At 69.5% G+C, this 53,959-nt stretch carries 60 protein-coding genes and 1 pseudogene (1 of these 61 cut by a window edge); 29 read left to right on the forward strand and 32 right to left on the reverse strand.

The features are described 5' to 3' along the window. The 8 genes and pseudogenes from DW306_RS21365 to DW306_RS17425 form a co-directional block, all read left to right on the forward strand. Positions 1-277: pseudogene (locus tag DW306_RS21365) on the forward strand (hypothetical protein); the annotation flags it as partial. Next, entirely contained in the window at positions 277-747 is a 471-nt protein-coding gene (locus DW306_RS17400) for a hypothetical protein (protein WP_136056848.1), read from the forward strand. The pseudogene DW306_RS21365 and the gene DW306_RS17400, both read left to right, overlap by 1 nt. A 9-nt stretch (positions 748-756) precedes the next feature. Then, the gene (locus DW306_RS17405; RefSeq protein ID WP_136056849.1) at positions 757-1,452 is read left to right on the forward strand and encodes a phosphatase PAP2 family protein; all 696 of its coding nucleotides are present in this window, start codon (positions 757-759) and stop codon (positions 1,450-1,452) included. Further along, positions 1,439-2,248, forward strand: a complete 810-nt coding sequence (locus DW306_RS17410) for a DUF1206 domain-containing protein (protein WP_136056850.1) — start codon at positions 1,439-1,441, stop codon at positions 2,246-2,248. The genes DW306_RS17405 and DW306_RS17410 overlap by 14 nt, the downstream gene beginning before the upstream one ends. 49 nt (positions 2,249-2,297) lie before the next feature. Beyond that, a complete protein-coding gene (locus tag DW306_RS17415; protein ID WP_136056851.1) occupies positions 2,298-2,666 on the forward strand; it encodes a hypothetical protein in 369 nt (122 codons plus the stop codon). A gap of 139 nt (positions 2,667-2,805) precedes the next feature. Beyond that, a complete protein-coding gene (locus tag DW306_RS21370; RefSeq protein WP_168429360.1) occupies positions 2,806-2,946 on the forward strand; it encodes a hypothetical protein in 141 nt (46 codons plus the stop codon). Between the two features lie 171 nt (positions 2,947-3,117). Then, the gene (locus DW306_RS17420; RefSeq protein WP_168429361.1) at positions 3,118-3,954 is read left to right on the forward strand and encodes a helix-turn-helix domain-containing protein; all 837 of its coding nucleotides are present in this window, start codon (positions 3,118-3,120) and stop codon (positions 3,952-3,954) included. 136 nt (positions 3,955-4,090) lie between these two features. Further along, a complete protein-coding gene (locus tag DW306_RS17425; protein WP_136056853.1) occupies positions 4,091-4,699 on the forward strand; it encodes a hypothetical protein in 609 nt (202 codons plus the stop codon). A gap of 77 nt (positions 4,700-4,776) precedes the next feature. Here the strand turns inward: DW306_RS17425 and DW306_RS17430 are convergent, their stop codons facing one another. Together DW306_RS17430 and DW306_RS17435 are read right to left on the reverse strand one after the other, a co-directional pair. Next, complete coding sequence (locus DW306_RS17430; protein WP_240747252.1) at positions 4,777-4,983, reverse strand: CDGSH iron-sulfur domain-containing protein; 207 nt, start codon at positions 4,981-4,983, stop codon at positions 4,777-4,779. Further along, positions 4,980-6,029: an iron-containing redox enzyme family protein gene (locus DW306_RS17435; protein WP_136056855.1), complete on the reverse strand. Its 1,050-nt coding sequence runs from the start codon at positions 6,027-6,029 to the stop codon at positions 4,980-4,982. The genes DW306_RS17430 and DW306_RS17435 overlap by 4 nt, the downstream gene beginning before the upstream one ends. A gap of 131 nt (positions 6,030-6,160) precedes the next feature. Here DW306_RS17435 and DW306_RS17440 point away from each other — a divergent pair, with 131 nt between their 5' ends. Beyond that, a complete protein-coding gene (locus DW306_RS17440; RefSeq protein WP_136056856.1) occupies positions 6,161-7,441 on the forward strand; it encodes a hypothetical protein in 1,281 nt (426 codons plus the stop codon). Here the strand turns inward: DW306_RS17440 and DW306_RS17445 are convergent. The 6 genes from DW306_RS17445 to DW306_RS17465 form a co-directional block, all read right to left on the reverse strand. Beyond that, positions 7,328-7,816, reverse strand: a complete 489-nt coding sequence (locus DW306_RS17445) for a hypothetical protein (RefSeq protein WP_136056857.1) — start codon at positions 7,814-7,816, stop codon at positions 7,328-7,330. The genes DW306_RS17440 and DW306_RS17445 overlap by 114 nt on opposite strands. Then, complete coding sequence (locus tag DW306_RS17450) at positions 7,813-8,400, reverse strand: hypothetical protein (RefSeq protein WP_136056858.1); 588 nt, start codon at positions 8,398-8,400, stop codon at positions 7,813-7,815. Before DW306_RS17450 ends, DW306_RS17445 begins: the two co-directional genes overlap by 4 nt. Then, positions 8,397-9,074, reverse strand: coding sequence for a hypothetical protein (locus DW306_RS17455; protein ID WP_136056859.1), 678 nt, complete (start codon positions 9,072-9,074; stop codon positions 8,397-8,399). The genes DW306_RS17450 and DW306_RS17455 overlap by 4 nt, the downstream gene beginning before the upstream one ends. A 55-nt stretch (positions 9,075-9,129) precedes the next feature. Then, the gene (locus DW306_RS21375; RefSeq protein WP_168429362.1) at positions 9,130-9,285 is read right to left on the reverse strand and encodes a hypothetical protein; all 156 of its coding nucleotides are present in this window, start codon (positions 9,283-9,285) and stop codon (positions 9,130-9,132) included. A 97-nt stretch (positions 9,286-9,382) separates the two neighbouring features. After that, complete coding sequence (locus DW306_RS17460) at positions 9,383-10,231, reverse strand: endo alpha-1,4 polygalactosaminidase (RefSeq protein WP_136056860.1); 849 nt, start codon at positions 10,229-10,231, stop codon at positions 9,383-9,385. A 10-nt stretch (positions 10,232-10,241) separates the two neighbouring features. After that, positions 10,242-11,081 carry an alpha/beta hydrolase gene (locus tag DW306_RS17465; RefSeq protein WP_205814203.1) on the reverse strand — a complete coding sequence of 280 codons (840 nt, stop codon included), beginning with the start codon at positions 11,079-11,081 and terminating at the stop codon, positions 10,242-10,244. Positions 11,082-11,207: 126 nt separating this feature from the next. Between DW306_RS17465 and DW306_RS17470 the strand changes: the two genes are divergently transcribed. Beyond that, positions 11,208-11,801: an NADPH-dependent FMN reductase gene (locus tag DW306_RS17470; RefSeq protein ID WP_240747253.1), complete on the forward strand. Its 594-nt coding sequence runs from the start codon at positions 11,208-11,210 to the stop codon at positions 11,799-11,801. Positions 11,802-11,858: 57 nt separating this feature from the next. Here DW306_RS17470 and DW306_RS17475 read toward each other — a convergent pair whose 3' ends face one another. From DW306_RS17475 to DW306_RS17490, 4 genes are read right to left on the reverse strand one after another with little or no spacing between them, the layout of a single operon-like run. After that, positions 11,859-12,587: a DUF899 family protein gene (locus DW306_RS17475; RefSeq protein ID WP_205814204.1), complete on the reverse strand. Its 729-nt coding sequence runs from the start codon at positions 12,585-12,587 to the stop codon at positions 11,859-11,861. A 27-nt stretch (positions 12,588-12,614) separates the two neighbouring features. Then, positions 12,615-14,027, reverse strand: coding sequence for an MFS transporter (locus tag DW306_RS17480; protein WP_136056863.1), 1,413 nt, complete (start codon positions 14,025-14,027; stop codon positions 12,615-12,617). A 44-nt stretch (positions 14,028-14,071) separates the two neighbouring features. Then, positions 14,072-15,172, reverse strand: a complete 1,101-nt coding sequence (locus DW306_RS17485; RefSeq protein ID WP_136056864.1) for a YbdK family carboxylate-amine ligase — start codon at positions 15,170-15,172, stop codon at positions 14,072-14,074. A gap of 7 nt (positions 15,173-15,179) precedes the next feature. Continuing rightward, positions 15,180-15,446: a Rho termination factor N-terminal domain-containing protein gene (locus tag DW306_RS17490; RefSeq protein ID WP_136056865.1), complete on the reverse strand. Its 267-nt coding sequence runs from the start codon at positions 15,444-15,446 to the stop codon at positions 15,180-15,182. Positions 15,447-15,571: 125 nt separating this feature from the next. On the opposite strand from DW306_RS17490, the gene DW306_RS21380 reads away from it, so the two are divergent. Then, positions 15,572-15,736 (forward strand): hypothetical protein, encoded by a 165-nt coding sequence (locus DW306_RS21380; RefSeq protein WP_162836769.1) that lies wholly within the window; start codon positions 15,572-15,574, stop codon positions 15,734-15,736. Positions 15,737-15,769: 33 nt separating this feature from the next. Here the strand turns inward: DW306_RS21380 and DW306_RS17495 are convergent, their stop codons facing one another. Then, positions 15,770-15,955 (reverse strand): CsbD family protein, encoded by a 186-nt coding sequence (locus DW306_RS17495; protein WP_136056866.1) that lies wholly within the window; start codon positions 15,953-15,955, stop codon positions 15,770-15,772. A gap of 215 nt (positions 15,956-16,170) precedes the next feature. Here DW306_RS17495 and DW306_RS17500 point away from each other — a divergent pair, with 215 nt between their 5' ends. After that, positions 16,171-16,551 (forward strand): hypothetical protein, encoded by a 381-nt coding sequence (locus tag DW306_RS17500; RefSeq protein WP_240747254.1) that lies wholly within the window; start codon positions 16,171-16,173, stop codon positions 16,549-16,551. A 30-nt stretch (positions 16,552-16,581) separates the two neighbouring features. On the opposite strand, the gene DW306_RS17505 is transcribed toward DW306_RS17500, so the two are convergent. After that, a complete protein-coding gene (locus tag DW306_RS17505; protein ID WP_136056868.1) occupies positions 16,582-16,929 on the reverse strand; it encodes a hypothetical protein in 348 nt (115 codons plus the stop codon). 301 nt (positions 16,930-17,230) lie between these two features. Here DW306_RS17505 and DW306_RS17510 point away from each other — a divergent pair, with 301 nt between their 5' ends. Further along, a complete protein-coding gene (locus tag DW306_RS17510) occupies positions 17,231-17,716 on the forward strand; it encodes an FBP domain-containing protein (RefSeq protein ID WP_136056869.1) in 486 nt (161 codons plus the stop codon). A 154-nt stretch (positions 17,717-17,870) separates the two neighbouring features. Here DW306_RS17510 and DW306_RS17515 read toward each other — a convergent pair whose 3' ends face one another. Genes DW306_RS17515 through DW306_RS17530 form a run of 4 tightly spaced genes read right to left on the reverse strand, consistent with a single transcriptional unit; the run spans position 17,871 to position 23,302 of the window. After that, entirely contained in the window at positions 17,871-20,189 is a 2,319-nt protein-coding gene (locus tag DW306_RS17515; RefSeq protein WP_136056870.1) for a glycoside hydrolase family 3 N-terminal domain-containing protein, read from the reverse strand. Between the two features lie 32 nt (positions 20,190-20,221). Further along, entirely contained in the window at positions 20,222-21,100 is an 879-nt protein-coding gene (locus DW306_RS17520) for a carbohydrate ABC transporter permease (RefSeq protein ID WP_136056871.1), read from the reverse strand. Next, positions 21,097-22,029: a sugar ABC transporter permease gene (locus DW306_RS17525; protein WP_136056872.1), complete on the reverse strand. Its 933-nt coding sequence runs from the start codon at positions 22,027-22,029 to the stop codon at positions 21,097-21,099. The genes DW306_RS17520 and DW306_RS17525 overlap by 4 nt, the downstream gene beginning before the upstream one ends. Beyond that, positions 22,010-23,302 (reverse strand): extracellular solute-binding protein, encoded by a 1,293-nt coding sequence (locus DW306_RS17530; protein ID WP_136056873.1) that lies wholly within the window; start codon positions 23,300-23,302, stop codon positions 22,010-22,012. Before DW306_RS17530 ends, DW306_RS17525 begins: the two co-directional genes overlap by 20 nt. A gap of 165 nt (positions 23,303-23,467) precedes the next feature. On the opposite strand from DW306_RS17530, the gene DW306_RS17535 reads away from it, so the two are divergent. Beyond that, positions 23,468-24,469, forward strand: coding sequence for a LacI family DNA-binding transcriptional regulator (locus tag DW306_RS17535; protein WP_136056874.1), 1,002 nt, complete (start codon positions 23,468-23,470; stop codon positions 24,467-24,469). On the opposite strand, the gene DW306_RS17540 is transcribed toward DW306_RS17535, so the two are convergent. From DW306_RS17540 to DW306_RS17555, 4 genes are read right to left on the reverse strand one after another with little or no spacing between them, the layout of a single operon-like run. Further along, positions 24,438-25,292 (reverse strand): PaaX family transcriptional regulator C-terminal domain-containing protein, encoded by an 855-nt coding sequence (locus DW306_RS17540; protein WP_136056875.1) that lies wholly within the window; start codon positions 25,290-25,292, stop codon positions 24,438-24,440. The two genes, DW306_RS17535 and DW306_RS17540, sit on opposite strands and share 32 nt — an antisense overlap. Next, the gene (locus DW306_RS17545; protein ID WP_136056876.1) at positions 25,282-26,523 is read right to left on the reverse strand and encodes an aminotransferase class V-fold PLP-dependent enzyme; all 1,242 of its coding nucleotides are present in this window, start codon (positions 26,521-26,523) and stop codon (positions 25,282-25,284) included. Before DW306_RS17545 ends, DW306_RS17540 begins: the two co-directional genes overlap by 11 nt. 1 nt (position 26,524) lies before the next feature. After that, entirely contained in the window at positions 26,525-27,475 is a 951-nt protein-coding gene (locus tag DW306_RS17550; RefSeq protein ID WP_136056877.1) for a hydrolase, read from the reverse strand. Next, entirely contained in the window at positions 27,475-28,326 is an 852-nt protein-coding gene (locus tag DW306_RS17555; protein ID WP_136056878.1) for a tryptophan 2,3-dioxygenase family protein, read from the reverse strand. The genes DW306_RS17550 and DW306_RS17555 overlap by 1 nt, the downstream gene beginning before the upstream one ends. A gap of 170 nt (positions 28,327-28,496) precedes the next feature. On the opposite strand from DW306_RS17555, the gene DW306_RS17560 reads away from it, so the two are divergent. The 6 genes from DW306_RS17560 to DW306_RS17585 all read left to right on the forward strand — a co-directional run bounded on the left by DW306_RS17560 (position 28,497) and on the right by DW306_RS17585 (position 34,764). After that, positions 28,497-29,831 carry an extracellular solute-binding protein gene (locus tag DW306_RS17560; RefSeq protein WP_136056879.1) on the forward strand — a complete coding sequence of 445 codons (1,335 nt, stop codon included), beginning with the start codon at positions 28,497-28,499 and terminating at the stop codon, positions 29,829-29,831. A 71-nt stretch (positions 29,832-29,902) separates the two neighbouring features. Continuing rightward, positions 29,903-30,814, forward strand: coding sequence for a sugar ABC transporter permease (locus DW306_RS17565; RefSeq protein WP_168429363.1), 912 nt, complete (start codon positions 29,903-29,905; stop codon positions 30,812-30,814). Continuing rightward, positions 30,811-31,695 carry a carbohydrate ABC transporter permease gene (locus tag DW306_RS17570; protein WP_136056881.1) on the forward strand — a complete coding sequence of 295 codons (885 nt, stop codon included), beginning with the start codon at positions 30,811-30,813 and terminating at the stop codon, positions 31,693-31,695. The genes DW306_RS17565 and DW306_RS17570 overlap by 4 nt, the downstream gene beginning before the upstream one ends. 27 nt (positions 31,696-31,722) lie before the next feature. Further along, positions 31,723-32,427, forward strand: a complete 705-nt coding sequence (locus DW306_RS17575) for a GntR family transcriptional regulator (protein WP_136056882.1) — start codon at positions 31,723-31,725, stop codon at positions 32,425-32,427. Then, on the forward strand, positions 32,424-33,152 hold the full coding sequence (locus tag DW306_RS17580; RefSeq protein ID WP_136056883.1) for an N-acetylmannosamine-6-phosphate 2-epimerase: 729 nt from the start codon (positions 32,424-32,426) through the stop codon (positions 33,150-33,152). The genes DW306_RS17575 and DW306_RS17580 overlap by 4 nt, the downstream gene beginning before the upstream one ends. Positions 33,153-33,258: 106 nt before the next feature. After that, complete coding sequence (locus DW306_RS17585) at positions 33,259-34,764, forward strand: glutamate-cysteine ligase family protein (RefSeq protein ID WP_136056884.1); 1,506 nt, start codon at positions 33,259-33,261, stop codon at positions 34,762-34,764. A 21-nt stretch (positions 34,765-34,785) separates the two neighbouring features. Here DW306_RS17585 and DW306_RS17590 read toward each other — a convergent pair whose 3' ends face one another. Together DW306_RS17590 and DW306_RS17595 are read right to left on the reverse strand one after the other, a co-directional pair. Then, positions 34,786-36,495: an amidase gene (locus DW306_RS17590; RefSeq protein WP_136056885.1), complete on the reverse strand. Its 1,710-nt coding sequence runs from the start codon at positions 36,493-36,495 to the stop codon at positions 34,786-34,788. Then, complete coding sequence (locus DW306_RS17595) at positions 36,492-37,535, reverse strand: agmatine deiminase family protein (protein ID WP_136056886.1); 1,044 nt, start codon at positions 37,533-37,535, stop codon at positions 36,492-36,494. The genes DW306_RS17590 and DW306_RS17595 overlap by 4 nt, the downstream gene beginning before the upstream one ends. Before the next feature lie 81 nt (positions 37,536-37,616). On the opposite strand from DW306_RS17595, the gene DW306_RS17600 reads away from it, so the two are divergent. Together DW306_RS17600 and DW306_RS17605 are read left to right on the forward strand one after the other, a co-directional pair. Continuing rightward, positions 37,617-38,288 (forward strand): TetR/AcrR family transcriptional regulator, encoded by a 672-nt coding sequence (locus DW306_RS17600; RefSeq protein WP_136056887.1) that lies wholly within the window; start codon positions 37,617-37,619, stop codon positions 38,286-38,288. Then, on the forward strand, positions 38,285-39,658 hold the full coding sequence (locus tag DW306_RS17605; RefSeq protein WP_136056888.1) for an aminotransferase class V-fold PLP-dependent enzyme: 1,374 nt from the start codon (positions 38,285-38,287) through the stop codon (positions 39,656-39,658). Before DW306_RS17600 ends, DW306_RS17605 begins: the two co-directional genes overlap by 4 nt. A gap of 114 nt (positions 39,659-39,772) precedes the next feature. On the opposite strand, the gene DW306_RS21675 is transcribed toward DW306_RS17605, so the two are convergent. The 3 genes from DW306_RS21675 to DW306_RS17615 form a co-directional block, all read right to left on the reverse strand. After that, a complete protein-coding gene (locus tag DW306_RS21675; RefSeq protein WP_240747255.1) occupies positions 39,773-39,940 on the reverse strand; it encodes a hypothetical protein in 168 nt (55 codons plus the stop codon). Between the two features lie 15 nt (positions 39,941-39,955). Then, the gene (locus DW306_RS17610; protein WP_240747256.1) at positions 39,956-40,828 is read right to left on the reverse strand and encodes an alpha/beta hydrolase; all 873 of its coding nucleotides are present in this window, start codon (positions 40,826-40,828) and stop codon (positions 39,956-39,958) included. Positions 40,829-40,906: 78 nt separating this feature from the next. Then, positions 40,907-41,431, reverse strand: a complete 525-nt coding sequence (locus DW306_RS17615; RefSeq protein ID WP_136056889.1) for a TetR/AcrR family transcriptional regulator — start codon at positions 41,429-41,431, stop codon at positions 40,907-40,909. 81 nt (positions 41,432-41,512) lie between these two features. Between DW306_RS17615 and DW306_RS17620 the strand changes: the two genes are divergently transcribed. After that, positions 41,513-42,223: an MBL fold metallo-hydrolase gene (locus tag DW306_RS17620; RefSeq protein ID WP_136056890.1), complete on the forward strand. Its 711-nt coding sequence runs from the start codon at positions 41,513-41,515 to the stop codon at positions 42,221-42,223. 132 nt (positions 42,224-42,355) lie between these two features. Here DW306_RS17620 and DW306_RS17625 read toward each other — a convergent pair whose 3' ends face one another. Genes DW306_RS17625 through DW306_RS17635 form a run of 3 tightly spaced genes read right to left on the reverse strand, consistent with a single transcriptional unit; the run spans position 42,356 to position 45,710 of the window. Then, positions 42,356-42,928: an isochorismatase family protein gene (locus DW306_RS17625; RefSeq protein ID WP_136056891.1), complete on the reverse strand. Its 573-nt coding sequence runs from the start codon at positions 42,926-42,928 to the stop codon at positions 42,356-42,358. After that, positions 42,925-44,373, reverse strand: a complete 1,449-nt coding sequence (locus tag DW306_RS17630; protein WP_168429364.1) for a cytosine permease — start codon at positions 44,371-44,373, stop codon at positions 42,925-42,927. The genes DW306_RS17625 and DW306_RS17630 overlap by 4 nt, the downstream gene beginning before the upstream one ends. 47 nt (positions 44,374-44,420) lie before the next feature. After that, complete coding sequence (locus DW306_RS17635) at positions 44,421-45,710, reverse strand: M18 family aminopeptidase (RefSeq protein ID WP_136056893.1); 1,290 nt, start codon at positions 45,708-45,710, stop codon at positions 44,421-44,423. Between the two features lie 260 nt (positions 45,711-45,970). Between DW306_RS17635 and DW306_RS17640 the strand changes: the two genes are divergently transcribed. After that, entirely contained in the window at positions 45,971-46,834 is an 864-nt protein-coding gene (locus DW306_RS17640) for an EamA family transporter (protein ID WP_136056894.1), read from the forward strand. 3 nt (positions 46,835-46,837) lie between these two features. On the opposite strand, the gene DW306_RS17645 is transcribed toward DW306_RS17640, so the two are convergent. Then, entirely contained in the window at positions 46,838-47,494 is a 657-nt protein-coding gene (locus DW306_RS17645; protein WP_240747257.1) for a response regulator transcription factor, read from the reverse strand. Between the two features lie 226 nt (positions 47,495-47,720). On the opposite strand from DW306_RS17645, the gene DW306_RS17650 reads away from it, so the two are divergent. Then, positions 47,721-48,863, forward strand: a complete 1,143-nt coding sequence (locus DW306_RS17650; protein WP_136056895.1) for a histidine kinase — start codon at positions 47,721-47,723, stop codon at positions 48,861-48,863. Positions 48,864-49,116: 253 nt separating this feature from the next. On the opposite strand, the gene DW306_RS17655 is transcribed toward DW306_RS17650, so the two are convergent. Beyond that, entirely contained in the window at positions 49,117-49,860 is a 744-nt protein-coding gene (locus DW306_RS17655; RefSeq protein ID WP_240747258.1) for a GntR family transcriptional regulator, read from the reverse strand. A 169-nt stretch (positions 49,861-50,029) separates the two neighbouring features. Between DW306_RS17655 and DW306_RS17660 the strand changes: the two genes are divergently transcribed. From DW306_RS17660 to DW306_RS17675, 4 genes are all read left to right on the forward strand, one after another. Beyond that, complete coding sequence (locus DW306_RS17660; protein WP_136056896.1) at positions 50,030-50,962, forward strand: phosphate/phosphite/phosphonate ABC transporter substrate-binding protein; 933 nt, start codon at positions 50,030-50,032, stop codon at positions 50,960-50,962. Positions 50,963-51,098: 136 nt separating this feature from the next. After that, entirely contained in the window at positions 51,099-51,926 is an 828-nt protein-coding gene (phnC, locus tag DW306_RS17665) for a phosphonate ABC transporter ATP-binding protein (RefSeq protein WP_136056897.1), read from the forward strand. Further along, positions 51,923-53,665, forward strand: coding sequence for an ABC transporter permease subunit (locus tag DW306_RS17670; protein WP_168429365.1), 1,743 nt, complete (start codon positions 51,923-51,925; stop codon positions 53,663-53,665). The genes phnC and DW306_RS17670 overlap by 4 nt, the downstream gene beginning before the upstream one ends. Continuing rightward, positions 53,662-53,959, forward strand: partial view of a TIGR03364 family FAD-dependent oxidoreductase gene (locus tag DW306_RS17675; protein WP_136056898.1) — the 5' portion only. It continues 842 nt past the right edge of the window; the window shows 298 of its 1,140 coding nt (coding positions 1-298); it begins with the start codon at positions 53,662-53,664; its stop codon lies off the right edge, out of view. The genes DW306_RS17670 and DW306_RS17675 overlap by 4 nt, the downstream gene beginning before the upstream one ends.

Consider the following 53,959-nt stretch of genomic DNA (forward strand, 5'->3'; position numbering starts at 1 on the left):
GACGGCCGTGCTGCCGTCGGAGACGGCCGTGCTGCCGTCGGAGACGGCGCTGGATGTGCAACCCGATGCTCCCTCGGTCGAGGCCGGACCGGGACAGCGGAGATGGCGGCGATGGCTCGCCGCCTCCGTGCTCGCGGCGATCGTCGTCGCGGGAGTGATCGCAGGGATCTCGCTCGGGCGAGCAGGCGACCAGACCGCGCCGGCGCCGGAGCTCCCGGCCGTCGAAGAGCCGCTCGCCGCGCATCTGCAGCAGCTGATGGACGCGGTGTCGCCGTGATGCGCCGCCTTCGACTCTTCAGCGCGGTCGCACTCATCGCCGGCGGACTCGCCATCTCCGGGTGCGCGACGACGCCGTCGGGACTCGACGCTCAGACCAGCCAGGAGTGGCAGGCGCAGGTGCTGGCCATCGCCGAGAGCGCAGAGGCGGGCGACGTCGCCACGGCACTGACCGACCTCGACGCCCTCGCGACCGACGCGACACAGGCCCGTGCCGACGGCGACATCAGTGCCGAGCGGGCGGCGATCATCCAGCAGTCCATCGCCCTGGTCCGGTCGGACCTGGAGGCGCGGGTCCCGGCGCCCGTGACCCCGGTTCCCGAGCAGAGCGTGGTCACCGACCAGCCGAGCACGGACACCGACTCCGAGACCGACTCCCGCGGGAAGGGCGACAGTGGCGACAAGAACGACAAGGGCAAGAAGAACGACGACAACGGGAACAGCGGGAAGAGCGGCGAAGACGATGACTGAGGAAGCCGCGTGACGCACTCCATCGTGTCCAGCCCGAAGTCTCGCGCGGTCGCCCTCGTCATCGGCATCTCCGCGACCGTCGCCTTCGTCGTGCTCCGCGTCGTCGTCGCGGCGGGCGGCCACGAACCGCTCGACATCGACGTCCGGTGGCATGACCTGGTCGCGACATCCCGCAGCGACGTGGGCGTCGTCGTCGCCTGGGTGCCGGCGATCGTGGGGGGCACGGTCGGCATGATCATCGTGGGCGTGATCCTGATCCTTCTCCTGGTGTGGCGTCGACGACGAGCGGATGCCGCGACGCTGGCGATCGCCATGATCGTCGTCGTCGCCGTCGGTGCGACGATGGCCGCCGTGATCGGACGCACGCGCCCCGCCGATTCGCTCGCCGAGCGCGTGGCGACCTCGTTCCCGTCCGGACACACCGCCGTCGCGACGACCGTGGTCGTCATCCTCGCGCTCTCCCTCCGGCGCTGGTACGTGTGGCTGCTCGGAGCGGGGTGGGTCGTCGCGATGATGTGGAGCCGCACCTACCTCAACGCCCATTGGCTCAGCGACGTCGTCGCGGGCATGCTCGAGGGCGTCGCCGTGGCCACGCTCGTCTGGATCGCGGTCCAGGCCGCACGGGACCGCCGCGCCCTCCGGATCGCCGATGACTCTGCCAGCGCACCACCGATCGAAGGACCTCGCACTCATGAACACCACTGATTCGGCCGCGTCCGCGGCGCGGGCCGCCCAGGATTCCTCCGTCTTCCGCACCCTCGCCCGTGTCGGGTACGTCGTTCTCGGCATCCTCCATCTCCTGATCGGCGGCATCGCGATCTCGATCGCCACCGGCGGCGGCGGCGAGGCCGATCAGGGCGGGGCGATGCAGCAGATCCAGGAGGCTCCCGCCGGCGTCGCGCTGCTGTGGGTCATCGCGCTCGGGCTGGTGGCGCTCGCGATCTGGCAGGTCGCCGAGGCGCTCGTCGAGCGAGACCCGGATGCCAAGAAGAAGTGGGGTCATCGGGTCAAGTTCCTCGGCACCGCGGCGGCATACGTCGCGATCGCCGGAACGGCATTCACCTACGCGATGGGCGGGCAGTCGCAGTCGTCCGATTCGTCGCAGTCGTTGAGCGCGCGGCTGCTGGCGGCCCCGGCGGGCGTCGCGCTGCTGGTGCTGGTCGGGCTGATCGTCGCCGCGGTCGGTGCGGCGTTCGTCGTGCGCGGCATCACCCGCGCCTTCACGAAGCACCTCGACCTCCCGGCCGGCACGGCGCGCAAAGGCATCGTGGCGTTCGGCGTCGTGGGCTACATCGCCAAGGGCATCGCGGTCGGGGTGGCCGGCATCCTGTTCGTGGTCGCCGCCCTCACGCACGACCCGGAGACCGCCGGCGGATTGGATGCCGCGCTGCACGCGCTCGCGGGACTGCCGTTCGGCGTCGTCATCCTCTGGACGGTCGGCGCCGGGCTCGTGCTCTACGGCCTGTTCTGCTTCGCCCGCGCCCGCTACGCGAAGATGTGAGAGGCCGCTCTTCACAGGTGCGCCCAGGTCTCGCGGATACCCTCGGAGCATGCGCCGCATCGTCGTCCTCCCCCTCCTGCTCGTCGCCGGCCTCCTGGCCGGGTGCTCCCAGGTCACCCAGATCGCTGGAGACGTGGTCGGGGTGCCGGTCGAGGAGACGTGCACGACCATCGACGAGGCCTACGGGCAGTACCAGTCGGTGATCGATCAGGGCGGCGCGACCGAAGAGCAGCTCGACGCGGCCCGCGATGAGCTCGTGGGCACGCTGAACGGCCTGGCCGACGATGTCGACGGGCAGATCGGCGACGTCATCCGCTCGGGTGCTCAGCAGCTCGGCGAGGTGACCGACCTGCAGGCTCCCGAGACCATCGAGGCGATCGAGCAGCTGAAGGAGTCGGCCTCGGCGTTCTGCGGCTGAGTCTCGCCCGCGGCGTTCGGAACTCAGCGCACGAACCTCGCAGAACGACGTGAACCTCGCAGAGTTCTGCGGGATCTCTGCGACGTCCGTGTCGTTCTGCGAGAGTCCGGCCTCCGGCATCCGGTCGTAGGCTGAGGACATGAGCGCGAGCGCCGTCGATCCCCGGGTCTGTCCGACCTGCGGAGATGCCCTCACGTTCGAGATCCTCGACGACGAACGGTTCCTCGTCGTGTGGTCGTGCGTCGAGTGCGGTCTGGTCCGCGCCACGGAACCCTCCTGACGGGGCGGATGCCGGATGCTCGAGCGCGTGGTGCGCCGTCGCCCCGGCCGCTTCGCGCCTCGTGCCGCTCGTCTGCCCCTAGGATCTGAATCGACGCATGGGGTTGCGTCGATTCTGGGGACGGGTGGGGACCGTGAAGCATCGAACACGCCGCGATATATCGATATGCCGGTGAACCGCGGCCGGACGCTCGTCACCTTCGGCGGCGTCCGCATCAGAGAGTTCGTCCGCGCGGAGAGCCGGGCGGGACGACCGCCGGGCGCCGAGAACGCCGGGCTGGTCGGCCTGCACAGCGTGCGTTCCGGAGCCATCGAGGTGGCGACGCCGCGAGGCGTACGGCGCTTCGGACCGCGCGAGGCGTTCATGATGAGCCACGATGAGGCCCCCGTGACAGCTCCCGTGGGGCCGCTGGCCCTGCTCTCCATCATGGTGCCGTCGGAAGCGCTGACCGACGGGGTCGCGCTCGGGCCCGGCGAGGTGCGACCCGTCGCCCGCACGAGTTCCCTCCTCGAGCCGGCACTCGTCTTCGCCCATCGAGCCGCCGCGGCACGACCCGATGCCATCAGCGGGCTCGGCAGCTACTACTTCGAGCGCCTCCTGCAGGAGATGGTGATGGGCGTCGCCGTCGAAGGTGTCGACCCGTCACCGCCGTCGAACGGCCCCGATCTTTACTGCCGAGGCGTCGCGGTGATCGATGCGCAGCTGTCCGATCCCGCGCTCGGTGCGCGCGTCGTCGCGACACAGGTGCGGATCTCGCTCCGTCAGCTGCAACGCGCCTTCCAGGCCCACGGCACGACAGTGGAACGACAGATCCGGCGTCGACGCGTCGATCACGCCGTAGAGCTCCTGTCCGACCGCTCGTACGACGGTCTCAGCGTCACGCAGATCGCGCGGCACTCCGGGTTCTCGAACGGCTCCAGCCTCGCGCGCGCGATGCGCCAGGAGCAGGGCACGACGCCCGCGGAGGTGCGGCGGGCATCCCACCGGTCCGGATCGCCCTCGGCGTAGCGATACCGGACGCGACGCGTTCGGCACCCGACGCGACAGAGATGCCGCTCCCCGGCGCCCGCCTCCTCGGAGGGTCGGAACACTATGACCGACATGTCGCGCCGTCGCGCGCGCGATCACGACTCAGGGAGAAGACATGGCAGCCACGCACGAGGAGAATCACCGGACGGGCGGCACCGACCGTCGCACGGTCATCAAAGCAGCGGCCTGGTCTCTGCCGGTCGTCGCCGTCGCCGTCGCGACGCCGCTGGCCGCCGCGAGCCTCCCCGAGCCGCAGCCCGCGCTCGGCGGCGGACTCTCCGTCTGGCAGGGCGGCACGTCGGTGCAGACCTGGACTCTGACGCAGCCCAACCGCGTGCAGGTGAACACCGGTCAGACGGCCGGCTTCAACGTGATCGACCCCGACACCGGCGACTTCGCCGCAGACGGACTGTACCGGTCCGGGATGCTCACGGTCACCGTGCAGTGGGGCGCGGGCAACGGCGTGCCGACTCCGGCGAGCTACCGGCTCGAGGAGCGGACGCTCAACGGATGGACGCGCGTCGGCGGTCTTCCGGCCGAGGGAACCTCCGGCCTCGTGGAGTACACCTACACGGGCATCCTGAACGGGGCGTCCAACGTCGTGTCGCTCCCCGTGGTCTGGCTCTACCCGAGCGCCGGCGGCTCGCTCACCCCGACGTACGTCAACACGTCGCTGTCCTCCGAGTTCCTCAGCGAGAAGACCTCCGGGTCGCGCGTGCCGTAAACGCAGGAGCGCCGCAGAGTCAGCCGTCTGTCGAGAGCCCCGTTCGTCATCCGGACGGGGCTCTCTCGCGCCAGGAATCAGTCGTCCGTGCGGAACCCGGCGGCCTTGTGCGTGCCATCGCAGAACGGCTTGATGGCCGACAGCCCGCATCGGCAGAGCGCGACGGTACGGCGGTGCGGGGCGAGAGGTTCGCCATCCGGGGTCTGCAGCTCGATCGCCCCGCGCACGAGGAGCGGACCATCCGGGTACGGCGTGATGGTCGTCGGCTCGGGGGTCGCGCTCACGATCGCGCCGACGCTCTGAGAGACGATTCGCCGGCGGCCCACGCGTCGAGCATGTGCGCGCCCGACCATCCGTCGACGGTGAGGCAGGCCGCCGCGCCGAACATGATGTCGGCGAGGAGGTCGGGCCGGTCCTCGGCGAGACCGCCGGCGAGGTCGCGGGCGGCGATCTGCTCGTGCACGGCATCCGCCTCGATGTGCTCGTCGAAGTACTCGACGACGTCCTGATCGAAGTCGAGGCGACGCAGTCCGTCGGCGTACAGCTTGCACGGGATCGACGACGTCATCTCGAACGCGGCGAGGTGACCGACGATGGCTCCGAGCAGTCGGCGGTTCAGCCCGAACATCGACATCATGTTGAACGACGCGAGGGTCAGCGCCGGCACGTCGTCGATGTAGGCGCCGTACGTCGCGTCGAGGCCGGCGGCGCGCATCGCGTTCGCGAACAGCACGGCGTGCACGCGGTGCGGTCGGCCTCCGCCGTACTCATCCGACTGGATCTCGACCATCGCCGCCTTCGCGCGTCCGGTCAGACGCGGGATGGCCCAGGAGTGCGGGTCGGCTTCGCGGAGGGTGTAGACCGAGCGCTGGACGAGCATCTCCTCCGCCTGCTCCCTGGTCGCCTTCCTCGCGAAGTAGCGGGAGAGGCTGGGGCCGGTGTCGGCGGCGGCGAGGGCGAAGAGGGCACGGCCGACGGCATCCACGGTCGGCTCGGGGAGTTCGGGCATCGGCACGCTCTCGCGCACGGAGCGTTCGAACGCGTCCTCGAGGATGCGTCGGGCCGTGAGCAGATGCGGATCCCACTCCAACCCGGCGTCCAGTGCGGGGAGCGAGCCGTACGCCGAGGAGTACAGCAGGAACAGCGCGAGCTGGATGTCGTCGTCCCGGACGACGTCGGATGCCGTGGCGACGGCATCCGCGGCGAGGGCGATGGCGTCGGGTCCTTCCGCGCCATCCCTGCCGGTGAGTCGTGACAGGACGGCGTCGCTCAGAGGCCCGCGCGCGGAGAAGGCGAGCGAGGTGTCGGCGACGAGGGCGGATGTGGTCATTTCGGGCTCCTGAGGGGTCGATCTCCTCGATCCTCACCCGTGGACCGACTCTGCCCAAGGGACTTGACGCGCGGGCGCTCGACGCGCAAGCTGTCGGGCGGCAGACGATCCCGGCCCGATACGGTGGGGTCATGCTCCAGGCCCTCCGCACCTTCGGGCGCATCCTCGCGCGGCACTGGCCCGCGCTGATCGCCTGGTATCTGGGCGGCGAAGCCGTGCACCAGCTCCTGCTGCAACTGGCCGGATTCGTCGGCGGACTCACCACGCTCGGCGGTCTGCTCCTTCTGCCGCTCGCGGTGTCCGCGCGCCTCATCTCGTACGTCGCGATGTACCTCACGGTGCAGCCCTCGCTGCCGCACAGCGCGTCCGACGACGGTGCGCCGGAAGGCGAGACCGGTCCGCGGCGCTTCGCCCGGGCCGTCCTCACCGCGATCCTCCCCTTCTTCGCGTTCTCCGCCGCATGGGGCATGATCGACGCCGATCTCATCGCGTTCTTCCGGATCGCGAGCAGCATCGCCCTGCGGGATGCCGGATACGACCTCGACCAGCTCGGCGATCGTGGCGGACTCGTCTCGATCGGCGTGCTGCCCGTCGTGGTGCTCGTGATCGCTCTCGCCGTCCGTGCGCTCCTCGCCCGATTCGGCGGACGGCTGCCGACCTGGACCCTGGTCGTCGCCGCCTACGCCGAAGTCCTCTGGACCTTCATGCTCTTCACCCTCGTCGGTCAGTGGTGGGCCGACGCCAAGGAGTGGATCGGCGAACGCGCGGGAGCCGTCTGGCTGGAGGGCATCGGCGACTGGTTCGCCGCGAACCTCGCGCCCGTGGCGGCGCTGTGGGAAGGCGCCCTGTGGCTCGTCGGCTTCCTCGTCGCGGCGGTCTTCCTGCCCGCCGCCTGGCTGACGATCGCCGGTGTCACCTATGGCACCGCCTTCGACGAGACGCCCCCGGTGCTCCGTCGTCTCACGCGGGCGCCGGACGGCACGGTGTCGCGTCTCGCCAAGATCGTGACGCGGCGCTTCGAGGAGCTCTGGGCCGCCGTCGCGCTGATCTGGAGGGGCGGCCCGGTGGTCTTCGGATGCCTGGCGATCGCCTACGCGATCTGGGCCTGGGCGGAGCAGATCGGCTCCCGTGCCGTGCTGGGCGCGTTCGGCGGGCACGACACCGCGTTCTGGGCGAGCTTCCTCCCGCTGCTCCTCGTCGCCGTCGGCGCGATCGCCGAGCCGCTGCGCGTCGCGATCGTCGCGACCGCGTTCGACACGGTCATCGGGCGACCGGAGGCCGAGATGGGCACGCGCGACTCAGAGCTCGACGGCGAACCGGGCGACCTCGTCGTCACCCGGGATCTCGAGCACGAACGGCCCCTCGGCGTCGTCGGGCAGCAGGAACACGGCGAGGATGGCGTAGGGGGCTGACCCCTCCTGGCAGTACGACTCTCCCGCCTCGAACGGCACATCCAGCACCGGGCGCGCGTTGCTCCAGACGCGGTCGCCCTGCGCTTCGGAGAGCGTGAACAGGCCGCACGTGCTCGCGTCGGGCCCGCCGTCGGCGTCGATCCGGATGCTGAGGGTGCGGGATCCTTCGGGCGCCTCGAACTCGTCCCACCGTGCGGAGTCGAGGGTGAGGACCTGTCCGGAGACCTCAGCCGAGCCGTCGACGGCCTCGATCGTCGAGGCGCCGTCCGTCGTCGCCGGAAGCACGTCGAACCACACGTGGACGGCGACCACCGCGAGCGCCGCCAGGGCCAGCGCCACGAGGGAGACCCGCTGCCTGCGCCACCACGACGTCATGGCTGCCCCAGACGCGGCTCTGCGATGTCGACGCTCGGCACCGTCGCGATCTCATCGAGATCCACCGGGAAGGCGATCACGTCATCGAGCTCGGGCGTCGGGCGACGACCGCTGAGTCGCAGTTCGCCGATGCCGGAGCGGAGATCGTCGGGAAGCTCGAACGCCATCATCCCGACGGTGTCTGTGCCCACCCGCAGAGCGGAGTCCATCAGCGTCGCCGGAGGGCGCTCGCTCGCCTGGAACAGCCGCCCGTCGATCAGCAGAGCGGCCACGCCGATCGTCGCGTCGACCTCGGTGGTCGGTGCGGAGACCGCCAGCTCGACGACGAGCCAGTTGCCCTCGGCCTCCCACGCCGCGTCGGTCACCGTCACGCGTTCCGTGCGGGAGAGATCGGTCACGGTGGCGATCAGGGTGCGGGCCGTCACCGGCGCGGCTGCCGTACCGCGCTGCACGAAGGGGCCGAGCAGGGCCTGCTCGGACGGAGTCGCCGCCGTCACGACCGCGGCCACGAGGAGGAGCGCGGCGCCGACGATCCACGGGACCGCCCTGCGCGCCGTGCGGTTCTTCGCCGCAGCGCCCGTCACGGCGCCCCCTCCAGTTCGAGCTGTGCCCGGAGTTCCGCCCGCCGCCAGGTGATGTTCGCGGCCGAGACGATGACCTGACCCGATTGCTCGACGGCGTCGTACGCGTCTATCCGGACCGCCCCCGCGGCGAACGCGGCCGCGGTGGCATCGTCATCCGCGATCGGCCAGGCGATCATCACGTCGGCCGGCACCCCGGGCTGCAGCACGACCGCACGCCGAGTGCCATCGGCCCGCCAGGAGCGCGCGGCTCCGGTGGCGGCGACCCCGGCCAGCTCGAGCAGCGGCTCGCTGCCGATGAGCATCCGCGATTCGACACGGTCGGGCGAGTGCTGCACGCCGACCGCAGTGTCGGAGAGGTTCTCCAACCGCACGGTGACCACGAGCAGAGTCTCACCGGGCTCCGCCTCGAGGAACTGGCTCTCCACGGCGTCGGTGAACTCCGTCTCGAGCACGGCGACCGAATACAGCGAGGTGCGCGCGACGTCGCCCGTGGCGATGACAGCCGGTGTGCGGGAGGCCGGGGCGAGGCCGCCGAAGCCGATGAAGCCGGCGGCCACGGCGATGATCGCCACAGCGGCGACCCAGAACGGTGCGGCCCGGCGGCTGAACAGGGAACGCGTCGCGTCGGCCGCGGCATCGCGCACACCGGCCGCCACCCCCTGCGTCCTCGTCACGAGGTCAGCCTAGCCGGGGCGGCCCGGCGGCGATCCGGACCGACGGGCCGAGATCTCAGTCGCCTTCTTCGAGCGGATCGGTCTCGCCGTCTTCGTGGTCGATGCCGTCGTCGGAGGTGAACACCTTGTCGTCGGAGGGCGTCTCCGTCGCGGCCTCGGCGGCCGCGTCGAACGGGCCGGAGTCCTCGGGGTACGTGCGGGGATCGCTCATGGGGTGTCCTTTCGGGGTCGGATGCCCAGACTCTCGCAGCCGGCGTCGGCGCACGCGCCCGTTGACAGGGGAGCGATCGTCTGAGCGACGACCCGGGTCAGCCCGTGCAGGTCTCGAACACGTACCCCTCGTCCGCCGGTGTCAGCAGGTCGCGGTCGCGCAGCACCATCGAGACCGGGGAGTCCTCGTCGGCGCACATCTCGGCGAACGACCGGGGGAGTTCGTCGGAGTACTCGATGTCGATGAGAGCATCTCCGTACACCGCCCGGTACGCCCCGCACTCCTGGTAGGCGGCGCACTCCTCGGTGACGGCGAAGTCGAAGCCGGCGTCGTCGTGCAGCACGGCGGCATCTTCGGCGGAGTTCTTCTGGCCGGCCGCCAGTCCGGCGCTGTGCGCGGCGTCGACGAACGCGGCGGCGAGAGCCAGGTTGGCGTCGAGGGTCAGCGCTCCGTCGGAGCGGGTGTAGGTGTCGAGATTGTCGAACTCGACCGCGTCGAACCCGGCATCCGCGCAGCCGTCGATCCAGGGGACCACCTGGGCGGCGATCCGTTCGCGTCGGTCGGCGGTCGAGGTGTCGAGGAGCGCCTCGTCCGGCCAGTCGGGGTCGAAGACCACCTCGCCGTCATCGTGCAGCAGCAGGTCGGCATCCCACGTGTCGAGCTCACCGGGCTGGGTCTGGAAGCCGTTCACGTAGCAGACGGAATAGACGCCGGGAGCGGGCTCGGCCGAGCGGTCGCGCCCCACGACCCCGACCTCGGAAGCCGGCTCGTACGCGCCGCCGAGCTGGTAGTCGACGGCGGCGCCGGCCGGCGGGGCGGCCCATTCTGCGGACGGGTCGGATGCCGCAGGAGCGCCGGTTCCGGCCGCGCAGCCGACGAGACCGAGCAGGATGCCGGCGGTCGCGGCGGCCGCGAGCACGCGGATGGCGTCGGAGCGTACGGACATCCCCCGACCCCTAACGGCCGTCGCCGGCGAGCTCGGCGACGATCTCCGCCGCGGCGGCGCGCCCCTCCGGCGCGGGCACGAGCGGATAGACGTGCACGGCGCCCTCGCAGACCGTCAGAGTGATCGGGGCACCTGCGGCTGTCGCGCGCTGGCTCCACAGCCGCGCGTCGGGCAGGACGATGTCGCGGGTGCCCACGTAGAGGTGCACGGGCGGCAGCCCGACCGGAGTCCCGTTGATCGGACTCAGCCGCGGGTCGTCGGGGTCGGTGCCACCTGCCCAGGCGCGCGCGCACTCGTTCAACACGGTGCGACTCAACCACGGGTCGTCGACGCTCGCGATATCCGGGTTCTTCAGCGTCAGGTCGAGCCAGGGGGCGATCAGCAGCAGACTGTCCGGACCCTCCGCCTCGTCCCTGCGGAGGGCGTCCGTCAGCCCGAGGGCGAGTCCGCCGCCCGCGGAGTCCCCGGCGATGTGGATCCTCCCGGCACCCAGCTCCTCACGCAGCTCCTGGAAGGCCCGGATGACGAACGGGTACGCGTCGTGGTGGGTCCAGCGCGGCGCGAGACCGTAGTCCGGAACGTCGACGCGGAGTCCGGCATCCGCCAACCGCGAGACGAGCGACCAGTGCTGCGGCGCCATCGCGGCGACGTACGCGCCGCCGTGGAGGTAGAGGACCCCGTCGGAGACTCCGCCCCTGCGGGGCATCACGGTGAAGACCGTGAAGCCGTCGATCACGCGCTCGGTCACCTCGTGGCGGGCCGTGAGCCGGCGCGGGGGTCGTGATTGCGGCCGCTGCCGCTCGAGGCGCTTCCGCGCGGACGCGACCGTCGCCGATCCGGGACGTTTCATCACGCGGAGGAGGACGGCGACTCCTCGCATGGAAAGACTCGGCACGGCGGGCACATCGTCATCCTATGTTCACGTCGGATCGGGAATTCGCGGCGGACGTCGATCGTTAGACTTACATGCAATCGCATGGACCTTGGAAAGGACCTCTCCGGTATGACCACCTACAACGTCGGCTACCTCGTCGGCAGCATCTCCTCGACCTCGATCAACCGCCGCCTCGCCCGCGCGCTGGTGAAGCTCGCCCCGCAGGCGGATCTGCAGCTCACCGAGATCTCGATCTCGGACCTGCCGTTCTACTCGGCAGACCACGACGCCGCGATCCCGGCCGAGGCCGCCGAGTTCAAGAAGAGCATCGAGGCATCCGACGCGATCATCGTCGTGACCCCGGAGTACAACCGGTCGGTCCCCGGCGTTCTCAAGAACGCTCTCGACACCGCGAGCCGTCCGTGGGGCCAGAACAGCTTCGCCGGCAAGCCGTCCGCCGTCATCGGCGGCTCGATCGGACCGATCGGCACCGCCGTCGCCCAGCAGCAGCTGCGCTCCATCCTCTCGTTCCTCGCCTCGCCCGAGCTGTCGCAGCCGGAGGCGTACATCCACATGCGCGACGGCCTGTTCACCGAGGACGGCGAGGTCACCGACGACTCGACCGTCGAGTTCCTCGTCTCCTGGCTGAAGGCCGTGCACACGCACATCGCGAAATCGCTCAGCCCCGTCAGCTGACGGCAAGCACCGGAAGGGGTCCGCGCGCGGCGCGGACCCCTTCTGCGTACCCGGGAGTCAGCTCTTCGCGCCGTAGAGCTCCGCGACCTCTTTCGAACCCATGCCCTGCGTGTAGGTGCCGTGCTGCGGCCAGCCCGCGGGAGAGTCCTCCCACTCCTCCTGCCGGCCGTAGGGGAGGAGGTCGACGAGACCCTGCAGCTGACTGAGCCGCTCGGTGCCGCGACCGCTCGTGTGCCAGGTGCGATACACGGTGTCGCCGTCACGCAGGAAGACGTTCACCGCGAACCCGCCGTTCGGGGGCGCGTCGACGTCGGATCCGAACGTGCTGTCGGCGCTGGAGTACCACTGCATGCGGTTGCCGACGCGGTCGCGGTAGGCGAGGGCCTCGCCGATGGGACCGTTGGTGACGATCACGAAGCGCGCGTCGTAGTACCGGTCGAGGAAATCGAGGCGCGTGAACTGCGACGTGAACCCGGTGCACCCCGGGCACTGCCACTCGTTGCCGTCGGACCACATGTGGTTGTAGACGATGAGCTGCGAGCGTCCGTCGAAGATGTCGGCGAGCCGCACCGGCCCGTCGGCGCCCTCGAGCGTGTACTCCGGCATCCGCACCATCGGCAGTCGACGGCGCTGTGCGGCGATCGCATCGAGCTCGCGTGTGGCGGCTTTCTCGCGCACACGCAGCGCGTCGAGCTCGCGCTGCCACGTGTCGGCGTCGACGACGGGCGGAAGGGGCGTCTGGGCGGTGCTCACGGGTGACCTCCGGATGCTGGGGCGACGGTGCATCCAGTGTGCGCGCGGTCACCGACAGCGTCAACGGGGGTCTGGGGTCACCGGGTCGGTATCGGACGCCGCGGCGTCGACCGGTGCCGCCTCGGCGGGGTTGCGGCGGATGCCGATCCACGACACCACTCCGCCGAGCACCAGGAGCGAGGCCGTGACCAGGGCGGCGTTGTGGAACCCGCCGAGGTCGAGCGCCCCTCCGACGATCGTCGACAGCATCGCGACCACGAGCAGTCCGGCGACGCGCGACACCGCGTTGTTCACGGCCGAGGCGATGCCCGAGTGGCCCTCGTCGATGGCGCCGAGGATCGCGGCGGTGAGCGGCGCGACCGTCAGCGAGAGGCCGAGCCCCATCACGATCATCGCCGGGAGCACCTGCCACCAGTAGTCGAAGTCCGTGCCGACCGTGAGCAGCAGCAGCGCTCCGCCGGCCATGACGATCGGTCCGATCGTCATGAAGATGCGCGGACCCCAGCGTCCCGCCCACGCCCCGGCGCGCGAGCTGAGCAGGATCATCAGGATCGTCATGGGCAGGCTCGCCAGTCCCGCGGCGGTCGCAGGGAGCCCTGCGCCCTGCTGCAGGTAGACGCCGACCACGAAGCCGTTGAGCGAGAGGGCGGCGTACACGAAGAGCGTCGCGAGGTTGCCCCACCCGAAGTCGCGCACGCGGAACAGCCACAGGGGCATGAGCGGTGTCTCGGTGCCGCGCTGGCGCAGCAGGAACAGCGTGAAGAGCACGACCCCGATGACCGCCGGAAGCCAGATCGCCGGCGACTGCCATCCGAGGTTCGGCTGCTCGATGAGAGCGAAGACGACCGCCCCGAGCCCGACGGCGCACAGCGCGCCGCTCCACCAGTCGACCGTCACGGTGCGCTGGTGCTCCGGCAGGTGGAGGCGCGCGAGCAGGACCAGGGTGACCGCGATCGGGACGACGTTGATGAGGAAGACGAAGCGCCACGACAGGAAGTCGACGAACAGTCCGCCGAGCAGGGGCCCGACGAGCATGGCGCCCGTGGTGAAGGCCGTCCAGACGCCGATCGCCCTGGCCTGCACGTCGGCGCGCATGGTCGCTGTGATCAGGGCCAGCGAGCTCGGGACGAGGAGCGCTCCGGCCGCCCCCTGTGCCGCCCGGGCGATGATCAGCGTCAGCGGGTCGAACGACGCCGCCACCGCGATCGACGCCACCCCGAAGGCGATGAGCCCGATGCGCATGACGAGCACGCGGCCGTAGGCGTCGGACACCGACCCGGCGAGCAGGATCAGCGCGCTCAGCGTGATCAGGTAGGCGTCGACGACCCACTGCTGGGTCGTTATGCCGCCGCCGATCTCGCGGCTGATCGCGGGCAGCGCGACGTTGACGACGGTGCCGTCGAGAAAGGTGACGAAGGAGGCGAGCACCGCGATCGAGATCACGAGACGCTGCACGGGCGCGAAGGAAGCCACAGGCCGAGACTACTCCCGGCCGCAGACCTCGGGGGCGGCCCTCGTCACGGCTGAGGTGGGTGATCCCCTGCTCGAGCCGGAGCCGACGTACCGGCACGGAGGAGCGCTGCCACTCCGGGAACGCCGCCCTGTGCATACGCACGGCGCTGCCGTGCGGCCCCCGTGCCGTCGGCGCGGAGCCGGTCGAGTCGTTCGGCGACGAACTCCTCGTCGCCGAACTGCTGCAGCGCCGGCGCGCTCGCGGCCCGCATGCGATCGACCACCGCCCAGGCCGGGGACGCCTCACCCGTCGTGGGATCGACGAGGCGTGCGTCCATGCCCGAGCGCGCGGCGGTCCAGAGCGAAGCGTCGATGCCGTCGAGGCGGTCCGTCTGCAGGGAGCGATCGTCGGACAGCAGAAGAGCACGGCAGAGCACGGCGGCGAGCACGGCATCCTCCGGCTCGAGCTGCACGTCGAAGACGCGCACCTCGACGGTCGGGTAGCGTTCCGCCAGACGCACGGCCCAGGAGAGCGACGCCGTCTCGCCGATCGCGTCGAGCTCGATGAGCTGTGCGATGCGCGCGCGGTAGTCGTCCAGATCGTGGAACCGCGGCGGACACCACGACGACGGCAGGCGATGGATCAGCACGCTCCGCCAGCTCGCGAAGGAGGTGTCGAGTCCGTTCGAGAAGGGGCTGTTGCCGGTGAGGGCGAGCAGCACGGGGAGCCAGCCGCGCATGCGGTTGAGCGCGCGCACGCGCTCCTCGTCGTCGACGATCTCGACGTGCACGTGCAGACCGTTCACCTCGTGGTCGCGGCTGAGGTGCCCGAGCCGGAACGCGACGTCGTCGTAATGGGGGGAGGGCGAGATGATCGACGTGCGCGTCGTGGCGAACGGATGCCCGGTGGGGGCGGCGATCGCCTGATGGTCCTGCGCGTATCGACCCACCAGGCCGCGGAGATGGCGTACCTGGGATGCGGCCTCGGCGCGGGTGCGCATCGGTTCGGTCGCGGTCTCCAGCTGCGAGGTCAGGTACTCCGCGGTGACGCGGCCGCCGGTGGGAAGCCGTGCGATGTGCTCGCGGGTTCCGTCGGCCATCGCCAAGGGGACGAGGGCGTCCTCGTCGAGAAGGAGGAACTCCTCCTCGATGCCGAATCGCGCCATCTCGTGCTCAGTGATTCCGGAGAGCGGAGATCAGATCCGACTTCCGCTTCTTGCTGTAGCCGGTCAGACCGATCTCCTTGGCCCGCTTCTTCAGCTCGGGGACGGTCCAGTCCTCGTAGTCGCCCGACTCTCCGCCGCGGCGTCCGACCGCCTTGCGTCCATCGCGTGCGGCGGCGTTCGAGATGCGGGCCGCCTTCTCCTTGGAGGCGCCGTCGTCGCGGAGCTCCTCGTACAGTTCCGGATCCTTCAGCGAGTTGTTGCGTCGTCCTGGCATGATCCGTGTCTCCTCCCGATGGCACCTGAGAGGTGCCTGAGTCAACCCCCTGATGGGGAAAGTCGTACGTGGCTACGTTGGATGGCTGTAGACGGGTGCACTGTGCCCCGACGAAAGGAAATCTGATGAACATTCTCTTGATCATCGTCATCGTCGTCGCTGTGATCCTCGCGATCACCGGCGGACTTGTGCAGTCGCTTCAGTTCCTGCTCTGGGTCGGACTGGTCCTGCTGGCCATCGCCGTGATCGCCTGGTTGATCCGGGCGATCAGCGGGAGCCGACGGGCCTGACCCCAGCAAGTGAGGCCCGCCCGTCGGCGGGCCTCACTTGTCGAAGGCGTTCTTGGCGGCGTCCTTGACGTTCTCGCCGGCCTGCTTCACGTCGGCCTTGGCCTGATCGGCCTTGCCCTCGGCTTCGAGGCGCTCGTTGTCGGTGACCTTCCCGACGCCTTCCTTGACCTTGCCGCCTGCCTTCTCGGCGGCGTTCTTGATGTCATCTGCGGCACTCATGTGGTGCTCCTCTCCTCGGCGGATCGTTTGCACTCTCACCCTCGCAAATGGTCTCGGTCCGGGCCAAGGGATTGACAATCGGAGGATGCCGTGTCATCGGTGCCTACCCGTCGACGCGGGCGCGACGAAGGACTAGCCTGGCGCCAGGCGGGTGTCCTGCCCGCGGACCTCGATGAAGGAAGCGGTGTGCGATGGACTCGATGATGATGGGCGCCATGTCGAAGAACATGGAGTCGATGACCGACGACATGGCGATGATGGACATGTCGGTGATGCAGGCGTGCATGGACGCGTGCTCCGCGTGCGAGCAGGCCTGTACCGTCTGCTCGACGCAGCTGATGGACTGCGCGCCGGCCTGCATGAACTGCGCCGACATGTGCAACACGATGATGCGCTCGATGATGCGGATGCAGGGGATGAACCCGGCGTCGATGATGACGATGCTCAACGCCTGCATCGCGATGTGCCAGCTGTGCATGGACGAGTGCATGCGGCACGCCGACCACAGCGAGGTCTGCAAGATGTGCGCTCAGGCCTGCCAGGCCTGCATGGATGCCTGCATGGCCATGAAGGACATGATGATGGCGAGCGCCTGAGCCCTTCGTCAGGCTCAGGAACCAGCAGGATCAGGCGGCGGCGACGTTGAACTGCGTGCGGCCGACGGCGAGCACGCCGTAGCGGGCATGCAGGGCCACCGGCGTGCCCGGGGCCGCCTCCAGCGCTGCGCCCGAGCCGTTCCACAGCGCGTGCGCCGCGCCGTCGAGGCTGCGCACGACGAGGTCGCCGGATGCGGCATCCGCCGACTCCACGATGCCGTCGACCCAGTCGGCCGGCGTGGCCGACGCGATGCGCGCCTGGATCAGGTGCAGTGCGTGGCCGGGCGCGAACGAGGAGCACCGGTCGCCGTGCTGGCACATGCACGCCGCACGCTCACGCACCGGGAGGGGCGAAAGGCGGTTCAGCGGCGTGGACACGGTGGTCTCCTTCAGGATCGGGCGTTTCGGAAAGCGTAGGTCGGCATCCCGCAGGGCGATAGGCGCACCGACACGGAGTGAAACAAACAGGTGTAAGCTCGCCGGGTGCTGTTTTCGATGAGCGCCCTTGCGGCGCAGAACGGAGCCGCAGGCGCTCTCCGCGCCGCGGACAGAGGCTGAGGACCAGCCGGAGGCGGAACCCCCGCCCCCGGTGCTGCGTCGCACCCGGCATCCCCCGCCGGGAAACCTCATCTCCTATCGACTCGCCCTGAGCGGCGACCACTCCGAAAGCACTCTTCTCATGCGTCCCATCGACGAGCGCGCCATCCGCGCCTCCTTCATCAACGCCTCACGCAAAGAGGTCTCCGTCATCACCCTGCCCGCCGACTTCGCCGAGCTCGACTTCGACAAGCTCGACTACCTCGGCTGGACCGATCCGAAGCTGCCGCGCCGCGCGTACGTCGTGGCCTGGATCGACGACGCCCCGGTCGGCGTCGTCCTGCAGCGCGCCGAGCAGCGCGTCCTCTCCCGGGCGCAGTGCTCGTGGTGCGAGGACGTGACTCTCCGCAACGACGTGCAGCTGTTCGTCGCCCGCAAGGCGGGCGCCGCCGGTCGCAAGGGCGACACGGTCGGCAACCTCGCCTGCGCGGAGTTCGGCTGCTCGCGCAATGTGCGCATCCTGCCCCCGCTGGCGTACCAGGGCTACGATCGCGAGCTCGCCCGCGAGATGCGCATCCTGCGCCTGCAGGAGCACATCACCGGATTCCTGCAGGCGGTCGCCGGGTAGGTCTGGTGGCGGTGCCGCTCGCACGCGGCATCCGCTCTCCGGGCGCACCATCCGCTCGCCCCGGGGAGGCATTCTGCGCTTCGGAGGGCCGATTCGCCCGAACCGGCCCTCCGAAGTGCGGATCTCCTCCGAAACGAGCACCGTCGTCCCGGATTCAGACGACCTCGAACGTCGTCACGGTCTCCTCGTCATCGCAGGCACTGCCGACCCAGAGGCGGAACCGCCCCGGTTCCACCCTGCGGATGCCGTCGGTGCCGGTGAAGGCGAGGCGTTCGACGGGCACGTCGAACGTCACGCGCTTCTCGGCGCCGGCGGCGAGGGCGATCCGCTGGAAGCCGATCAGCTGCGCCACCGGACGAGTGACGCTCGCGATCTCGTCGTGCGCGTAGAGCTGCACGACATCGACCCCGTCCCGGTCGCCCGTGTTGCGCACCAGCACCGACGCCCGCACGACGGCGTCGGCGAGAGACACGGTGAGCTCCTCGTGCGCGAAGGTCGTGTAGCCGAGCCCGAAGCCGAATGGCCGGGCGGGAGTCGGGTCGGCGCTGGTGACGTCGGCCCGGCCACCCAGCACCGGATGCAGGTACGAGTACGGCTGCGCTCCGGCCGAGCGCGGCATCGACACCGGCAGTCGTCCCGAGGGGGAGACCCGACCGCTGAGCAGGTGGGCCAGCGCGGGGCCGCCTTCCTCGCCGGGGAAGAACGTCTGCAGGACGGCCGCCGGGCGCCGCGCGGGTTCCACGGACGCGGCGGTCGACGACGGCGCCGCGGAGTTCACCGCGCCGAGCCCGACCATCGCCCCGACCGCTCCGGCACGCGGAGGCAGCGCCCAGTCCAGGGCGTACGGGCGGCCGGTCATCGCGATGAGGATCACGGGTGTGCCTGTCGCGACGACCGCCTTGACGAGTTCGCGCTGGATGCCGGGGAGTTCGAGGCTCTCGACGTCGTTCCCCTCGCCGACGGTTCCACGGCCGAACAGTCCGGCGCGGTCGCCGACCACGACGATCGCGATGTCCGCCGCCTCGGCATCCGCCACGGCGGCCGCGATGCCGCTGCGGTCCGCGCTCTCCACATCGGTTCCGACAGCGTGCGTGATCTCGGCATCCGGGAACTCCGCGCGCAGCGCGTCGAGAACCGTCGGCAGCGTGATCCCGGCGGGCACCTCGGGGTGATGCGCGAGCACGTGATTGACGAACGAATAGCAGCCCATGAGCGCCTCGGAGCTGTCGGCGTTCGGCCCGATCACGGCCACTCGCGCGCCGGGTGACGAGGAGAGGGGCAGGATGCCGTCGTTGCTCAGCAGCACGACCGACTCCTCGGCGAGCCGCTGCGCGAGCGCGCGGTGCGCGGGGGAGTCCAGATCGACGGATGCCGGTGGCGCCGAGAAGTCCGCATCCAGCAGTCCGAGCTCCTCCTTCTGCGACAGCACCCGGGCGACGGCGCGATCGAGCACCGCCTCGGGCAGCCGGCCGTCGCGCACCTGCTCCGCGAGCGTCGTGTAGGCATCGGGTGACGGCAGCTCCACATCGATCCCGGCGGTGAGCGCGAGGCGCGCGGCATCCGCGGAATCCGCCGCGACCCTGTGCATGCTGCGCAGGAAGTCCACGGCGAAGTAGTCCGACACGACGACGCCGTCGAAGCCCCAGCGCTCCCGCAGCACGCCGGTGAGATACCGCGGGTCGGCGCCCACGGGCACCCCGTCGATGTCGGTGTACGAGTTCATCACGCTGCGAGCCCCGCCCTCCCGCAGGGCCATCTCGAACGGAGGCAGCAGCACGTCTTCGATCTCTCGCGGTCCGGCGTGCACGGGGGCGTGGTTGCGTCCGGCGCGCGAGGCGGAGTACCCGACGAAGTGCTTCAGCGTCGCGTGCACGCCGGCGGACTGCAGGCCCTTCACGTACGCGGTGCCGATCGTGCCGACGACCAGCGGATCCTCGGCGATGCACTCGTCGACCCGGCCCCACCGCGGGTCGCGGATCACGTCGAGCACCGGAGCGAGACCCTGGTGGATGCCGAGCGCCCGCATCGATTCTCCGATCGCGGCGCCCACCTCCTCGACGAGGTCCGGGTCGAAGGACGCGCCCCAGGCGAGCGGGGTCGGGAACGTCGCCGCCTTCCACGCCGCGAGGCCGGTCAGGCACTCCTCGTGCACGATCGCCGGGATGCCGAGGCGCGTCTCGCGCTGCAGCCGCGCCTGCTCGGCCCAGAGCCACTGCGCCCGCTCGACCGGATCGACCGGGTGGGTGCCGTAGACGCGGGTCAGGTGGCCGATGCCGTCGGCGCTCGCCTCCTCGTAGCGCGTCGAGCTCTTCTTCTCCCCGGCGAGCGGGGCGACGACCTCGTCGCCCTGATCGACCCAGAAGCCCACGAGTTGAGCCTGCTTCTCCTCGAGCGTCATCTGCTCGAGCAGCGCCTCCACACGGGGTGAGAGGCGAGGGAGGGTGGTCTGCTGCAGCACGGTGGTCTCTTTCATCGTCGTGGATCCTGCCGTCGGGCGCACGGCGGTCATCCCTTCACCGCGCCGGTCAGTCCGCCGACGATGCGCCGCTCGAAGACGCTGAAGAAGATGAGCGCGGGGATCATCGACAGCGACGTGAACGCCAGCACCTTCGCCGTGTCGACCGAGTACTGCGACGCGAAGGACTGCACCCCGAGGGGGAGGGTGAACGCGGACGCGTCGTTGAGGATGAACAGCGGGAGCAGGTAGCCGTTCCAGCTGCCGATGAAGGCCAGGATGCCGGTGGTGATCACCCCCGGCAGCGACAGCGGCAGCACCATCCGCCAGAAGAACCCGAGGCGGCTGCATCCGTCGATGAACGCGGCCTCCTGGATCTCGTCGGGGATGGCCCGCAGGAACGGCACGAGGATGATGATCGTCGTCGGCAGCGCGAACGCGATCTGCGGGAGGATCACGCCGCCGAGGGAGTTCATGAGCCCGAGGCTGCGCACCACGATGTAGAGCGGGGTGATCGCGACCGTCAGCGGGAACATGAGCCCCGCCGCGAAGAACGCGTACAGCACGCCGCGTCCGGCGAACCGGTAGCGGGCCAGCACGTACGCCGCCATCAGCCCGAGGGCGACGACGCCGAGCGTCGTCGTGAGCGCGACGATGAGCGAGTTGAGCACCTGCCGCCAGAAGATGCCGCCGGTGAGCACATCGAGATAGTTCGACAGCACCCAGGGCTGCGGCAGCCCGGACGGGTCGGTCGTGATCTGCGCGTTGGTGCGGAATCCGCCGACGATGATGTACGCGATCGGTGCGAGCATGAGCCCCACCGCGATCAGCGCGACGAAGTACACCGCGGGGTTCGCCCAGGGGAGCCGTGGTCGCGCGGCCTTCCGGCCGTCGAACCGCTGCGTGACGAGGGTGGAGGTGGCGGTCATCGCTTCTTCCTGTTCCTGCCGGTGCCGGTGAGGGCGCCGTCCGTGTCGCGCTTGAGGACCGCCCGCTGGTAGATGAGGGCGACCACGAGCGAGATCACGAAGAGCACGACGGCGACGGCGTTGCCATAGCCGAAGTTCCCGGCGTTGCGGCCCTCCGAGACCATGTACGTCGCCATGGTCGAGGTGCCGGCGGTGGAGGCGATGTACTGCCCCCAGATGATGTAGACGAGATCGAACAGCTGCAGCGATCCGATGATCGACAGGAAGGCCCAGATCCGCAGCGTCGGGGCGAGCAGCGGCAGGGTGATCCGCCACTGGATCTGCCAGTAGGAGGCGCCGTCGATGGCGGCTGCCTCGTGCAGCTCCTCGGGAATGCCCTGCAGCCCCGCGAGGAAGAGGATGACGGCGAAGCCGACGTACTTCCACGTGATGATCGCCATCAGGGTCCAGATCGCGATGCCGGGATCGGACAGCCAGTCGTTCGCCAGGAATCCCAGCCCCATGTTGGTCAGCAGCGCGTTGAGGGCGCCGCTGGTCTGCAGCATCAGGCTCCAGCCCGTGCCCACGACCACCTCGGAGATCACGTACGGCACGAAGATCAGCACGCGGATCAGCGACTGCCCCCGCATCCGCCGATTCAGCAGCAGGGCCAGCAGGATCGCGACGGGCCCCTGCAGCACGAGCGACATCACGAGGATGACGCCGTTGTGCGCGAGGGCGTCGACGAACAGCGGGTCCTGCAGGATCGTGAGGTAGTTCCGCAGACCGACGAACTCCGTCGGCGGACCGTATCCCTGCCAGCTGAAGAAGCCGTAGTACGCGGCCATCAGCACGGGGAAGATGACGAAGGCGAGGAAGACGAGGAGGGCGGGCCCGGCCAGAAGGATCACTTCCAGCCGGGCGCGCACCTCACGCCTTCGCTGCGGCATCCTCGACAGCCTTGACGATGTCCTCCGGCGTCCCCTGACCCGACAGCATCGTGACGACGGCGACGTTCAGCGCATTGCCGACGTTCTGCCCGTAGACCGTGTCGAGCCACTGGGTGGCGTAGGGCGCCGCGTTGTACGCCTCGAGGATGTCCTTGAGGTAGGGCTCGGTCACGGCCTCCTGCGCCACGGTGTTGACCGGCGGGGCGTTGAAGGCCTTGTAGTAGGCCGTCTGCACCTCGGACGTGCCGAGGTAGTTCAGGAAGTCGACGCACGCGTCAGGCGCATCCACCGAGCAGGAGTAGCCGTCGACGCCGCCCATCATCGACCCGGGCTCGCCTTCGCCACCCTCGACCTCGGGGAACGGGAACCAGGAGAGGTCCGGGAGAGGCTTCTGGTCGGGCGTGAGGGAGCCGATGACGCCCGGGTCCCAGGCGCCCATGAGCTCCATCGCGGCCTGCTTGTTCGCGATGAGCCCGGCCGAGCTCGCGGCGCCCTGCTGGGCGGTCGTCGTCAGGAAGCCGTCGTTGAAGGGCTCGGTGGCGGCGAAGTCCTGGAGGTCCTCACCGGCGCGCACCCAGCACTCGTCGTCGAAGCTCATCTCGTCGGCCGCCTTCGCGAGGGTGTCCGAGCTGCACTCGCGCAGCGCGAACCAGTAGTACCAGTGGGCTGCGGGCCAGGCGTCCTTCGCGCCGAGCGCGACCGGATCGATGCCGGCGGCCTTGAGGGCCTCGGTGGCCGACTCCAGCTCGTCGATCGTGGTCGGGTTCTCGGTGATGCCGGCCTGATCGAAGAGATCCTGGCTGTAGAACAGTCCACCGGGGAGCACGGCGACGGGCATCGCGTAGATCTTGTCGTCGAGGCTGTTCGCCGAGTACGCGGCATCCGGGATCTCGTCGGCGGCAGGTCCGTCGATCGCGTCCGTGAGGTCCTTGAGCTGACCGGCCTTGACCATCGCGGCCATCTTGCCGCCGCCGCGCTGCAGGAAGATGTCGGGGGCGTCGCCGGAGTTGAGAGCGGTCTGCAGCTTGCCGTCGAGGTCTTCGTTCTGGATGGACTGGATCTCGATCGTGACGCCGGGGTTCGCCTTCTCGAAGTCGGCGACCGTGGCCTCCCAGAACTCGACGCCAGGACCGGTCGTCGAGTTGTGCCAGAGGGTCATGCTGGCGCCGTCACCGCCGGAGCCGCCGGTATCGCCTGCTGTACAGCCCGAGAGTGCGAGTGCTCCGACGGCGAGTAGCGCCGCGGAGGCGAGGGGGAGCCTTCTGCTGATCATGTGATTGTTCTCCTCATCGAGTTGCGCACCGCGTCACTGCGGAGCGCCCCGCGGCGGCTCGGGTGAGACCGCGGTGGATGCAGTCTTCTTCGCTCGAGAGCCGACGTCAAACGTTTTCGAAAACAGTTTCCATGGGAGCCCTGCGGGGGTCTACGCTGGCGAGTCATGAGCGGGAGAACGACGATCCACGATGTCGCGAAGGCGGCGGGGGTGTCGGTGTCGACCGTCTCCAAGGCGGTGAACGGACGCTACGGCATCGCGGATGCCACGGTGCAGCGCGTGCTCGACACGGTGCGCGAGCTCGGCTACGAGTCGAGCCTCGTCGCCAGCAGCATGCGCGCGCGTCGCACCGGAGTCATCGGCGTGCTCCTGGCGGACTTCGAGCCGTTCAGCGCCGAGATCCTCAAGGGCGTCGGCACCGCCGTGCACGACACCGCGTTCGACCTGCTGGCCTACAGCGGCTCGCATCACGGTGCCGGAGACGGGTGGGAGCGGCGCTCACTGAGTCGCCTCTCCGGCACGCTGATCGACGCCGCCATCATGGTCACGCCGACGGTCGTGAGCGCGTCGACCGAGATCCCGGTGGTCGCGATCGATCCGCACACCGGGCGGGCCGACCTCCCGACCGTCGAATCCGACAGCTTCGGCGGGGCGCTCACGGCGACGCGGCACCTGATCGAGCTCGGACACCGCCGGATCGGATTCCTCGCGGGTCGACCGGACCTGCGTTCGGCCGGTCTGCGCGATGCCGGCTATCGGCGTGCCCTGTCGGATGCCGGCATCCCGATCGATCCCGCCCTGGTCGGCGTGGGGCGGTACGAGCTGCAGGCGACCCGCGAATCGGCGCGGCTGCTCCTGGCTGGCGACTCCCGCCCGACGGCCGTGTTCGCCGCGAACGACCTGTCCGCGATCGCGGTCATCGAGGTCGCGCGCGAGATGGGGCTGCGGGTGCCGGAGGATCTGTCCGTGATCGGCTTCGACGACGTGCCGGAGGCGTCGCGTCGGGCTCTGCCTCTGACCACGATCCAGCAGCCGATGCGACGCCTCGGCCAGGTCGCGGCCGACATGGTGTTCACGCTGCTCGAGGGGCGGGAGATCGAGCAGATGCACGTGACCCTGCCGACGAGGCTCGTCGTCAGGGCGACGACGGCGCCTCCCGCCGAGTGAGCGCCCTCACATGCTCCCACGCGGGCTCGGCGAGCGCCGCCGAGAGCCGTGCGAACTCATCGAAGCTGCGGCGGCCGGGCCAGTCGGCGGGCAGCATCGACGGCGGCAGCCCCGGGTCGGTGTAGGGCAGCACGCGCCAGCTGTCGATCAGGCGCACGTAGGCGGCGAACGGCTCGGTGGGGAGACCGGTCAGCGACTCCTGGAAGGCCAGGTGCTCGGTGCGGAGCGCCGCCAGGTCCCACCACTGCGCGGCCGCCTCGACCAGCGAACCCGGCGGCACGGGAGCCGACGCCCGGAAGAGCGTGGCCCAGCGCCGTGCATCGAGGTCGTCGAGGATCTCGAGCACCTCGTCCTGCAGATGCCCGGGGCAGATCCACAGGGCCGGTGAGACGATGCCCGCGCCGATCCACTGCAGTCGACGACGCAGCTGATGACGGGTGCGGCGCTCGCTCTCCGGGATCGAGAACGAGACGAGGCACCAGTCGTCGGCATCCGTCATCTCGCGCATCTCGAAGATGCGGCGGTCGCCGCGCTCCAGCATTCCGACGGCATCCGGGGCGAGCCGGTAGCCGATCGCCTCGGTTCGCTCGGCGAGCAGCAGCCCCTTCTGCTTGAGACGGGTGACGCCGGTCCGCGCCTGCGCGGGAGGGATGCCGAGGTCGCCGGCCAGCGCGACCAGGTCGGCGGTCGAGATCCAGCCGCCGAGCGGCCGGAGGTAGACGCCGATCAGCGTGCGCAGCAGCGACGCGGTGCTGCCGGGCCGGGCATCGATGTCGTCGAGCACGGCCCTGGTCCCCGGGCTCGTCGAAGGGTCAGCGGCCATGGGGCTCCAGGGCATCCCGCACGGCGAGGATGCCCGTGATCGTCTCGACGTGCGAGGTGCTCAGCGGGGACAGGCCGAGGCGGATGCCGTCGGGGAAGCGGAAGTCCGGGATGACGCCATCCGCCCACAGCCGCTGCGTGACCTCGCGGAAGTCGGGGTGCCCGATCGTGACGTGGCCGCCGCGGAGCTCCGGGTCGCGGGGGGTCAGCAGGCGCACGCCGAGCGGGGCGAGCACCTCGTCGCAGGCGCGCACGGCGAGCTCGGTGAGCGACGTGGACTTCGCCCGGACCGCCTCGACGGTGGACTCCTCGATCAGGTCGAGCATCCCCTGCATCGCGAGCATCGAGGTCACGGGCGGCGTGCCGCTGAGAAGCTGGCGGATGTCGCCGGCCGGCTGGTACTCCGGACCCATCGCGAAGATGTCCGCGGCGCTCCACCAGCCCTGGATCGGCTGGCGGAGCACGCCCTGCAGGTCGCGACGGAGGTAGGCGAACGCGGGGGAGCCGGGGCCGCCGTTGAGGTACTTGTAGGTGCAGCCGACCGCGATGTCGACGCCCCACGCGTCGAGCTGCATCGGGATCACGCCGGCGGAGTGGCAGAGGTCCCACATCATCAGGGCGCCGACCTCGTGCACGGCTGCGGTGATCCCCGGCATATCGGCGAGAGCACCGGAGCGGTAGTCGACATGGCTCAGCGAGACCAGAGCGGTGCGTTCCGACACGACCGCCTCGACGTCGGCGATCGTCACGCCGCGCACGGGATCGGGTTCGAGCCAGCGCAGGGTCACACCTGCTTCGGCGGCGACGCCCTCGGCGAGGAACCGGTCGGTCGGGAAGTTGCCCGCTTCCATCACGAGCTCGGTTCGCTCTTCGTCGGTGGCGCCCAGGGCCGCCCGCAGGAGCTTGTAGATGAGCACGCTCGTCGAGTCGGCGACGACGGTCTGCCCGGCGGCCGCGCCGAGGGCGACGCGGCCGATCCGGTCGCCGAGCTCCATCGGCAGCGCCATCCACTGCTCGTCCCACGAGCGGATGAGCCGTGTGCCCCAGTCCTCGCGCACGAACGCCGCGAGCTTCTCCGGCATGTCGCGCAGCGGGCGGCCGAGCGAGTTGCCGTCGAGATAGGCCGTGACGCCCGGCGCGTCGAGGAACGCGTCCAGGTGCGCGCCGAGCGGGTCGGCTGCATCGAGGGCGCGGGCTTCGTCGAGCAGGCGGGTGTCGAGGGGGTCGGTCATGTCACACCTTCAGATCGTCGGGGGTGAGGTGGCGGGCGCGGAGCGGATCGGCGTCGCCGGGAAGGAGGAAGAGGGCGGATGCCGGATCGCGCGGATCGGTCGGCGCGAGCGCGCGCAGCAGATCGAGGCCGTCGATGCCGGCCTCGCGGAGGGCGGCGATCTCGCGCGGGTTCAGGCCGACCGGCGTCGGGCCGTTGCCCATGTCGGTGCCGTACCGAACCGTGCCGCCGACGGCGTGGAAGCGGCGGACGTTGTCGACCACGGTGCGGTACTCGTCGCCGTCGTGGATCGCGAGCGTCGAGATCCAGGAGACGGTTGCCGCCTGTGCGACGAGCTCGTCGTCGTCGAGGAGCTCGCTGAACGGGGCGTGCGCGAGGGCGTGCGCGCCGAGCCGAGCCGCGCGCTGCGCCTCGCCGGCTCCCTGCGCGTGCACGACGACGAGGAGGTCGTGTTCCGCGGCGCGCTCGATGATCGTGCGGAGGAGGTCGTCGTCGAACACCGGCCCCGCGTCCGTGTTGCTCGCGACCTTGATGCGGGAGGCTCCGGCATCCGCCATCTCGGCGACGGCCGCCGCAGCGTCGTCGGCGTTCGCGATCTCGCGGAAGGAGCCGCTCGGCGCCCAGTCGCGGTCGGACGGGTACCCGCCCGGTGGGGTGAGGAAGGCCCCGGCGAACTCGATCGCGGTCGCGGCGGAACGTCCCGACTCCGCGCGGAGCACGTCGACGTCTCCGCCGAGGTCGACCACGCGGCCGAGCACCGAGTCCGCGAGCAGCGCGTGGTCGACGAGCTGCAGGTGCACGTGGTGATCGGTGAAGCCACCGGTGATGACGCCGTCGAGCCGGGGGAGCGCGGCGGGAACGGGCTCCTCGCGCAGCAGCATCCGTCCGTCCGTGTCGGCCTCGACGACGCCCTCGTGCCAGCCGTCGCCGTCGAAGTACGTGACGGCGAACATCAGCCGCCGATCTCGGTGCGCACGGTGTACAGCTCGGGGAAGAACGTGAGGTCGAGCGCGCGCTGCAGGAAGCCGACGCCGCTGGATCCGCCGGTGCCCACCTTCATGCCGATCGTGCGGGCGACGGTCTTCAGGTGACGGAACCGCCAGAACTGGAAGTTGTCCTCGAGGTCGACGAGGTCTTCGCACGCTTCGTAGAGGTCCCAGTTCTCCTGGTGGTTCTGGTAGATCTCGCGGATCGCCGGCACGAGCTCAGGCGTCTCGCGGTACGGCTGGCGCACGTCGCGCTCGAGGATCGACGCCGGAACGGGCAGCCCGCGTCGAGACGCGTAGCGCAGGAACTCGTCGTAGAGCGTCGGCTTCTCCCACTCGGCCGTCAGCAGCGCGAGGTTGGCGGGGTGATCGCGGAAGACCTGCAGCATCTTCTCGTTCTTGTTGCCGAGGGCGAACTCGACCGCTCGGTACTGCACGGACTGGAAGCCCGACGAGTTGCCGAGCGATCCGCGGAACTGCGCGTACTCGGTCGGCGTGAGAGTGGCGAGGATGCCCCACTGCTGGGTCATCACGTCCTGGATCTTCTTCACCCGGGCGACCCGCTTCAGTGCTTCGCGCAGGTCGTCGCTGGCGAGCAGCTGCCGGGCGGAGGACAGCTCGTGCAGCAGTTGCTTGAGCCAGAGCTCGGTCGTCTGGTGCTGGATGATGAAGAGCATCTCGTCGTGATGCTCGGGGTCGCTGACCGGATGCTGCGCCGTGAGCAGCTGGTCGAGCGCGAGGTATGACCCGTAGGTCATCTTTCCGGTCAGGTCCGTGACGATGCCGGACTCCAGGCTGCGCTCGTTCTCAGGGCTCATCCCTCAAATGTATCAGGAACGTGGCGAGCGTCACTGTAGTGAAATGCCCCTCCGACGCGCCGTCGACAACTGGACCGTACCAATTGTTTCGAGTGAGTTACATTTTGGAAGCGAATCGTCTCGATCTGCCATAGTCGGTGCAGCACTGGACCGTACCACTTGGAGGAAAGATGCGTAGGACCCGAGTACTCGCGCTGGGCGCGATGGCCCTGTCAGCGGCGCTGCTGATGGGATGTTCGACCGGGGGGAGCGGTTCCGGCGGCTCCGACGGATCCGGCGAGGGCACCGTGAAGCTCGTCGCCTGGCCCGGCCCCGAGGGCGACGCGATGGCGAAGGTCGTCGACGCCTACAACGCGGGCCAGGGCAAGGAGGACGGCGTCGAGGTCGAGGTGACGCTGCTGTCCCGGCAGGACACGTTCTCCAAGGAGACCGCGCTCATGGCGTCGAAGTCGTCCGACATGGACATCTACTGGACAGCCTCGTACAACGTCGGACAGTTCGCCCCGTCGCTGGAGCCGCTCACCGACATCGACACGTCCGCATACTTCCCGGTCGCCGCCGAGGGGCTCACCTACGAGGACGAGCTCTACGCACTCCCGCTCGACGTGAGCAACCACTTTCTGCTGTATCGCAAGGACCTCATCGACGCTCTGCTCGCCGACCCCGCCGCGCAAGCCGAGTACGAAGAGATCAGCGAGACCGTTCTGGGCGAGGCCCGTGCGCCGAAAGACCCGAGCGAGTGGGACCTGGATGACTTCAAGGTCGCCGCGGCGTACTTCTCACAGAGCGCGAACCCCGACTCTCCCACGGAATACGGGACGATCCTGCAGGCGAAGAACCTGCTCTACAACACCATGATCTGGAACGACGTGCTGTGGGGATACGGCGGAAACTGGGAAGAGGACGGCAAAGCCGCCCTGACGAGCGATGCCGCCAAGAAGGCGGTGCAGCTCTACGCCGACATCTACGAGAACGAGTGGACCTCGCCCGACAGTGCGCAGGCGGAGTTCCCCGAGACCCAGGCTGCGCTGCAGTCGGGTGACACGGCCTTCGCCATCCAGTGGTCGGCAGCCTTCGCCGCGCTCAACGACCCGGAGCAATCGCCCGATGTCGCCGGCAAGATCGCCATCGCCCCCGTTCCCGGCGGGCAGACGCACGTTCACGCGCTCGCCGTCTCGCTGAACAAGTACAGCGAGAACAAGGATGCCGCGAAGAAGTTCCTCTCGTTCCTCGCCACGACCGACGCGATGACGCAGTACGCAGAGGCCGGCGGCATCCCCGCGATGCCCGAGGTGCTCGAGGCGAAGGCCGACATCAACCCCGCCTTCGCCCAGGTGTCCGACAGCATCTCGGAGTACGGCTTCTCCGAGCCGGTCTTCCCGCAGACCTTCCGGGCCTACAGCAAGCTGGCCGAGGATCTGAGCGGAGCGTGGGTCGGTCAGACCGACGTCGATGAGGCGCTGGAGACCGCGAACGCCAACCTGCAGGAGCTGCTGGACCGATAGGACCTCCGGGGCGGGCCGCGCGGTCCGCCCCGGAGCAGCACGCACATCGCCCGAAAGACCGGATGGACGCCATGCCCCACACCGTCGAACGCGCCAAGACCATCGCTGTGGAAAGACGCAGACGCACGCTCGCAGCGACCGTCCTCGGCCTTCCCCTGATCCTCTTCGCGGCCGTCTTCGTCCTCTACCCGCTCGTCTCGGGAGCCCTCACCGCATTCCAGAGCAGCACCCTCCTCGACCAGTCGAACGAGCTCAACGGCATCGACAACTTCGTGTCGCTGTTCCGCAGCGACGGCTTCGCCAAGGCGGCCGGTTTCACGGTCGGCTTCGCCGCGGTCGTCGTCGCCCTCGAGATGGTCCTCGGCTTCGCCCTCGCTCTTGTGATGAACCGTGCATTCCCCGGCAAGAAGCTCTTCTTCACCCTGCTGCTGCTTCCCATCATGATCGCGCCGGCTCTGCTCGGTGTGATGTTCCGCCTCCTGCTGAACGGCGACATCGGAGCGCTGCCGACACTGCTGGAGAGCATCGGCATGAGCGTGTCGCTCTTCTCGCCCGACTCGGTGATCCCGCTGCTGGTGGTGCTCGACGTTCTCCAGTGGACGCCGTTCACCTTCCTGATCATCTACGCCGGGCTCCAGTCCCTGCCCAAAGAGCTGCTCGAGGCTTCGGCGATGGACGGTGCAGGGTACTTCCGGTCACTGTTCTCCGTCGTCGTGCCGGTGCTCAAGCCCGTGCTCTTCGCCGCGTTCTTCCTGCGGGCGATCGACGCCATCCGCACCTTCGACGTGATCTACGTGCTCACGGCGGGCGGTCCGGGAACGACGACCACCACGCTGAGCATCTACATCTACAAGACCGCGTTCGAGGCGGGCGACTTCGGCAAGGCGGCCGCCGCCGCGCTGGTCGTGCTGCTCTGCCTGATCCCCTTCGTGCCGTTCATCGTGAGACGGATCTCCTCGACCGGAATGGAGGCCAAGCGATGAGCGTCTCGAATGCCCGTCCCGCGGCAGCGACCGCCCCCGCCCGCAGCATCCGGAAGCCCACGGCATCCGGCCGGAAGTGGCTGTTCACCGTGCTCGTCGGCGTCGTGGCGCTGGTCGTGAACGTGCCGCTCCTGAACGCGGCACTGGTCAGCTTCAAACCCGACGGCGAGATCGCGAAGAACCCGCTGGCGCCGCCGGCATCCCCCACTCTCGATCACTACGCGAACGTGCTCTACGCCTCGGGGTACGACTTCCCCCGCTTCTTCCTGAACTCGGCGCTGATCGCGATCGGCACGGTCGTCCTCGTCCTGGTCATCGCGATCCCCGCGACCTACGCGATCGTGCGGTTGGGTTTCGGCGGCAGGTGGATCATCAGCAGTGCATCCGGACTCCGCCTGCTTCCCGCGATCTTCTTCGTCGTCCCGTTCTTCATCCTGTTCTCGACGCTGGGGCTGCAGGACACGATCCAGGGTCTCATCGCCGCGAACACGTTCCTCAACCTGCCGCTCGCGATCATCCTGCTGTCGTCCGCCCTCGGAGACATCCCGCAGGAGATCGAGGAGGCGGCCGCGGTCGACGGCGCGAGCATCTACCGCACGCTGGCTTCGATCGTGCTTCCGCTCCTCGCGCCCACGGTGGTCGCGGTCGCCGTTCTCGTGTTCATCTTCAGCTGGAACGACTACCTCTTCGCGCTGGTGCTGTCGACGTCGAACGCCACCCCGGTGACGCTGGGAGCGGCGAACTTCATCACGAGCACCGGCATCCGCTGGGGAGACATCTCCGCCGCGTCGGTGCTGTCGACGCTGCCGCCGCTGCTCTTCGCCGTGTTCGCCCAGCGATACCTTGTGAGTGGCCTGTCATCCGGCGCGGTCAAGGGATGACGCGGTCAGGTCGGGAAGGACACCCTCATGGCGCATAAGTACGAAGAGGTCGCAGCCGGCATCCGAGAATCGATCGCCCAGTCGATGAAGCCGCACGATGCGCTGCCCTCCGAGCGCGAGCTCATGGCGATGCACGACGTGAGCCGGATGACCGTGCGCAAGGCGATCGCGACCCTCGTCGAGGAGGGGCGCGTGTACAACGTGCACGGATCGGGCACCTATGTGGGGTCCGCCGACATCTTCTCCAAGACGCCGAAGCTGACCTCGTTCACCGAGGACATGATCAGTCGCGGCGCCGTCCCGTCGTCGCGCGTGCTGGAGCTCGCCCGCGTCGAGGCACCCGAGAGCGTCGCCGTCGCACTCGGGCTCGCGTCGTCCGAGGAGACAACGCACATCCGGCGCCTGCGCCTCGCCGACGACGTGCCGATCGCGATCGAGGACGTCTATGTTCCGAGACTGGTGCTCGACCTCGAGTCTCTGAATCTCGGCGCTTCGCTGTACGAGCAGCTCCGTCTCGCCGGGCACGAGGTGTTCCGCGCCGAGCAGGAGATCAAGGCGATCACCCTGTCGACGCAGGAGAGCCAGCTGCTGGAGGTCGCTTCGGGAGAAGCGGCTCTCTCCGTGACCCGGGTCAGTTCGTCGCGCCGTGGGCACCTGATCGAGTTCGCGCGCACGATCTATCGCGCCGACCGCTACACGTTCCAGCTCGCCGTGACGCGGGACGAAAAATGACCCCAGCGCCCGCCGGCCACTCTCTCATCCACGCCCTGCGCGGCGGTCTCATCGTCTCGTGTCAGGCGTATCCCGGAGAGCCTCTGCGCCACCCCGAGTCGATCGCGCGCATCGCACAGTCCGCCATCATGGGCGGGGCCGTCGCGATCCGAGCACAGGGCATCGACGACATCCGCGCGATCGCCGGCAGCGTGACGGTCCCGCAGATCGGCCTGTGGAAAGCGGGCTCGGACGGCGTCTTCATCACCCCGACGCTGGACCATGCTCTCGCTGTGGCGGATGCCGGCGCCGACATCGTCGCGATCGACGGCACCCGCAGAGAGCGTCCGGACGGGCGGACGCTCGCGGAGACGATCCGGCTCCTCCAGGACCGCACGGGGCGGCCGGTCATGGCCGATGCCGGGAGCGTGGACGACGCGCTCGCCGCAGAGGATGCCGGTGCCGACATCGTCGGAACCACGCTCGCGGGCTACACGGGGGAACGCGCCCGTTCCGCCGGGCCCGACCTCGAGCTCGTCCACCTTCTCGCCGGCCGCCTTTCCGTGCCGGTGTTCGCCGAAGGGCGCATCCGCACTCCCGCCGAGGCTCGCGATGCTCTGGATGCGGGCGCGTACTCGGTCGTCGTCGGCACCGCGATCACCCATCCGGCCTCGATCACCTCGTGGTTCGTCGATGCCCTGACGGCGAGACCGCGCGTTCTCGCCGAGACCTCCCCGTTCGAGTAGGCGGTGGCCGGGACCTCGGCGAAAACCGGGGTGCTCGGCGACGGGCAGGGGTGAGCTATGGGTGCCCTTGCTCGACGGAGGGGCGCTCGGTGGATACCGTCGGCATATGGGCGACAGCATCGATGCGCAGACCTTCACGCGCCAGGACCGCACGCAGTTCCGCGCCAAGACCGAGCAGTGCCTCGACGCCCTGGCCTCCATGCTGGCGGACGGGCGGTTCTCCGACGTGGACGCCCCCGACTCGCAGCTCGGCCTGGAGATCGAGCTGAACCTCGTCGATGATCAGGGTGCACCGGCCCGCGGCAATGAGGCGGTGCTCGACGCGATCGCCTCTCCGGCCTTCCAGACCGAGCTCGCACGCTTCAACGTCGAGGTCAACGTGGCGCCCCGGCCGATCGGACGCGGTCATCTCCGAGAGCTCGAGGACGTCTTGCGTCGCGCGCTCGAGATCGCCGACGGTCGGGCGCGATCGGCCGGCAGCGGCCTGGCCATGATCGGGATGCTTCCGACTCTTGACGAGACGCATTTCACGCAGCGCTGGTTCTCGGCCGATCCCCGGTACAGCCTTCTGGGACAGCAGATCCTCTCCGCGCGGGGCGAAGACATCGAGCTGCAGCTCGACGGGGTCGCTCTGGGGGAGGACCGGCCGGTCGAGCGGCTCGCCATGGTCTGCGACACCATCCTGCCCGAGGCCGCGTGCACCTCCGTGCAACTGCATCTGCAGGTCGCGCCCGGGTCGTTCGCCGCGTACTGGAACGCGGCGCAGGCGATCGCCGGCGTGCAGGTGGCTCTGGCGGCGAACTCCCCGTTCTTCGCCGGCAAGGCGCTCTGGCACGAGACGCGGATCCCGATGTTCCAGCAGGCCACCGACACCCGCCCGCAGGAGCTCAAGAACCAGGGGGTGCGTCCCCGAGTGTGGTTCGGCGAGCGCTGGGTGACGTCGATCTTCGACCTGTTCGAGGAGAACTCGCGATACTTCCCTGCGCTGCTGCCGGTGACCTCCGACGAGGATCCGTTTGAAGCGCTCGCCGAGGGGCGTGCGCCCGAACTCGCCGAGCTGCGCATGCACAACGGCACCGTCTACCGCTGGAATCGTCCGATCTACGATGCCGCCGACGGCACCGCGCATCTGCGCCTCGAGAACCGGGTGCTGCCGGCGGGACCGAGCGTCGTCGACGTGGTGGCGGATGCCGCGTTCTACTACGGCCTCGTACGCACTCTGGCGGAGGCCGACCGTCCGATCTGGACGCAGATGACCTTCGATGCGGCGGCGGAGAATCTGCAGGCCGCCGCGAAGGACGGCATCGACTCACGGCTGTACTGGCCGGAGATCGGCTGGATCAGCCCGAGCGAGCTGGTGCTGCGACGGTTGCTGCCCGCGGCGGCCGAAGGGTTGGATGCGTACGGCGTCGACCCCGAGGTGCGCGATCGGTACCTCGGCATCATCGAGCAGCGGTGCCTCACCCGCCGCAACGGCGCCGTCTGGCAGCGGGAGAACGTGGCGGCCCGCGAGCGCTCCGGCGCGTCACGCACCGACGCGCTGCACGGCATGCTCGCCGACTACCTCGAGCGGATGCAGGCCGGCGAGCCCGTGCACACCTGGACGCACTGACGCTCGACCGCCCACCGGACTCTAGAGCGCGGGCGTGCGCGGAGGCGGGGTCCGGCGGGTGCCGGGAGCCCCGGTCGCCTCGAACGCCGCCGCGAGCCGCAGGAGCCGCGTGTCGTCGTAGGCGCGACCGGCGAAAGTCAGTCCGATCGGCATCCCGATGTCGGCCATCAGCCCCATCGGCACGGTGACCGTCGGGATGCCGAGGTGCCGAACCGCGAGATTGCCGTTCGCGATCCAGGTGCCGTTGCGCCAGCCGAGATCGGCGGATGCCCTGTTCACGTCCATGTCGGACGGGCCCACGTCGGCGACGGCAGGGAACACGACGGCGTCGAGTGCCTGCTCGTCCATCCAGACCTCGAGGTCGAGGCGACGCGTCTCCTCCAGACCGCGCAGCCCGTCGGCGAGCTCCGGCATATCGGTGAAGTCCGCTCCCGGATGCGCGCGCACCCAGTCCGGGTAGTCGGCGATGTCGTCTTCGAAGCCCGTGTACCGGTCGGGGAGCGCGCCCTCCGGATGCGGGAAGATCCTGGCGCCGTCGACGTCGGCGAGGGTCGCCAAGGCCGGGTCGCCGTTCGCCTGCAGGAAGTCCTCCCAGCTACAGGCGGAGAGGTCGACGATCTCCCGGCGCAGGTACTCGGGTGACACGAGACCGCGGGTCGCGAGCGTCGGCGCGCCCGGCCGGTCGCCCTCGTAGTTGGACACCACGGGGAAGTCGACCTCGACGACGGTCGCACCGGCGGCCTCGAGGTCTCGTCGCGCCGCCTCCCACCGCTCGAGCACGGATGCCCGCGTCTCGATGCGCTGCCCGGTCGGTCCACCGATCCCCGGGGCGACGGCGGTACCGGCATCCGGGTCGGCGTTGATGTACATCCGCGGGATGCCGATGCGGATGCCGTCGAGCGAGGCCCCGTCGGCCACCTCGCGATACGACGGCGGACGCACGGCGGATGCCGTCGGCAGCGCCACCCACGGCTGCGCACGCCAGAAGTCGCCCCGGGTCTCGGCGTCGTCGGCGACGATCACGTCGAGCACCTCCAGCAGATCGGCCATGGTGCGGGCGTGCGGCACGACGACGTCCATCGTGGGGACGAGCGGCCAGTTGCCGCGGGTCGAGATCACACCGCGCGACGGCGTGTAGGCGCAGAGGGCGTTGTTGGTCGCCGGTCCCCGGCCGCTCGACCAGGTCTCCTCGCCCAGCCCGAAGGCGGCGAAGCTCGCGGCGGTCGCGGTACCCGATCCGTTGGACGATCCCGAGGCGAACGGCGCCGTGAGGAAGTCGGCGTTGTACGGGCTCTCTGCGCGCCCGTAGACGCCGCGCTGCATGCCGCCGTTGGCCATGGGCGGCATATTGGTCAGCCCGAGGCAGATCGCCCCGGCCGCCCGCAGACGCTCGATCGTGAACGCGTCGCGCTGGGCGACCAGGTCCGCGAACGCCGGGCTGCCCGCCGCGGCGGTGAGCCCCGCCACGAGGTAGCTGTCCTTCGCCGTGTACGGGATGCCGTCGAGCGGACCGCGCGTCTCGCCGCGTGCACGCCGGGCGTCGGATGCCGCGGCCTCGTCACGCGCCTCCGGGTTCGCGACCACGACCGCGTTGAGAGCGGTCGCCGTGTCGGGTCCGTCATACGCGGCGATGCGGGCGAGGTAGGCGTCGACGAGCTCGACCGCCGTGGTCGCGCCTGTCTCGAGCGCGTGGCGCAGGTCGGCGATCGTGGCTTCGGTGACGTCGATCATGCGTGCACACCCCCGAGAGTGGGCTGCTGCTGGGTGATGCAGTGGATGCCGCCGCCGCGATCGAACAGGGGGCGTGCGTCGACGGTGACGACACGGCGTCCGGGGTAGACATCGGCGAGGATCTCCCGCGCCGCGGCATCCGCCTTCTCATCACCGAAGCCGCAGGCCACGACGCCGTCGTTGGTGACGAGGTGGTTGACGTAGCTCCAGTCGACGAAGCCGTGGTCGTCGCGCAGGGTGGCGGGTGCCGGCAGGTCGACGATCTCGAAGCGGCGGCCCGCGGCATCCGTCTGCTGCTCGAGATGCGCCCGAAGGTCGCGGGTGACGGCGTGGTCGGGGTGATCGGGGTCCTGCTGGTCGTGCAGCAGCAGGCGTCCGGGCGAGACGATCGTGGCGACGATGTCGACGTGGCCGTTGGTGCCGAACTCGTCGTAGTCGCGGGTGAGGCCGCGGGGGAGCCAGACGGCCTTCGTCGCGCCGATCGTCCGCAGCATCTCGGCCTCGACGCGCGCCTTGTCGGCGAACGGGTTGCGTCGCGGGTCGAGCTGCACGGTCTCGGTGAGCAGCACCGTGCCCTCGCCGTCGACGTGGATGCCGCCGCCCTCGTTGACGAGCACCGAGCTGACGAGTTCCGCCTCGACGGCGCCCGCGACGATGCGGGCGTGTCGGGCCGCCTTGTCCCAGGATGCCCAGTCGGGGGCTCCCCATCCGTTGAAGATCCAGTCGACGGCGCCGAGCACGCCAGGACGCTCGTCGTCGACGACGAAGGTCGGGCCGGAGTCGCGCATCCAGAACTCGTCGACCGGAGCCTCGATGAGCTCGATGCCGCCGTGGAGCATGCGCCGTGCCCGGGTGATCTCGCTCGGGTCGACGAGCATCGAGACGGGCTCGAACTCGGCGACCGCGTTCGCGACGGCGCTCCAGGTGGCATAACCGCTCTCGCGCTCGGCGTCGGTCTCTCCGAGCGTCTGGCCCTCGGCGGGGAACGCCATCCAGGTGCGGTCGTGGGGTGCGGTCTCGGCGGGCATGCGCCAGCTCATCGTGATCTCCTCGTTTCGTGGTCGATTCGACAGCCTCGATGCTGTTGAACACGCGATCAACAGGTGCTACGGTAGCCCTCGATGAACACGACGTCAAGAGCACCCGCAGCGCGGCGGCTGCCTCCCGAAGAGCGCGAACGGACGATCCTCGACGGCGCCGTCGCCCTCGCCCGGGAGAGCGGCCTCGACACCCTCACCGTGCGCGCGATCGCGAGCCGTGTCGGCGTGACGCCCGCGCTCGTGGCCCACTACCGTCCGGTCATGGATGCGTTCGTGGCCGAGGTGTTCGGCACGATCGTGGCGAACGAGCGCGATGAGGTGATCGCCGCGTTCTCGCCCGCGGGCGGCCTGCGCGCGAGCCTGCAGACGCTGGTCGAGACTCTGCTCGACGACTCCCGCGACGACGTCGCCCTCATCTGGGTGCAGGCCTGGTCGCAGGGCGTGCGCAACGAGCCGCTCGGGGAGCGCGTGCGTTCCGAGATGGACCTGTGGCAGATCAGGCTCGAAGAGGTCATCGCCGCGGCCGCGGCAGCCGACCCCGACGACTCCGCCGATCCGGCCTTCGCCGCCTGGATGCTGCTCGCCATGGTCGATGGCATGAGCGCGCACTCCCTCGTGAAGTGGGCTCCCCGCGACCGCGCCGATCTCGCCCGTCGCACGGTCGCCGCCGTGCTCGACCGCCCTTCCGCCACCCCGTCCGGCTCCGCCGCCTCGTCCGGCTCCGCCGCCCCGACCAGTGAGGACCGCTCATGAGCGCCGACCGCATGCACGCCGCATCGCCCGAATCGACCGCGATCGTCGACGCCGTGCTCGACTACTCCCGCCGGCGGATGCTGGCCACCGACGTGCCGCTCGACAAGCCGCAGACCCCGGCCGAGCTCAACCGCCTCATCGGCGCGACCATCACCGATTCGGGTCTCGGAGCATCGCGCGCCCTGAGCCTGTTCGAGCACGTGCTCGCTCCCGCCTGCCTCACGACGAGTCATCCGCTGTACCTGTCGTTCATCCCGACGGCGCCCACCATGGCGGCCATCGCGTTCGACCTCGTCGTCTCGGCATCCGGCCTGTACGGCGGCAGCTGGCTGGAAGGCGCGGGCGCCGTGCACGCCGAGAACGAGGTGCTGTCGTTCCTGGCGAAGGAGTTCGGGCTGCCCGACAACGCCGGCGGCGTGTTCGTGCAGGGCGGCACGATCGGCAACCTCTCGGCGCTGGTCGCCGCCCGCGAGGCCGCCAAGGCCCGCCTGATCGCGGCCGGCAAGGAACTGCCGACGCGCTGGAAGATCGTCTGCAGCGTCGAGGCGCACTCCTCGAACAAGTCGGCCGCGAAGGTCATGGACGCCGACGTGCTGCTCGTGCCCGCGGGCGACGACGGGGTGCTGCGGGCGGATGCCGTGCGCGAAGCGCTCGCCGAGCACGGCGACGAGATCTGCGCGGTCGTGGCGACCGGCGGCTCGACGAACTTCGGCATCGTCGACGACATCAAGGGGATCGCGGCGCTGAAGGACGAGTTCGACTTCTGGCTGCACATCGACGGCGCCTACGGCCTCACCGCGATGCTCGCGCCCGAGGCGCGGACGATCTTTGCGGGCGTCGAGCGCGCCGACTCGGTGATCGTCGACCCGCACAAGTGGCTGTTCGCGCCGTTCGACTGCTGCGCCCTGATCTACCGCGATCCCGACGCCGGACGTCGGGCGCACACGCAGCACGCGGAGTACCTCGACATCCTCACCGACGTCGACGAGTTCAGCCCCTCGGACTACTCGATCCAGCTCACCCGTCGCCCACGAGGCCTGCCGATGTGGTTCTCGCTCGCGACGTACGGCGTGAACGCGTACCGCGATGCCGTCAGCAGCACTCTGGCTCTGACGCAGCGGATCGCCGGAGAGATCGCGCGACGCCCCGAGCTGCGCCTGGTGCGCGATCCGCAGCTGTCGGTCGTCGTGTTCGAGCGCGAAGGCTGGGAGCGCGCGGACTACGACCGCTGGTCGGCGACGCTGCTCGACACGCAGCACGCCTTCGTGGTGCCGAGTTCGCACCAGGGGCGCCCCAACACGCGCTTCGCGATCCTCAACCCGCTCACGACCTTCGACGACCTGGTCGGCATCCTCGACACGATGAAGTAGGCGCGCGCGTCTTCATGCCGAGCGCCCCCCTTGTGGTCGAGCGGCCCCCTTATGAAGGCTCTCAAAGGGGCGGGTCGGCTACAGAGGGGCCGTTCGGCAGGGTGAGGGATGCCGTCAGCGCGAGGTGTGCGCGTCGAGGAAGTCGATCGTCTTCTGCAGAGCGGTCTGCGCGTCGGGCAGGTCCAGGTGGAACTGGTACTCGTGGGGCAGCGCCGGTTCGTGCGGGGCCGGCCAGAACTGGGGGGTCACGTCGACGCCGAGCTCCTCGAGCCGCTGTGCCATCGGGATCGACTGCAGCTAGGTGAGTCCGTCGCCGTTGCCGCCCGAGATGTACGTCGGGGGGAAGTCCTTCGTCACCCAGTCGATGGTCGACATGGTCGCTCCGGTCGAGTCCTCGGCCCAGGTCTTCGTGCCGGAGTAGGCCCACATCGCCGACTTGAAGCCCCAGCCGGCGATGCCGTCGAGCTGAGCGAGGGCTCCGAGGTCGTACACGCCGCAGTTGAGCACCGTCGCGACGAGCTGGTCGGCCTTGATCGTGGGTTCGATGCCCATGATGTCGGCGTAGTCCGGGCTCGTGATGAGCGTCGCCATCTGGCTGGCGAGCTGCCCGCCGGCCGAGTCTCCGGCGAGCACGATCTGCGAGGCGTCGACGCCGAGATCTTCGGCGTGCTCGTCGATGTAGGCGAGCGCCGCGTTGAGCTGGTTCACTGCGAGGGGATACACGCCCTCCGGGCCGATGGTGTAGTTCACCCCGATGGTCGTGTAGCCCTCGGCGGCGAGGATGCGCAGGTACGGGTCGACGTTCTCCTTCACGCCTGAGATCCAGGCGCCGCCGTGGATCCAGACGACGGTCGGCAGCGGCCCGTCGGCGGATGCCGGGCGGAACACGTCCATCGTGGTGTCGGCGCCGGCGTCGCCGTAGGAGACGTCGAGCTGCTCGGTGAGCTTCGTGTCGGGGACGTGCTTGTCCATCTCAGCGGCGGTCTCGTCACCGCCCTTGGTGAACACGGCGCGGATGATCATCGCCGACGGCCAGGGGGTGATCGAGCCGACGATCGCCACGACGGCGACGACGGCCACGATGATGCCGAGCGCGACCTTCGTGCGGTGCCACGGCCGCCGGACCTTCGTCGGGCGATCGGACTGTTCGGCGTGCGCGCCTGTGCTCATCGGAACCCCTCCCTGCGCATCAGTGTGCCAGTATTCCGGTTCTCGCATGCGCGATGGGAGTGCGGCTCTACCGTGTCGTCAGGCCGTGAGCCCGGCGATGAGGCGGCGCAGCCCGTAGTCGAAGGCGCGGTCGACGTCGCCGCCGAGGCGGAAGGCGCCGGAGAGCTCCATCTGCAGGAACCCCGTCGCCCAGGCGGTGAAGAGGCGGGCGGCATCGAGGGCCTCGTCGTCGCCGACCAGGGCGGCGGAGGCCCGGATGAGCGGCGCGGCCGAGCGCTGCAGGGCGGCGTGCGGCGCCGCGGCGCTGAACATGAGCCGGAAGGCCTCGGGCTGCTGCTGGGCGAAGGACCGATAGGCCTCTGCGATGTCGGTGAGGTCGGCATCCGCGGCGTCGAGGCGCGCGGTGAGCTCGTCGATGATCGATTCGGCGATGGCCGAGAGCAGGGCGTCGCGATCGCGCACGCGCTTGTAGAGCGACGGGGCCCGCACGCCGACGCGCGTGGCGACGGCCTGCATCGTGACGCTCGAGGGCCCCGAGGAATCGAGGATCTCACGGCCTGCGGCGATGATCTGCTCGAGAGAGGTCCGTTCGGGTGTCGGCATGACATCTCCTTGATAGCTATTGACAGTAGCCATCATAGCTACGTATCGTAGCCATCGCAATCATCTCCGAAGGGAACCGCCATGAAGCTCGCCCCGCACCTGCACCGACTCGGCAACGACATCGTCGCCTCGTACCTCATCGACCTTCCGGAGGGGATCACGCTGATCGACGCGGGGCTCCCCGGACACTGGAACGACCTGCAGCGCGAACTCGCCGAGATCGGGCGGCCGCTGTCCGACATCCGCGGGCTCGTGCTCACGCACGGCGACGGCGACCACATCGGGTTCGCCGAGCGTCTCCGCCGCGAGGCCGGTGTTCCCGTGTTCATCCACGCGGCCGATGCCCACCGCGTGCGCACGGGGGAGAAGCCGAAGACGGCGATGGGGCCCGCCAGGCTCGGGCCGACGCTGGGCTTCTTCGCCTACGGCATCCGCAAGAACGCCCTGCGCACGCACCACGTGAGCGAGGTCGTCGAGGTCGGCGACGGCGACGTGCTCGATCTGCCCGGCGCCCCGGTCGTGATCGGGATGCCGGGGCACTCGCCGGGAAGCATCGCGGTGCACGTGCCGGTCGCGGATGCCGTGTTCGTGGGTGATGCTCTCACGACGAGGCACGTGCTCACCGGAAAGGTAGGCGCACAGCCGGCCCCGTTCACCGACGAGCCCGCGGACGCTCTGGCGTCGCTCGATCGGCTCGCGGGGGTCTCGGCCTCCTGGGTCCTGCCCGGTCACGGCGCTCCCTACCGCGGGACGCCGGCCGACGTCGCCGCCGAGGTCCGCGCGGCGGTCTGATACGTCGGGCCGCGCGCGTGCCTGCCTGCTCGACAGGCGACGAATCGCGGAGTGCCTGACGGATCACGGAGCCGGGCGTGGGGATTCCTCCGCGAAACGTCGCCTCTTCCGCGAAACGTCGGCCCGAACGCCTCAGCGCGCGGCGAGCACGGATGCCGTGTCACTCACCGTGATCTGGGGCGGGTAGAGCCCCATCACCTGGATCGCCGCCGCGTGGTTCTCGGCCGTCGACCCGGCGCAGGCATCGGCGGCGACGGTCACGTGGGCTCCGGCATCCGCCGCGGCGAGGGCCGTCGAGATCACGCAGCAGTCCGTCGAGACCCCGGCCAGCACGACGTGCGCGCCGCGCCCCACGAGAGCCTCCAGTTCCGGACCCCACTTCCCGAACGTGGGCAGATCGAGCGTCGGATGCGGCGACAGCCCGACGGCTTCGGGAACGAGGTCGTACAGCGGATCGGTCGGCGGCTGGTCGGCGAACGGCCAGGCGGCGAAGTACGCGCCCCACGAGGTGGAGCGGTCGGCCGTCGGCATCCATCGGGTCACGATCACGCGCTCTCCGAACGACTCGGACAGGGACCGGATGCGGGGCATCGCCTCGGCGAAGAACGGCGAGCCCCAGGCCGAGTCGGGCGAGGCGAAGATCGTCTGCGGGTCGATCACGACCAGCCAGGACCGGTTCCTGTCGTCGCTGCGCTCCTCGCTCAACGACCGATCTCTTCCTGCCGTCGGATCTTCGCCGCCCGGGCGAAGTACGTCACGAGGAACGACAGCACCAGGGCGAAGAACACCCCGAGGTTGGCGTAGGCCCAGTCGCCGTCGCGTCCTCCGATGAGGAACAGCAGGTAGCCCTGCCAGTTGTTCCACGGCGCCGCATCCGCGAAGTTGTTGACGACGAGCCCCCACCCGATCAGCGACGTCACGACCATGGTCACGATCGAGGTCCAGTCCCAGGCGCCGTAGCGGCCGCGGCTGTCGAACAGGGCGTCCTCGTCGTAGTCCTTCTTGCGGCGCAGGATGTCGGCGATCAGGATGCCGGCCCACGACGCGAGCGGCACGCCCAGGGTGATGAGGAAGCTCTGGAACGGCCCGAGGAAGTCGGTCGCGAAGAACACCACGAAGATGGTGCCGATCGTGAGGATGACCCCGTCGATCGCGGCCGCGGACGGCCGGGGGATGCGGATGCCGAGACTCAGCAGCGTCAGCCCGGAGGAGTAGATGCCGAGCACCGCGCCCGAGACGAGTGCGAGCACGGCCGTCAGCAGGAACGGTACGAGCACCCACACCGGCAGGATCGAGGCGAGCGCGCCGATCGGGTCGGCGGCGATCGCGTTCATGAGGTCGTCGTCGGAACCGCCGAGCAGCAGGCCGAACACCACGAGGATCACCGGGGCCACCGAGCCGCCGATCGTGTTCCAGGCGACGATCGCCCCGTCGGATGCCGTGCGCTTCTGGTACCGCGACCAGTCGGCGGCGATGTTGATCCAGCCGAGTCCGAATCCCGTCATCACCATCACCAGGGCGCCGATGACCTGCCCGATGCCGCCGTCCGGGCGGGCCATGACGACCGCGAGGTCGATGCTCGGCGCCGCGAGGATGATGTACAGCACCGTCACGACGCCGGTGATCCAGGTGAGCACCGACTGCAGCTTCATGATCGTGTGATACCCGAGGACGGATGCCGCGACGATGAGCGCCGCGACGATCATCGTCGCGATGATCTTCAGCGCGATGCTGTCGCCGTCACCGCCGAGCTGCGAGATGATCGTCGCGGTCGCGAGCACGGCGAGGATCGCGAGGAACGTCTCCCAGCCGATCGACGTCAGCCACGAGATGATGCCGGGAACCTTCTGCCCATGCACGCCGAACGCGGCACGGGAGAGCACCATCGTCGGGGCGGAGCCGCGCTTGCCGGCGATCGCGATCAGCCCGCACAGCAGGAACGACACCACGATGCCGATGATCGACACGAGGGTCGCCTGCCAGAACGAGATGCCGAAGCCGAGCACGAACGATCCGTACGACATGCCGAACACCGACACGTTCGCCGCGAACCACGGCCAGAACAGGTCGCGAGGCTTCGCGTTCCGGTCGGATTCGGGGATGATCTCGATGCCCGCACGCTCGATGAGAGCCGGCTTGATGTCCGTCATGAGCAACATCTTGGCACTGCCCGGGCGTGCCGGGGCGGCAATCGAGGTCAGGCGGTGAAGAACGACTCCGCGGTGCGCGACAGGTCGTACAGGTCGGACACCCCGGCGAGCTCGCGCGCGGAGTGCATCGACAGGATCGGGATGCCGACGTCGACGGTGCGGATGCCGAGTCGGGTGGCCGTGATCGGGCCGATCGTGGAGCCGCACGGCACGGAGTTGTTCGACACGAACTCCTGCGTCGTGACCCCGACCCGCTCGCACCATTCGCGCCAGGCGGCCGTGCCGACGGCATCCGTCGCGTAGCGCTGGTTCGCGTTCAGCTTGAGGATCGGACCCGACCCGAGGACGGGCTGCACGACCGGATCGTGCTTGGCGACGTAGTTCGGGTGCACGGAGTGGCCGACGTCGCTGGAGAGGCACCATGACGACGCGTACGCCCGGCGGCGTTCCGAGGCGTCGGCGCCGAGTCCGGCGTACAGGCGCTCGAGCACGTCCTCGAGGAACGGACCGGCCGCTCCGGAACGGGATGCGGAGCCGAGCTCCTCATGGTCGAACGCGGCCAGGACGGCGATCGGGGCTTTGGTGCGCGTCCGGTCGGAGATCTCGACGAGCGCGACGACCCCGGCGTGCACCGAGGCGAGGTCGTCGAGGCGCCCGGCGGCGAAGAACGCGTCATCCTTGCCGAACACGGCGCCGCGTGCCGAGTCGGCGATCACGACGTCGTACCCGCGGATGTCGGATGCCGAGACGTCGGCCGATCCCGCGAGCTCCGCGAGGATGTCCTGCTGCGTCGGGTCGCCGAGGCCCCAGACGGGCTGCGTCTCGGTCTGCTTGTCGAGCGCGAGGCCGTTGTTCACGCCCCGGTCGAGGTGGATGGCCAACTGCGGCAGGCGCAGCAGCGGGCCGGTGTCGGCGAGCACGACGCGACCGTCCGCGAGTGCGAGGCGTCCGGCGAGACGCAGCTCGCGATCGAGCCACGAGTTCAGCAGCGGGCCGCCGTACACCTCGACCCCGGCCTGCAGCCAGCCGCGGGTGCCGGTCGTCGGCTGCGGCTTGAGCTTGAAGCCGGGGGAGTCGGTGTGCCCGCCGAAGATGTGCGCGGGCGTCGTCGCTCCGGCATCCGTCGGCACCACCCAGGCGATCGTCGCCCCGTCGCGCACGACCACGAAGCGGCCTCCGGCCTGCGCCGGCCACGACTCCTCCTCGTGCAGACGCGTGAACCCGGCGCCTTCGAGGCGTCGAGCGACCTCGGCCGCCGCGTGGTAGCTCGACGGCGAGGCGGCGACGAAGTCGGCGAGGTCCTCGGCGTGGGCGAGAGCGTCGGGGGTGACGGGCATGACGTGACCTTCCTGAAGACGGGCGTGATTCGAGCGTAGTCGCGCGATGACAACCCTCTGCGCGTGTCGCCGGGACGCCGTTTGCCCGGCGTTCATCTGGCGCGACTATCGTGGAGCCCGATAGCGCCTAGGGTTCCGGGGTTCGCCCGACTGGTCCGAGCGGCGCCACGGCTTGCCTCCGCAGGGGAGCCGTCATCTGACAGGACAAAAGCCCGGAGGACCCTGTTCGTCGCGCCCGCGTCGAACGGAAGGGTCTGGTCATGTCTCCTCTCGCTTTCGTCCTCGTCTTCGGAGCGGCGATCGCCCACGCCTCGTGGAACGTCATCGCCCACGGGGTCAGCCGGGCCGGATTCCCCTTCCTCTGGTGGGGAGCGGTCTCCAGCACCGTCGTCTGGATCGGGGCGGTGCCGTTCACCGGCGGCCTCGGCGCCGACGATCTCGGCTCCTTCGCCCTCGGGGTCGCCGTCTCCGCGACGCTTCACGTCGGGTACATGGTCGTGCTGCAGCGGGGCTATCGGGAGGGGAGTCTCTCCACGGTGTACGCGACAGCCCGGGGGACGGGGCCCTTCCTCTCGGTGATCGTGGCGGTGCTGCTGCTGGGGGAGAGGCCGTCGGTGGTGGCCCTGATCGGCGTCGCGGCGGTGATCGCCGGGGTCGTGGCGATCGGACTCGTCGACCGCGGGAGGGGAGCGAAGACCGGGCGTATCGACCCGGGTCTGCTGTTCGGCCTGCTCACCGGCGTCGCGATCGCGATCTACACGATCTGGGACGCGCACGCGGTGCGCACCTGGAACCTCTCGCCGGTCGCCTTCATGGTCGGAACGACGCTGCTGCAGGTGCCGTTCTACTCGTTCGCCGTGCGGCGGCGCTGGGACGCCGTCTGGGCGCTCGGGCGCCTGCACTGGCGCCGGATCCTCGTCTTCGGCATCCTGTCGCCGCTGTCGTACATCCTCGTGCTGACCGCCATCCAGATCGCCCCTGTGGCGCTCGTGGCGCCGCTGCGCGAGGTCAGCGTGGTGCTCGTGAGTCTCTTCGGCGTCATCGTGCTGCGGGAGTCGCGACCCTGGTGGCGGATCGGGGCCTCGCTGGTGGTCGTGCTCGGGATCGTGCTGCTCGCGCTGTGAGCGTCAGCGGAAGTTCACGAGCCCCGCGTGCGCGGCGGCGACGAGGATCTGCACGCGGTCGCGCAGGTGCCACTTCGACATCATGCGTCCGAGGTGCGCCTTCACGGTGCCTTCGGAGACGATGAGAGCCTTGGCGATCTCGGCGTTCGACATGCCCTTCGCCAGGCACTGGAGCACCTCCGCCTCGCGATCGGTGAGGGGCTCGAGAGCCGTTGCATCACCCGTCACGGGCTCGGAGTCGCGCACATGCTTGATGAGCATCGACGCGATCCGCGGCGACAGCGAGCTCTGACCGCTGTGCACCTCGCGCACTCCGATCACGATCTCCTCCGCGCTGGAGTCCTTCAGCAGATACCCTGATGCGCCGGCGCTCAGCATCGGCAGAACCGTGTCCCGGCCGTCGAGTGTCGTGACCGCGAGAACCCGTACATGCGGCCATCGCTCGACGATGACTCCCGTCGCCTCGATCCCGTTCATCTCGGGCATCTGCACGTCCATCATGACCACGTCGGGCTGTTCGCTCTCGACCATCGCGATGCCTTCGACACCGTCCTCCGCCTGGCCGATGACCTTGATTTCCGGGTCACGGGAGACGAAGTGCGAGAGCGCCGAACGGACCAGGGGGTCGTCGTCGACGATCAGGACGCGGATGTCAGGCATGAAGGAAGCCTAACCGTGGCAACTCCTTGCCGCTCACATGTAGACCTTTGGCCAAAAAGGTCTGTCTAGAAGTCAGATGTGCTCGCTCTGCTCCGCCGAGAAGATGGGTACAGACATCGACGAACGACTAGGAAATGGAGGTGAGCGTTATGCCTTTCTGGCAGCAGGTTGGTAAGTTTTTTGGCCTCGTACGATAGATTACCTGGCGAATAGGAGATAGTGAACCATGGCCTTCGACCAGTCCGCTGGGGGATCTACGGATGCTCTCCGGTTAGGTCGGGGCGAGAAGCTCAGCAGAGTCGAGCGGATCGTCGTCCTGGTCATCGTCTCCATCACTGTCGCCCTCGACCTCATCTCCCTCATCACGACTCCGGGCGGGAATCCCCTCGGCATCCTGGTGAGCATCGCGTCGACGGCCAGTTTCGCCCTCTACCTCTGGAATCCCCTTATCGCGACATGCGCCCTCGGCGTCGTGTTCGCATCGTCCTTCTTCGTAGGAACCGAGTCTCTGGTTCTGACTGCCGCAGCCGTGGCAGCAGGGCTCGTCATGAGACTGGGGTGGACCTCTCTGGTCCTCTCCTACACCGGTGCTTTCCTGGTCGCCGCGGCGCTCGTCGCCAACGGCGACCTGGAAGCCGGGGTGAACGTCGGACTGTTCCTCATCTTCGCGGCCGTAGCAGGCGCCGTCGGCTTCGCGCTGCGGATCGCCTTCGCCCGCGGGCGACGCCTCGAGCTCGCGCTCGAGGAGAGCGCCGAGCAGGAGCGTCAAGCCGTACTCGCCGAGCGGCGGTGGATCGCCGGTGAGCTGCACGACAGCATCGCCCACCACCTCACCGTGGTGGCGCTGCACGTGCAGATGCTCGAAGACCCCTCGACAAGTGAAGACTCTCGAGAAGCGATCCGTGTCGCCGCACGAAAGGCGATGGCGGATCTCCGATTCGTGATCGAACTCGCGGATGACGGACCGCGCTCCTCCGAGATGCAGACCGGCGACCTCGCCGACGCGATCGACGAGGCCCGCGAGGAATTCGAATCCGCCGGACACGCCGTGCGCCTCGAGGGAGACCTGCGCGACGAGCGCATCCCTCGTGCCGCAGAGATCGTCCTCGCGAGGATCGTGCGGGAGTCTGCGACCAACATCCTGAAGTACGCCGGCCCCGGAGAGGTGCTGGTCAGTCTCGACCTCGACGACGACGCGGCCGCACTCACGCTGCGGAGCCCGCTCCCGACGACCCCTCGACGCGAACTGTCCTCCAGTCGCACCGGACTCGGCCGCATGGCCGAGCGAGTGATCGGCGCCAGCGGCGAGTTCAGCGCGGGCGAGGTCGACGGGCATTGGCTGGTCTCGGCCCGCCTGCCGATCGCCTGAGCGTCGGCGGGGTATAGTAAGCCGACGCTTCGCGTGAATCCTCCGCGAATGTGGACGAAAGTCCACTGAAGGTCTCGACCTTTGGCCCTACGATCTGGGCTCCCCTCCGAAATATCCTGGAGGCTCCCCAGATAAAGCGTCCCCAGCGCTGCGATCGCGAGCGCGGTCTTTCTGGCTTCTGAAACACTTGCGCGCTCGCGATCGCCTTCTGTCCTTCCGGACGACGTCTCTTCGTCGCGTCCGATGCCTGGCGCTAACCGCCCACCGCTCTCATGTAGTGGCCGTCGTTCGAGATGCCGGATGCCGCGACCGTGAAGCGCACCACTTCGCTGAGGTATCTGTCCTCCGACGCCTCGAAGATCCGGCCGTCCGCGTCGCGCGACGTGCGACTGAGGCGCAGGATCGGCGTCCCCCGCGGCACCCGCAGCAGCGCGGCATCCTGATCATCCGCCGCGACGGCGTCGATCACATGCTGCAGGCTCACGATCGGATGACCGACCGAGGCGAGGTGCTCGGTGATCGAGACCTCGTCCAGATCGACCTCGAAGAGGCGACGGCCCACGACCTCCGTGTAGGCGAGACGCTCCAGCATGGTCGGACGCCCGTCGAGCAGACGCAGGCGGACCACGCTGACGATCGTGTCGTCGGGCTCCACCCCCAGGGCCGACGCCATGTCGCCGGCGCGCCGCAGGCTCAGCTCCTGCGTCTGCGCGCCCGGGGAGACCCCGAGCTCCCGCGCCCAGCGGGTGAAGGGCACCGAGACGTCGACGGCCTGGTTCGCCTTGCGGGCGACCACACGCGCGGGTCGACCGCGGCTGGTCTCGATCAGGCCCTCACCGCGCAGCGCCGCAAGTGCGTTGCGGATCGGCCCGCGCGACGTGCGCCACTTCTCGGCGAGCTCCGCCTCAGTCGGAACGTCATCGCCGGGGCGCAGGGCGCCGCCGGCGATCTGGTCGCGGAGGTCGTCCGCGATCTGGGTGTACACAGCTTCAGCCACATAGGTACATTACTTGATCACTTCGATCGAGGTCACCCCGTTACTGCAGAGTTCATCCAAGCGAATGCCGGGTAAACGGCCGCTGAACTCTTCCAAGTTAGGTATATATCTCGACGGATCGCGTGCGAGAGTCTTCCCTGGATCACCCCTCACACCCTGAAAGGTCCTCATGAAGCTTCGCGCTCTCCCCGCCCTCGCCGGCGCGGCGATCCTCGCTATCGGTCTCGCCGCGTGTTCCGGCCCGGCCGACGCCACCTCCTCCACCCCCGGCGCCGACGAGTCGTCGGCCGGTGGCAGCTTCGCCGTCGACGAGAACACCCTCGTCTTCGGCGTCGTCCCCGACTCGGTCGACACGGAGACCAACTACCAGCCGCTGATGGACTACATCGCCGAGATCACCGGCAAGACCGTCGAGTACCACGAGTCGACCGACTACGCCGCACTCATCGAGGCCGCCGTCGCCGGCAAGGTCGACGTCGCCTCGTTCTCGGGCTTCACCTACGTCACCGCGACCAACAACGGCGCCAAGCTCACCCCGATCTCCTCCATCGTGACCGACGAGGGCCAGGAGCCGGGCTACTACTCCCAGGCGATCGTGCCCAAGGACAGCGACATCTCCAGCATCGAGGACTTCAAGGGCAAGAAGGTCTGCTTCGTCGACCCGTCGTCGACGTCGGGCTACCTCTTCCCGTCGTACAACCTGCTGAAGGCGGGCATCGACCCGAAGACCGACATCACCCCCGTGTTCGCCGGCAAGCACGACGTCAGCGTGCAGAAGACCGGTGAGGGCGCCGAGTGCGAGGTCGGGTTCGCCGAGGACTCCGAGGTCGAGAAGTCGGATGCCGTGAAGGTCATCGACGAGACGATGGTCCCGGGCGCGCCCCTGGTCTTCTCGTCGACGCTCCCCGATGACGTGTCCCAGAAGCTGATCGACGGCCTCGCGGACATCACGATCGACGACATCATCGCCGCGGGCATCGACAGCGCCGACTCCGACTCCTTCCGCAGCGTGTTCTACGCCACGAAGCCGGTCGACGACGCGTACTACGACGTCATCCGCGACATCTGCAAGGAGACCGAAGCCGAGCAGTGCCAGGGCTGATGCCCTGAGCCCGCTTCGCTCCCGTCCGTTGAGCGAGGGAGCGAAGCGAGCGAGACGAAACGCCGTCCGTGAGGACACGTTTCGTCTCGCTCCGCTCGCTCAACGACCGAGCTTCAGAGAATCACAGGAGAACCTCATGAACGCCGCATCGGATGCCCTCGTCCGCCTCACCCGCGTGACGAAGACCTTCGGGACGACCACCGCTCTCAAGGACGTGTCGCTCGAGGTCTCCCGTGGCGAGATCGTCGTGCTGCTCGGGCTCAGCGGGTCCGGCAAGTCGACGCTGCTCCGCCACCTCGACGGTCTCGAGCTCCCCACCGCGGGGTCGGTCGAGGTGCTCGGTCAGCAGGTGCCGACGCTGAAGGGCCGCCCGCTGCGGAACCTGCGCAGCCGCGTCGGCTTCATCTTCCAGCAGTTCGAGCTCGTGCCCTCGCTGACGGTGCTCGAGAACGTGCTGACCGGATCGCTCTCGGGTGTGCGCGGTCCGCGCCTCGGCCTCTGGGGCTACAGCAAGGCTTCGAAGCTCACGGCACTCGAGCACCTCGACCGCGTCGGCCTGCTCGACCGGGCGTACCAGCGCAGCGATACCCTCTCCGGCGGGCAGCAGCAGCGCGTCGCGATCGCCCGGGCGCTCATGCAGAAGCCCGACATCCTGCTCGCCGACGAGCCCGTCGCCTCGCTCGACCCGGAGTCGAGCGACCAGGTCATGGCACTGATCCGCGAGATCGCCGCCGACGAGGGCCTCACGGTCGTCTGCAGCCTGCACCAGGTCGATCTCGCGATCTCGTGGGCCGACCGCATCGTCGGGCTCCGTCACGGCGAGGTCGTGCTCGACACTCCGACGACCGACCTCACCAAGGCCGAGGTCATGGAGATCTACGGCCGCGTCGCCACGACGACCGCCGAGATAGCCGCCGTGGCGATCGAGCTCGCGGATGCCGCGACGCAGGTGTCGGCATCATGACGGTTCTCGCAGGGCGCCCGTCGACCGGCTCGGGCACACGAGGCCCTCGGCCGACGGTCGCCGAGCGCGCACCGAAGCGCCCCCTCTCCCCGGAGCGCCTCGCCGCATCGCTGACCCTGCTCGCGCTGCTCGTGATCGGAATCCTCGCGGTCAACGAGGTCGGCATCTCGATCCCCGCGATGGTGCAGAGCTGGGGCAACGCCGAGAACTTCATGGCCCGGGTCGGCGGCCTGTCGTTCCCCGAGCCCGGTGACCTCGCCTGGCTGATCGCCCTCACCGTCGGGCTCGTCCTCGTCGGCACCCTCCTCGCCGCGGTGCTCTCGGTGCCGATCGCCTACCTCGCCGCCTCCAACACCACGCCGGGCAGCGGCTGGCGTGCGGCCGCCCGCTTCATCGGCGTGCTGACCCGCGCGCTCCCGGACGTCGTCCTCGCGATGGCGTTCGTGCTCATGTTCTCGCTCGGCACGCTCCCCGGCATCCTCGCCATCGGCATCCACTCGATCGGCATGATCTCGAAGATGTTCGCCGATGCGATCGAGCAGGTCGACGAAGGTCCTCGTCTCGCGATCCGCGCCGCCGGCGGTTCGAAGATGCAGGAGTTCACCTCCGGCATCCTTCCGCAGGTTCTGCCCAGCTGGGTCGCGACCGTGCTGCACCGCAACGACATCAACCTGCGCGGCAGCGTCGTGCTCGGCTACGTCGGGGTCGCCGGCCTCGGCCTCGAGATGTCGTACGCCTTCAAGGCGCTCAACTACGGCAAGGGCCTCGGCATCGCGCTGGTCATCTTCCTCCTCTGCGTGGTGATGGAGATCGTGTCGAGCCTGGTGCGCGGCGCGATGCTCGGACAGCAGAAGCAGACCCGTTCGTGGATGGACCGCCTCCTGCACCCGCGGCTGCGCGGCCGTGCCGCCGAGCCGACGACGGGCCGCGCCGCGTGGGCGGCCAGCCCCCAGACGGCCGTGCGCCGTCCCTGGACCGCACAGCGCGTGCAGCACACGATCGCCGGCATCGTCGCCGTGCTCGTCGTGGTCGGCAGCGTCGTGGTGAGCCAGATCAACTGGCTCGACTTCTTCACCTTCTGGGCGAAGCTCCCCGAGGTCGCCGCGAAGTTCTGGCCGCCGTCGTTCGGCAGCTACGACGCCACCGTCATGTTCGAGGCCATGCGCGACACCGTCGCGATCGCGCTCGCCGCGACCGTGCTGACGCTGCTGCCCTCAATCGTCCTCGGCTCGCTCGCCGCGAGCAACGTCGCACCGACCTCGGGCGCGCGCGGCGTGGCCCGGTTCCTGCTGGTCGGTATCCGCGGCATCCCCGAGCTGATCCTCGCGATCGTGCTCGTCGTGATCACGGGCCTCGGACCGCAGGCCGGCGTCATCGCGCTGGCGATCGGCGGGATCGGACTGCTCGGCAAGCTCATCGCCGACTCCTTCGAAGAGGTCGGCCGCGGACCGGAGCGCGCTCTGCGCGCGGTCGGCGCCACGCGACTGCAGACCTACGCCTCGGCGACGGTCCCGCAGGGGATGCAGGCGCTGATCGGCCACAGCTTCTACATGCTCGACACGAACATCCGCGCGGCGACGATCCTCGGCATCGTCGGCGGCGGCGGCGTCGGCTACTACCTGCTCAACGCCAGCCAGGGCTCGCGCTACGAGACCGTGACCGCGATCGTGCTGATGATCCTCGCGACCGTGCTGGTGGTCGAAGGGCTCGCGATGTGGATGAGGAAGGTGTTCCGATGACCCGCACGAACGACACGGCGGATGTGGTCGTCGCCGGCGCCGGCATCGTCGGTCTCGGCGCCGCCTATGCCGCGGCGCGCCGCGGCCTGAGCGTGATCGTCGTCGACCGCACCGACGGCCCGGGTGGGGCGACGATCCGCAACTTCGGCCACCTCTGCATCGGGGCGCAGGCCGGCGAGGCACGCCGCTACGCCGACGTCTCCCGTGAGCTCTGGCTGCGGCTCTCCCGCGACGCCGGGTTCTGGCTGCGAGAGTCCGGCACGCTGGTCGCGGCACGTCACGACGACGAGATCG

Origin of the sequence: Microbacterium sp. K24 (assembly GCF_004794465.1) — a bacterium.
Classification (GTDB): Bacteria; Actinomycetota; Actinomycetes; order Actinomycetales; family Microbacteriaceae; genus Microbacterium.

What these genes read in the sequence shown, in the direction of transcription:
- DW306_RS21370 (WP_168429360.1), top strand. Translation starts at nt 2,806, where the DNA reads ATGAGCGCGAGCGCCGTCGATCCCCGGGTCTGTCCGACCTGCGGAGAT.
- DW306_RS17410 (WP_136056850.1), top strand. Translation starts at nt 1,439, where the DNA reads ATGAACACCACTGATTCGGCCGCGTCCGCGGCGCGGGCCGCCCAGGAT.
- DW306_RS17415 (WP_136056851.1), top strand. Translation starts at nt 2,298, where the DNA reads ATGCGCCGCATCGTCGTCCTCCCCCTCCTGCTCGTCGCCGGCCTCCTG.
- DW306_RS17510 (WP_136056869.1), top strand. Translation starts at nt 17,231, where the DNA reads ATGCGTCCCATCGACGAGCGCGCCATCCGCGCCTCCTTCATCAACGCC.
- DW306_RS17495 (WP_136056866.1), bottom strand. Translation starts at nt 15,955, where the DNA reads ATGAGTGCCGCAGATGACATCAAGAACGCCGCCGAGAAGGCAGGCGGC.
- DW306_RS17590 (WP_136056885.1), bottom strand. Translation starts at nt 36,495, where the DNA reads ATGATCGACGTCACCGAAGCCACGATCGCCGACCTGCGCCACGCGCTC.
- DW306_RS17615 (WP_136056889.1), bottom strand. Translation starts at nt 41,431, where the DNA reads ATGCCGACACCCGAACGGACCTCTCTCGAGCAGATCATCGCCGCAGGC.
- DW306_RS17515 (WP_136056870.1), bottom strand. Translation starts at nt 20,189, where the DNA reads ATGAAAGAGACCACCGTGCTGCAGCAGACCACCCTCCCTCGCCTCTCA.
- DW306_RS17610 (WP_240747256.1), bottom strand. Translation starts at nt 40,828, where the DNA reads ATGAGCACAGGCGCGCACGCCGAACAGTCCGATCGCCCGACGAAGGTC.
- DW306_RS17425 (WP_136056853.1), top strand. Translation starts at nt 4,091, where the DNA reads ATGGCAGCCACGCACGAGGAGAATCACCGGACGGGCGGCACCGACCGT.
- DW306_RS17550 (WP_136056877.1), bottom strand. Translation starts at nt 27,475, where the DNA reads ATGTTCGCCGTCACGTACTTCGACGGCGACGGCTGGCACGAGGGCGTC.
- DW306_RS17475 (WP_205814204.1), bottom strand. Translation starts at nt 12,587, where the DNA reads ATGCACCGTCGCCCCAGCATCCGGAGGTCACCCGTGAGCACCGCCCAG.
- DW306_RS17540 (WP_136056875.1), bottom strand. Translation starts at nt 25,292, where the DNA reads ATGGCCGCTGACCCTTCGACGAGCCCGGGGACCAGGGCCGTGCTCGAC.
- DW306_RS17460 (WP_136056860.1), bottom strand. Translation starts at nt 10,231, where the DNA reads ATGTCCGTACGCTCCGACGCCATCCGCGTGCTCGCGGCCGCCGCGACC.
- DW306_RS17660 (WP_136056896.1), top strand. Translation starts at nt 50,030, where the DNA reads ATGAAGCTTCGCGCTCTCCCCGCCCTCGCCGGCGCGGCGATCCTCGCT.
- DW306_RS17525 (WP_136056872.1), bottom strand. Translation starts at nt 22,029, where the DNA reads ATGCCGCAGCGAAGGCGTGAGGTGCGCGCCCGGCTGGAAGTGATCCTT.
- DW306_RS17635 (WP_136056893.1), bottom strand. Translation starts at nt 45,710, where the DNA reads ATGCCCGTCACCCCCGACGCTCTCGCCCACGCCGAGGACCTCGCCGAC.
- DW306_RS17570 (WP_136056881.1), top strand. Translation starts at nt 30,811, where the DNA reads ATGAGCGTCTCGAATGCCCGTCCCGCGGCAGCGACCGCCCCCGCCCGC.
- DW306_RS17580 (WP_136056883.1), top strand. Translation starts at nt 32,424, where the DNA reads ATGACCCCAGCGCCCGCCGGCCACTCTCTCATCCACGCCCTGCGCGGC.
- DW306_RS17520 (WP_136056871.1), bottom strand. Translation starts at nt 21,100, where the DNA reads ATGACCGCCACCTCCACCCTCGTCACGCAGCGGTTCGACGGCCGGAAG.
- DW306_RS21375 (WP_168429362.1), bottom strand. Translation starts at nt 9,285, where the DNA reads ATGAGCGATCCCCGCACGTACCCCGAGGACTCCGGCCCGTTCGACGCG.
- DW306_RS17555 (WP_136056878.1), bottom strand. Translation starts at nt 28,326, where the DNA reads ATGAGCCCTGAGAACGAGCGCAGCCTGGAGTCCGGCATCGTCACGGAC.
- DW306_RS17465 (WP_205814203.1), bottom strand. Translation starts at nt 11,081, where the DNA reads ATGAAACGTCCCGGATCGGCGACGGTCGCGTCCGCGCGGAAGCGCCTC.
- DW306_RS17585 (WP_136056884.1), top strand. Translation starts at nt 33,259, where the DNA reads ATGGGCGACAGCATCGATGCGCAGACCTTCACGCGCCAGGACCGCACG.
- DW306_RS17640 (WP_136056894.1), top strand. Translation starts at nt 45,971, where the DNA reads ATGTCTCCTCTCGCTTTCGTCCTCGTCTTCGGAGCGGCGATCGCCCAC.
- DW306_RS17575 (WP_136056882.1), top strand. Translation starts at nt 31,723, where the DNA reads ATGGCGCATAAGTACGAAGAGGTCGCAGCCGGCATCCGAGAATCGATC.
- phnC (WP_136056897.1), top strand. Translation starts at nt 51,099, where the DNA reads ATGAACGCCGCATCGGATGCCCTCGTCCGCCTCACCCGCGTGACGAAG.
- DW306_RS17530 (WP_136056873.1), bottom strand. Translation starts at nt 23,302, where the DNA reads ATGATCAGCAGAAGGCTCCCCCTCGCCTCCGCGGCGCTACTCGCCGTC.
- DW306_RS17595 (WP_136056886.1), bottom strand. Translation starts at nt 37,535, where the DNA reads ATGAGCTGGCGCATGCCCGCCGAGACCGCACCCCACGACCGCACCTGG.
- DW306_RS17470 (WP_240747253.1), top strand. Translation starts at nt 11,208, where the DNA reads ATGGACCTTGGAAAGGACCTCTCCGGTATGACCACCTACAACGTCGGC.
- DW306_RS17565 (WP_168429363.1), top strand. Translation starts at nt 29,903, where the DNA reads ATGCCCCACACCGTCGAACGCGCCAAGACCATCGCTGTGGAAAGACGC.
- DW306_RS17535 (WP_136056874.1), top strand. Translation starts at nt 23,468, where the DNA reads ATGAGCGGGAGAACGACGATCCACGATGTCGCGAAGGCGGCGGGGGTG.
- DW306_RS17670 (WP_168429365.1), top strand. Translation starts at nt 51,923, where the DNA reads ATGACGGTTCTCGCAGGGCGCCCGTCGACCGGCTCGGGCACACGAGGC.
- DW306_RS17440 (WP_136056856.1), top strand. Translation starts at nt 6,161, where the DNA reads ATGCTCCAGGCCCTCCGCACCTTCGGGCGCATCCTCGCGCGGCACTGG.
- DW306_RS17600 (WP_136056887.1), top strand. Translation starts at nt 37,617, where the DNA reads ATGAACACGACGTCAAGAGCACCCGCAGCGCGGCGGCTGCCTCCCGAA.
- DW306_RS21380 (WP_162836769.1), top strand. Translation starts at nt 15,572, where the DNA reads ATGAACATTCTCTTGATCATCGTCATCGTCGTCGCTGTGATCCTCGCG.
- DW306_RS17605 (WP_136056888.1), top strand. Translation starts at nt 38,285, where the DNA reads ATGAGCGCCGACCGCATGCACGCCGCATCGCCCGAATCGACCGCGATC.
- DW306_RS21675 (WP_240747255.1), bottom strand. Translation starts at nt 39,940, where the DNA reads ATGGCACAGCGGCTCGAGGAGCTCGGCGTCGACGTGACCCCCCAGTTC.
- DW306_RS17630 (WP_168429364.1), bottom strand. Translation starts at nt 44,373, where the DNA reads ATGACGGACATCAAGCCGGCTCTCATCGAGCGTGCGGGCATCGAGATC.
- DW306_RS17560 (WP_136056879.1), top strand. Translation starts at nt 28,497, where the DNA reads ATGCGTAGGACCCGAGTACTCGCGCTGGGCGCGATGGCCCTGTCAGCG.
- DW306_RS17435 (WP_136056855.1), bottom strand. Translation starts at nt 6,029, where the DNA reads ATGACCACATCCGCCCTCGTCGCCGACACCTCGCTCGCCTTCTCCGCG.
- DW306_RS17485 (WP_136056864.1), bottom strand. Translation starts at nt 15,172, where the DNA reads ATGGCGCGATTCGGCATCGAGGAGGAGTTCCTCCTTCTCGACGAGGAC.
- DW306_RS17650 (WP_136056895.1), top strand. Translation starts at nt 47,721, where the DNA reads ATGGCCTTCGACCAGTCCGCTGGGGGATCTACGGATGCTCTCCGGTTA.
- DW306_RS17400 (WP_136056848.1), top strand. Translation starts at nt 277, where the DNA reads ATGCGCCGCCTTCGACTCTTCAGCGCGGTCGCACTCATCGCCGGCGGA.
- DW306_RS17545 (WP_136056876.1), bottom strand. Translation starts at nt 26,523, where the DNA reads ATGACCGACCCCCTCGACACCCGCCTGCTCGACGAAGCCCGCGCCCTC.
- DW306_RS17500 (WP_240747254.1), top strand. Translation starts at nt 16,171, where the DNA reads ATGTCGAAGAACATGGAGTCGATGACCGACGACATGGCGATGATGGAC.
- DW306_RS17645 (WP_240747257.1), bottom strand. Translation starts at nt 47,494, where the DNA reads ATGCCTGACATCCGCGTCCTGATCGTCGACGACGACCCCCTGGTCCGT.
- DW306_RS17620 (WP_136056890.1), top strand. Translation starts at nt 41,513, where the DNA reads ATGAAGCTCGCCCCGCACCTGCACCGACTCGGCAACGACATCGTCGCC.
- DW306_RS17445 (WP_136056857.1), bottom strand. Translation starts at nt 7,816, where the DNA reads ATGACGTCGTGGTGGCGCAGGCAGCGGGTCTCCCTCGTGGCGCTGGCC.
- DW306_RS17490 (WP_136056865.1), bottom strand. Translation starts at nt 15,446, where the DNA reads ATGCCAGGACGACGCAACAACTCGCTGAAGGATCCGGAACTGTACGAG.